Annotated in this window: 61 protein-coding genes, 1 tRNA gene and 1 riboswitch (2 of these 63 running past the window's edge); of the genes, 8 read left to right on the forward strand and 54 right to left on the reverse strand. The window is 54.8% G+C overall.

Annotation, left to right across the window (positions count from 1 at the left end; genetic code table 11):
* From cobC to KGZ93_01125, 9 genes are all read right to left on the reverse strand, one after another.
* Nucleotides 1-502, reverse strand: the 5' portion of a protein-coding gene (gene cobC / locus KGZ93_01085) for an alpha-ribazole phosphatase (protein MBS3908220.1). Its footprint begins 92 nt before the window's first position; only the first 502 of its 594 coding nucleotides appear in the window; its start codon is at nt 500-502; the stop codon falls past the left edge of the window.
* Between the two features lie 89 nt (nt 503-591).
* Entirely contained in the window at nt 592-1,314 is a 723-nt protein-coding gene (gene cobS / locus KGZ93_01090) for an adenosylcobinamide-GDP ribazoletransferase (protein MBS3908221.1), read from the reverse strand.
* A 20-nt stretch (nt 1,315-1,334) separates the two neighbouring features.
* Entirely contained in the window at nt 1,335-2,390 is a 1,056-nt protein-coding gene (gene cobT, locus KGZ93_01095; GenBank protein ID MBS3908222.1) for a nicotinate-nucleotide--dimethylbenzimidazole phosphoribosyltransferase, read from the reverse strand.
* Nucleotides 2,391-2,484: 94 nt separating this feature from the next.
* A riboswitch (cobalamin riboswitch) is annotated at nt 2,485-2,667 on the reverse strand.
* Between the two features lie 208 nt (nt 2,668-2,875).
* Nucleotides 2,876-3,151, reverse strand: a complete 276-nt coding sequence (locus KGZ93_01100; protein MBS3908223.1) for a hypothetical protein — start codon at nt 3,149-3,151, stop codon at nt 2,876-2,878.
* Nucleotides 3,152-3,153: 2 nt separating this feature from the next.
* Complete coding sequence (locus KGZ93_01105) at nt 3,154-3,432, reverse strand: BrnT family toxin (protein MBS3908224.1); 279 nt, start codon at nt 3,430-3,432, stop codon at nt 3,154-3,156.
* 387 nt (nt 3,433-3,819) lie between these two features.
* Entirely contained in the window at nt 3,820-4,485 is a 666-nt protein-coding gene (locus tag KGZ93_01110) for a tetratricopeptide repeat protein (GenBank protein MBS3908225.1), read from the reverse strand.
* 149 nt (nt 4,486-4,634) lie between these two features.
* The gene (locus KGZ93_01115) at nt 4,635-4,901 is read right to left on the reverse strand and encodes a hypothetical protein (protein MBS3908226.1); all 267 of its coding nucleotides are present in this window, start codon (nt 4,899-4,901) and stop codon (nt 4,635-4,637) included.
* Nucleotides 4,902-4,979: 78 nt separating this feature from the next.
* The gene (locus KGZ93_01120) at nt 4,980-5,303 is read right to left on the reverse strand and encodes a type II toxin-antitoxin system PemK/MazF family toxin (protein MBS3908227.1); all 324 of its coding nucleotides are present in this window, start codon (nt 5,301-5,303) and stop codon (nt 4,980-4,982) included.
* A complete protein-coding gene (locus tag KGZ93_01125; protein ID MBS3908228.1) occupies nt 5,290-5,520 on the reverse strand; it encodes an addiction module antitoxin in 231 nt (76 codons plus the stop codon). Before KGZ93_01125 ends, KGZ93_01120 begins: the two co-directional genes overlap by 14 nt.
* Before the next feature lie 360 nt (nt 5,521-5,880).
* On the opposite strand from KGZ93_01125, the gene KGZ93_01130 reads away from it, so the two are divergent.
* Entirely contained in the window at nt 5,881-6,084 is a 204-nt protein-coding gene (locus KGZ93_01130; protein MBS3908229.1) for a type II toxin-antitoxin system VapB family antitoxin, read from the forward strand.
* Nucleotides 6,085-6,492 (forward strand): PIN domain-containing protein, encoded by a 408-nt coding sequence (locus KGZ93_01135; GenBank protein ID MBS3908230.1) that lies wholly within the window; start codon nt 6,085-6,087, stop codon nt 6,490-6,492.
* 315 nt (nt 6,493-6,807) lie between these two features.
* On the opposite strand, the gene KGZ93_01140 is transcribed toward KGZ93_01135, so the two are convergent.
* From KGZ93_01140 to cobU, 18 genes are all read right to left on the reverse strand, one after another.
* Nucleotides 6,808-8,307: a hypothetical protein gene (locus tag KGZ93_01140; protein MBS3908231.1), complete on the reverse strand. Its 1,500-nt coding sequence runs from the start codon at nt 8,305-8,307 to the stop codon at nt 6,808-6,810.
* Between the two features lie 164 nt (nt 8,308-8,471).
* Nucleotides 8,472-8,546 (reverse strand) — tRNA-Ala (locus KGZ93_01145).
* 41 nt (nt 8,547-8,587) lie between these two features.
* On the reverse strand, nt 8,588-8,830 hold the full coding sequence (locus KGZ93_01150) for a DUF2007 domain-containing protein (protein ID MBS3908232.1): 243 nt from the start codon (nt 8,828-8,830) through the stop codon (nt 8,588-8,590).
* A gap of 27 nt (nt 8,831-8,857) precedes the next feature.
* Nucleotides 8,858-9,859, reverse strand: a complete 1,002-nt coding sequence (gene cobK, locus KGZ93_01155; protein ID MBS3908233.1) for a precorrin-6A reductase — start codon at nt 9,857-9,859, stop codon at nt 8,858-8,860.
* 70 nt (nt 9,860-9,929) lie between these two features.
* The gene (gene cobJ, locus KGZ93_01160) at nt 9,930-10,739 is read right to left on the reverse strand and encodes a precorrin-3B C(17)-methyltransferase (protein MBS3908234.1); all 810 of its coding nucleotides are present in this window, start codon (nt 10,737-10,739) and stop codon (nt 9,930-9,932) included.
* Complete coding sequence (locus KGZ93_01165; GenBank protein ID MBS3908235.1) at nt 10,640-11,665, reverse strand: cobalt-precorrin 5A hydrolase; 1,026 nt, start codon at nt 11,663-11,665, stop codon at nt 10,640-10,642. Before KGZ93_01165 ends, cobJ begins: the two co-directional genes overlap by 100 nt.
* An 86-nt stretch (nt 11,666-11,751) precedes the next feature.
* Nucleotides 11,752-12,510 carry a precorrin-4 C(11)-methyltransferase gene (cobM, locus tag KGZ93_01170; GenBank protein ID MBS3908236.1) on the reverse strand — a complete coding sequence of 253 codons (759 nt, stop codon included), beginning with the start codon at nt 12,508-12,510 and terminating at the stop codon, nt 11,752-11,754.
* A 189-nt stretch (nt 12,511-12,699) separates the two neighbouring features.
* Nucleotides 12,700-13,434 (reverse strand): precorrin-2 C(20)-methyltransferase, encoded by a 735-nt coding sequence (gene cobI / locus KGZ93_01175; protein MBS3908237.1) that lies wholly within the window; start codon nt 13,432-13,434, stop codon nt 12,700-12,702.
* A gap of 70 nt (nt 13,435-13,504) precedes the next feature.
* Nucleotides 13,505-14,119: a precorrin-6y C5,15-methyltransferase (decarboxylating) subunit CbiE gene (gene cbiE / locus KGZ93_01180; protein MBS3908238.1), complete on the reverse strand. Its 615-nt coding sequence runs from the start codon at nt 14,117-14,119 to the stop codon at nt 13,505-13,507.
* Entirely contained in the window at nt 14,113-15,192 is a 1,080-nt protein-coding gene (gene cbiD / locus KGZ93_01185) for a cobalamin biosynthesis protein CbiD (protein MBS3908239.1), read from the reverse strand. Before cbiD ends, cbiE begins: the two co-directional genes overlap by 7 nt.
* A 22-nt stretch (nt 15,193-15,214) precedes the next feature.
* On the reverse strand, nt 15,215-16,240 hold the full coding sequence (locus tag KGZ93_01190; protein MBS3908240.1) for a precorrin-8X methylmutase: 1,026 nt from the start codon (nt 16,238-16,240) through the stop codon (nt 15,215-15,217).
* A gap of 88 nt (nt 16,241-16,328) precedes the next feature.
* A complete protein-coding gene (locus KGZ93_01195; GenBank protein MBS3908241.1) occupies nt 16,329-17,771 on the reverse strand; it encodes a cobyrinate a,c-diamide synthase in 1,443 nt (480 codons plus the stop codon).
* A 41-nt stretch (nt 17,772-17,812) separates the two neighbouring features.
* Complete coding sequence (locus KGZ93_01200) at nt 17,813-18,955, reverse strand: threonine-phosphate decarboxylase (GenBank protein MBS3908242.1); 1,143 nt, start codon at nt 18,953-18,955, stop codon at nt 17,813-17,815.
* 20 nt (nt 18,956-18,975) lie between these two features.
* On the reverse strand, nt 18,976-19,857 hold the full coding sequence (locus KGZ93_01205) for a GHMP kinase (GenBank protein MBS3908243.1): 882 nt from the start codon (nt 19,855-19,857) through the stop codon (nt 18,976-18,978).
* Nucleotides 19,858-20,394, reverse strand: a complete 537-nt coding sequence (locus tag KGZ93_01210; protein MBS3908244.1) for a cob(I)yrinic acid a,c-diamide adenosyltransferase — start codon at nt 20,392-20,394, stop codon at nt 19,858-19,860.
* 61 nt (nt 20,395-20,455) lie between these two features.
* Nucleotides 20,456-21,442 (reverse strand): cobalamin biosynthesis protein CobD, encoded by a 987-nt coding sequence (gene cobD, locus KGZ93_01215; GenBank protein ID MBS3908245.1) that lies wholly within the window; start codon nt 21,440-21,442, stop codon nt 20,456-20,458.
* A gap of 1 nt (nt 21,443) precedes the next feature.
* The gene (locus KGZ93_01220) at nt 21,444-22,967 is read right to left on the reverse strand and encodes a cobyric acid synthase (protein ID MBS3908246.1); all 1,524 of its coding nucleotides are present in this window, start codon (nt 22,965-22,967) and stop codon (nt 21,444-21,446) included.
* Nucleotides 22,964-23,713, reverse strand: a complete 750-nt coding sequence (gene cobU / locus KGZ93_01225; protein ID MBS3908247.1) for a bifunctional adenosylcobinamide kinase/adenosylcobinamide-phosphate guanylyltransferase — start codon at nt 23,711-23,713, stop codon at nt 22,964-22,966. The genes KGZ93_01220 and cobU overlap by 4 nt, the downstream gene beginning before the upstream one ends.
* Before the next feature lie 75 nt (nt 23,714-23,788).
* Here cobU and KGZ93_01230 point away from each other — a divergent pair, with 75 nt between their 5' ends.
* Nucleotides 23,789-24,514, forward strand: a complete 726-nt coding sequence (locus KGZ93_01230; GenBank protein MBS3908248.1) for an rRNA pseudouridine synthase — start codon at nt 23,789-23,791, stop codon at nt 24,512-24,514.
* Here KGZ93_01230 and KGZ93_01235 read toward each other — a convergent pair.
* A complete protein-coding gene (locus tag KGZ93_01235) occupies nt 24,490-24,861 on the reverse strand; it encodes a DNA cytosine methyltransferase (GenBank protein MBS3908249.1) in 372 nt (123 codons plus the stop codon). The genes KGZ93_01230 and KGZ93_01235 overlap by 25 nt on opposite strands.
* 289 nt (nt 24,862-25,150) lie before the next feature.
* Here KGZ93_01235 and KGZ93_01240 point away from each other — a divergent pair, with 289 nt between their 5' ends.
* Both KGZ93_01240 and KGZ93_01245 read left to right on the forward strand, forming a co-directional pair.
* Complete coding sequence (locus tag KGZ93_01240) at nt 25,151-25,531, forward strand: HEPN domain-containing protein (GenBank protein MBS3908250.1); 381 nt, start codon at nt 25,151-25,153, stop codon at nt 25,529-25,531.
* Nucleotides 25,507-25,836 (forward strand): nucleotidyltransferase domain-containing protein, encoded by a 330-nt coding sequence (locus KGZ93_01245; protein ID MBS3908251.1) that lies wholly within the window; start codon nt 25,507-25,509, stop codon nt 25,834-25,836. Before KGZ93_01240 ends, KGZ93_01245 begins: the two co-directional genes overlap by 25 nt.
* A gap of 54 nt (nt 25,837-25,890) precedes the next feature.
* On the opposite strand, the gene KGZ93_01250 is transcribed toward KGZ93_01245, so the two are convergent.
* The 9 genes from KGZ93_01250 to KGZ93_01290 all read right to left on the reverse strand — a co-directional run bounded on the left by KGZ93_01250 (nt 25,891) and on the right by KGZ93_01290 (nt 34,000).
* Nucleotides 25,891-26,211 carry a multidrug efflux SMR transporter gene (locus tag KGZ93_01250; protein ID MBS3908252.1) on the reverse strand — a complete coding sequence of 107 codons (321 nt, stop codon included), beginning with the start codon at nt 26,209-26,211 and terminating at the stop codon, nt 25,891-25,893.
* A 33-nt stretch (nt 26,212-26,244) separates the two neighbouring features.
* Nucleotides 26,245-26,580, reverse strand: a complete 336-nt coding sequence (locus tag KGZ93_01255) for a type II toxin-antitoxin system PemK/MazF family toxin (protein ID MBS3908253.1) — start codon at nt 26,578-26,580, stop codon at nt 26,245-26,247.
* Complete coding sequence (locus KGZ93_01260) at nt 26,565-26,807, reverse strand: ribbon-helix-helix protein, CopG family (GenBank protein MBS3908254.1); 243 nt, start codon at nt 26,805-26,807, stop codon at nt 26,565-26,567. Before KGZ93_01260 ends, KGZ93_01255 begins: the two co-directional genes overlap by 16 nt.
* A 134-nt stretch (nt 26,808-26,941) precedes the next feature.
* A complete protein-coding gene (gene scpB / locus KGZ93_01265) occupies nt 26,942-27,523 on the reverse strand; it encodes an SMC-Scp complex subunit ScpB (protein ID MBS3908255.1) in 582 nt (193 codons plus the stop codon).
* Nucleotides 27,520-28,266, reverse strand: coding sequence for a segregation/condensation protein A (locus KGZ93_01270; GenBank protein MBS3908256.1), 747 nt, complete (start codon nt 28,264-28,266; stop codon nt 27,520-27,522). Before KGZ93_01270 ends, scpB begins: the two co-directional genes overlap by 4 nt.
* 21 nt (nt 28,267-28,287) lie before the next feature.
* Complete coding sequence (trpS, locus tag KGZ93_01275; GenBank protein ID MBS3908257.1) at nt 28,288-29,274, reverse strand: tryptophan--tRNA ligase; 987 nt, start codon at nt 29,272-29,274, stop codon at nt 28,288-28,290.
* Nucleotides 29,275-29,322: 48 nt separating this feature from the next.
* Complete coding sequence (locus KGZ93_01280) at nt 29,323-29,907, reverse strand: site-2 protease family protein (GenBank protein MBS3908258.1); 585 nt, start codon at nt 29,905-29,907, stop codon at nt 29,323-29,325.
* Nucleotides 29,908-29,922: 15 nt separating this feature from the next.
* A complete protein-coding gene (locus KGZ93_01285) occupies nt 29,923-32,565 on the reverse strand; it encodes a CBS domain-containing protein (protein ID MBS3908259.1) in 2,643 nt (880 codons plus the stop codon).
* Nucleotides 32,566-32,692: 127 nt separating this feature from the next.
* Nucleotides 32,693-34,000, reverse strand: a complete 1,308-nt coding sequence (locus tag KGZ93_01290) for a pyrimidine-nucleoside phosphorylase (protein ID MBS3908260.1) — start codon at nt 33,998-34,000, stop codon at nt 32,693-32,695.
* Between the two features lie 183 nt (nt 34,001-34,183).
* On the opposite strand from KGZ93_01290, the gene KGZ93_01295 reads away from it, so the two are divergent.
* The 3 genes from KGZ93_01295 (at nt 34,184) to KGZ93_01305 (ending at nt 37,345) form a co-directional block, all read left to right on the forward strand.
* The gene (locus tag KGZ93_01295) at nt 34,184-34,942 is read left to right on the forward strand and encodes a hypothetical protein (protein MBS3908261.1); all 759 of its coding nucleotides are present in this window, start codon (nt 34,184-34,186) and stop codon (nt 34,940-34,942) included.
* A 278-nt stretch (nt 34,943-35,220) separates the two neighbouring features.
* On the forward strand, nt 35,221-36,102 hold the full coding sequence (locus KGZ93_01300; protein MBS3908262.1) for a DivIVA domain-containing protein: 882 nt from the start codon (nt 35,221-35,223) through the stop codon (nt 36,100-36,102).
* Nucleotides 36,103-36,235: 133 nt separating this feature from the next.
* Nucleotides 36,236-37,345, forward strand: coding sequence for a fructose 1,6-bisphosphatase (locus tag KGZ93_01305; protein ID MBS3908263.1), 1,110 nt, complete (start codon nt 36,236-36,238; stop codon nt 37,343-37,345).
* Between the two features lie 4 nt (nt 37,346-37,349).
* Here the strand turns inward: KGZ93_01305 and KGZ93_01310 are convergent, their stop codons facing one another.
* From KGZ93_01310 to dxs, 17 genes are all read right to left on the reverse strand, one after another.
* On the reverse strand, nt 37,350-38,528 hold the full coding sequence (locus tag KGZ93_01310; GenBank protein ID MBS3908264.1) for a phosphopentomutase: 1,179 nt from the start codon (nt 38,526-38,528) through the stop codon (nt 37,350-37,352).
* A gap of 27 nt (nt 38,529-38,555) precedes the next feature.
* The gene (gene xerD, locus KGZ93_01315; GenBank protein ID MBS3908265.1) at nt 38,556-39,446 is read right to left on the reverse strand and encodes a site-specific tyrosine recombinase XerD; all 891 of its coding nucleotides are present in this window, start codon (nt 39,444-39,446) and stop codon (nt 38,556-38,558) included.
* Between the two features lie 11 nt (nt 39,447-39,457).
* Nucleotides 39,458-40,009 carry an NUDIX hydrolase gene (locus KGZ93_01320; protein ID MBS3908266.1) on the reverse strand — a complete coding sequence of 184 codons (552 nt, stop codon included), beginning with the start codon at nt 40,007-40,009 and terminating at the stop codon, nt 39,458-39,460.
* Nucleotides 40,006-41,091, reverse strand: coding sequence for a DUF3866 family protein (locus KGZ93_01325; GenBank protein ID MBS3908267.1), 1,086 nt, complete (start codon nt 41,089-41,091; stop codon nt 40,006-40,008). The genes KGZ93_01320 and KGZ93_01325 overlap by 4 nt, the downstream gene beginning before the upstream one ends.
* A gap of 124 nt (nt 41,092-41,215) precedes the next feature.
* A complete protein-coding gene (locus KGZ93_01330; protein MBS3908268.1) occupies nt 41,216-42,325 on the reverse strand; it encodes a M20/M25/M40 family metallo-hydrolase in 1,110 nt (369 codons plus the stop codon).
* Nucleotides 42,326-42,411: 86 nt separating this feature from the next.
* The gene (locus KGZ93_01335; protein MBS3908269.1) at nt 42,412-44,046 is read right to left on the reverse strand and encodes a CTP synthase; all 1,635 of its coding nucleotides are present in this window, start codon (nt 44,044-44,046) and stop codon (nt 42,412-42,414) included.
* A gap of 129 nt (nt 44,047-44,175) precedes the next feature.
* On the reverse strand, nt 44,176-45,048 hold the full coding sequence (locus KGZ93_01340) for a hypothetical protein (GenBank protein ID MBS3908270.1): 873 nt from the start codon (nt 45,046-45,048) through the stop codon (nt 44,176-44,178).
* Nucleotides 45,049-45,079: 31 nt separating this feature from the next.
* Entirely contained in the window at nt 45,080-47,314 is a 2,235-nt protein-coding gene (locus tag KGZ93_01345) for a hypothetical protein (protein ID MBS3908271.1), read from the reverse strand.
* Nucleotides 47,311-48,423 (reverse strand): glycosyltransferase family 4 protein, encoded by a 1,113-nt coding sequence (locus KGZ93_01350; GenBank protein MBS3908272.1) that lies wholly within the window; start codon nt 48,421-48,423, stop codon nt 47,311-47,313. Before KGZ93_01350 ends, KGZ93_01345 begins: the two co-directional genes overlap by 4 nt.
* A gap of 20 nt (nt 48,424-48,443) precedes the next feature.
* Nucleotides 48,444-49,118 (reverse strand): glycosyltransferase family 2 protein, encoded by a 675-nt coding sequence (locus KGZ93_01355; GenBank protein ID MBS3908273.1) that lies wholly within the window; start codon nt 49,116-49,118, stop codon nt 48,444-48,446.
* A 104-nt stretch (nt 49,119-49,222) separates the two neighbouring features.
* Nucleotides 49,223-50,095 carry a copper transporter gene (locus KGZ93_01360; protein MBS3908274.1) on the reverse strand — a complete coding sequence of 291 codons (873 nt, stop codon included), beginning with the start codon at nt 50,093-50,095 and terminating at the stop codon, nt 49,223-49,225.
* 9 nt (nt 50,096-50,104) lie between these two features.
* Complete coding sequence (locus KGZ93_01365; protein MBS3908275.1) at nt 50,105-51,226, reverse strand: hypothetical protein; 1,122 nt, start codon at nt 51,224-51,226, stop codon at nt 50,105-50,107.
* Between the two features lie 208 nt (nt 51,227-51,434).
* Complete coding sequence (locus KGZ93_01370; protein MBS3908276.1) at nt 51,435-52,298, reverse strand: hypothetical protein; 864 nt, start codon at nt 52,296-52,298, stop codon at nt 51,435-51,437.
* A complete protein-coding gene (gene recN, locus KGZ93_01375) occupies nt 52,282-54,024 on the reverse strand; it encodes a DNA repair protein RecN (protein ID MBS3908277.1) in 1,743 nt (580 codons plus the stop codon). The genes KGZ93_01370 and recN overlap by 17 nt, the downstream gene beginning before the upstream one ends.
* Nucleotides 54,025-54,033: 9 nt before the next feature.
* Complete coding sequence (locus tag KGZ93_01380; GenBank protein ID MBS3908278.1) at nt 54,034-54,912, reverse strand: NAD(+)/NADH kinase; 879 nt, start codon at nt 54,910-54,912, stop codon at nt 54,034-54,036.
* An 84-nt stretch (nt 54,913-54,996) separates the two neighbouring features.
* Nucleotides 54,997-55,827, reverse strand: a complete 831-nt coding sequence (locus KGZ93_01385; protein MBS3908279.1) for a TlyA family RNA methyltransferase — start codon at nt 55,825-55,827, stop codon at nt 54,997-54,999.
* A gap of 51 nt (nt 55,828-55,878) precedes the next feature.
* Nucleotides 55,879-57,198, reverse strand: the 3' portion of a protein-coding gene (dxs, locus tag KGZ93_01390) for a 1-deoxy-D-xylulose-5-phosphate synthase (GenBank protein ID MBS3908280.1). Its footprint extends 627 nt past the window's final position; only the last 1,320 of its 1,947 coding nucleotides appear in the window; its start codon lies beyond the right edge, outside the window; the stop codon is at nt 55,879-55,881.

A 57,198-nucleotide genomic window follows, 5' to 3' on the forward strand; every position in this document is an offset into this window, starting at 1 on the left:
AAAAGTCGGGGTCGTCGCCGTGAAACCTCGTCATGAGGAGCTTGATAGGGCCGCCGTGCGTAACCAGCGCTATCGCACCGCCGTCTTCATTCTCGATGATATCGTCGAAAGCCGCGTCGATGCGTGCGGCAAAATCGCGCCAGCTCTCGCCTCCCGGAATATCGACGCCGGTCGGGTTTTCAATCCATGAGTCGAGCGTCTCTTTGTCGCGCTCCATTATCTCGTTATAGGAGAGGCCTTCCCAATCCCCGAAGTCTATCTCGCGCAGGCTTGCGTTGGCGATGACATCGACGCCGGAGTCGCCCGCTATAATGGACGCCGTCTGCGTCGCCCGCAACAGGTCGGACGCGTATATCGCCGATATATCCTCGTCCGCTAGACGCTCCGCCAAGGCGCGCGCCTGCGATTCTCCCTGCTCAGAGAGGGCGGGGTCGGTCCGTCCAATAAACCGAAACTCTTTGTTTAGTTTAGTCTCGCCATGGCGAATCAAATACAATCTCATTCGTTGAAATCCCTTATAACTTAATCCCTTTTATCTTAATCCCCTACATTTTTACGTCAACGCACGCGTTTCGCTACAGTATCGCGTCGCTACAGTACCGCGTATGCGAATAATACCGTGACCTCGGTAAGCTCGATAAGCGCGCCGACCGTGTCCCCGGTCATCCCGCCTATCTTGCGCTTGACGAAGACTATATACATCATTGCAAATGCGAGCGCCGCAAGCAAGGCTATGACGCCTACTAACCCCGCGACGGCCACCGCAATCGCGATTGTGATGATAGATGCCCATACCAATTCGGTCTTGCCGGCCCCTGCGGCAAAGAGCGCGCCCAGGCCGTCTTGTCTCGCCCTCGGCTGCGTCGTCATCGCGATACTCGCCGCGAACCTGCCGATTACGGGGAAGAGCAGCAGCGCCGCGAGCTTTTCCGTACCAGGGATTGCCGCTAGCAGCAGAGTTTTCAGACCAAGCACCGCTATGAGGGAGACGACGCCGAAACTACCGACCCGCGAATCTTTCATGATCGCTAAGCTGTGCTCCTTGTCGCGCCCTCCGAGCAAGCCGTCGAAGGTGTCGGCGACCGCGTCGAGATGGAGCGCCCTCGTCAGCGCCGCGAGCGCGACGATGACGATGAGGTCGGCCGCGGTTCCCGTTATGCGCAACGAGACCAGCGCATAGACAGCGGCCAATATAAGGCCGATGACCAATCCGACGAGCGGGAAATATTTTGTGGAGCGGCCGAACGCCGTCGAATCGAGTTCCTCCCCGGTTCCGGTCGGGATGATAGTCAGAAACGACAGCGCCAGCCTCAATGTCTTGGTGTTGATTGTCCTTAACCCTCTTTCTCGGATACGCCGGCCTCGGCGAAGGTCGCCATCTCTTTGATGACTTTCGTCGCGGCCTCCACCATACCCATCGCGAGAACCGCGCCGGTCCCCTCACCGAGGCGCATGTCCATATAGAGCATGGGCTTCAAGCCCAGCTCATCGAGGATCGCCCGGTGCCCCGGCTCGACCGAGACATGCGAGGCTATCATGTAGCCTTTGCTCAACGGGCTTAGACAACCCGCGATGAGCGCGCCCGCTCCCGAGATAAAGCCGTCGATGACGACCGGCACGCGCCTTGCCGCCGCGCCCAGCACGAGGCCGCCGAGCGCCGCTATCTCAAGGCCGCCGACTTTGGCGACGACATCGATGGGGTCGTTCCGGTCGGGGTTGTGGAGGCTTATGGCGTCGGCGATGACCTTTCGCTTGCGGTCGAGGTCGCCGTTGCCGATGCCCGTGCCGCGCCCGACCAAACCGTCGACCGGCCTGCCGGTGAGCGCCAGCAGAATCGCGCTGCTCGATGTGGTGTTGCCGATTCCCATATCGCCCGTGGCCAACAAGTTTGCGCCGCCGTCGATGAGTTCGTTTGCGATCTCGATACCCACCTCTATCGCTTTGACGGCTTCCTCGCGCGTCATGGCCTGCTCTTTCGCGAAATTCGCGGTGCCGCTCTTGACCTTGCGCGAAACCACGCTCGCATCGTCTATCGGCACCGCCACGCCGACATCGACGACGATTACGTCAGCCCCGACATGGCGCGAGAGCACGTTTATCGCCGCGCCGCCGTGGATGAAGTTCGCAACCATCTGCGGTGTGACCTCGCGCGGAAACGCGGAGACGCCTTCATCGACGACACCATGGTCGCCCGCCATGACGACTACAGCTTTTTTGTCGACATCGCTTATGACCTTGCCGGTGATGCCGGCGAGCGCGATCGATATCTCTTCGAGCACCCCGAGGCTCCCGGCCGGTTTGGTCAACTGGTCCTGTCGCTCTTTGGCCTTCGCCATCGCCGCATCATCGAGCGGCTTTATCTCGTTTAACGTCTTATTTAGTAAATCCATCTTATCCCCCTATTAAAAGTTGTCGAAAAACAAAAAGCCCCCGGCTTCCCAAGGGTAACAAAATAAACTATTTGGCAGCACTCCTTCCTCGTAGAGCGTATATTTTCATTCAGGCAGGTCTCCTGACTCGAGGATCATCGCCGATTCCGCGCCTTCCCGAGCTTCTGCCCGGTGGCTTTTGCGGGTGGCTCCCCTCTTACAGTGGCGGGCCCGTGCCGGATTCTCACCGGCTTCCCTATTCTCCGCTACAAGCGGCACCTGAATATTTATTCACTTTCCATGTATAAATTTATATGGGTGGGGTGGTTATGTCAAATGGGGTTGGGTTTTGGTGCGCAGCAATGGTCATGTGGTGTTCGCCATTTTGATTAGTGGTTAAACGAATATGGCTTCGGCTACTTTGGCGTGTGAATGACAACGCTCGAACCGATGACCTCCTGCGTGCAAGGCAGGCGCTCTACCGAACGTTCTCAAACCACGCCCCTTTAAGATGCGGCCTTCTTCTCTTCGTTGATTTTTTCAGCCAGCCATTGCTGAATTAGGCTTTGATACGGCATGTGCTTCTTAGCGGCGATTTGTTTGATCTCAACGAGAAGATACGGATAAATTCGAAGCGAAATCATAGTTTTTGTCTGCTTGGATATGCTGATTTTTATATCCTTGGCCTCTTCGAGATCGTTCGCATAGTCGGCCATATCATGTTCTTCAACGAATTTGGCAAATTCTTCTTCGGTTTTGAATTTAGGCATTTTCTTACTCATTCTTACCTCTCTTTATAAAGCTTTCGCTCACGCTCTGTCATATCCCTCGTTGTCAGAATGTGAGCGATTTTTCCTTTCGGCACGAAGGGTATCGCTAAATACCGGCCTGCTTCAGTTCTCCCAAAAGCAATATATGTGCCTGAGCCCCTCGGGCTTCTGAATATCCGCACAGCATCCTCTTCGTTCCAGAATGCTTCGTAGACCTCATAGCCTTCGATATTATGCTTCCTTGCAAGCTTTTCTGCAATAGCCTTGGTTATCAAGAGGTCAACGATTTCCATGCTCTAATTATCGAACATGTATATACAATAGTCAATACGTTTGCATATACAATAGCATGGCACTGGGTTGCCTCCTCGGAGCCTGCTGGACGAATCTGTTAATAAATTAAAAAGCCCCGGTATTTCTACCAGAGCTTCTCTTTTCGATGGTGGATTATTGACTTAGCGTGCAGCTAGCTCTTGTTCATTCTGGATGGTTATTTTGGGGTTTGGGTTTTTTGCGGGAACCGGTAATCCCATTTCATTCAACATGCTGACGTGATCTATAATGCCCCATCTTGCTTTATAAATACAATCCTCGACAGAGTGACCGATGCCGGAAAAACCCTCTAAATCAGGAGACTAAAATAGTCAGGCTCTTTCGTCGCTTCAATTACTAATGAATAATCAATATTTATCATTAATGTCCACCATTAACATCAAGCCTTGTGCATCATTCGTTTTCTTGCTCTCATTTTCAACAAGCAAGTTGCAACGACGAAGATTCTCGCGGGCGAGTTCATCTTGTGGGTCCATTTCGACGGCTCGCTCCAGGGTTTCCTTAGCCTCAATCAAGTCTCCTGCTTGTAGAAGGCTCCATCCAAGGTCATTTACGAATTGCTGGCCCTGGGGCTCCAATTCGACGGCGCGACGCGATGCTTGAACCGCTTTCTCATGCAAACCCTCGTGCCCCGCGCAGCATCCCAAACCCTGATAAAATACAGCCACCTCGCCAAGGCAAGCGAGGGCTTTCCTGTATAACTCGAGCCCATCAGTGTATTCGCCTGTTTGGATGAGGAACGTTCCGGCTTCGTCCACAATCTCGCAAAGGTCTTCTGTGTCGTTAGGGAGTGTGAGTAATTTAAGAAAGAGCTTTCTGCCCTCGGACCTCCTGCCCCTCTGATACTCAACGGAGCCCATGCTTAGTATCGCGGGAGCATAGGTGGGCATCAAGTCAATGGCTTGCTGCAAACATTCGATAGACCCTTCAAAATCACCGAGCGCCGACCGGAATATGCTGTCCGCGTATGCTGCTTCTGCATTGAACTCGATCCATTTCTCGTCGCTTGTCATCTCTCTTCTTTTCTTTTTGCTTATGATGGATAGCCTCCTTTGAGCATCCCGAGATCTCAGGCGCATAGCGGTTGGGTTGGACGGCGGCGTTTACGCGCTCCGCTGCAGTGAACTCTTCGGATGATCAATGGTTTTGGTTAGCCCTGACACTATTTGACGATAAGCTTGTCGCCCTCCTGCTCAATTTGTAATAGTGGAAGAAATATCTCACGCCAATCCTCAATCGAACCGTTCACACCATTTATTTCAAGTCCCTCGTCGTCATAGTATATTTCTAACTTCTGGTCGCAACAACCACATTTTAAAAGGTATCGCGGCACTTTCTTCCCTGAACCCTTTTTGTGGTAGATCCTGATTTGAGGGTAACCGTCTGGTCTTGTGTAATAAAGGCGATTGACTCTTTTCAGTATTTTCATTTGCGCCTCCCATAAGAATACTAAACAGGTAACACACGACGACGGCAATAATAAACGGAAACTAATACTGGACGCTCTCTAAAACATATCTAATTGTATTTTGATAGCCTCACCAATCCTGAGCATATCTTCTTTTGATAAGAGACCGGCGCGCTTAAATAATCTCAACTTACTTACTGTAACGAATTGATCGGCCATTGCCTTGCTTTCTTTTCCATCTAAAGTGACTAGCGCCTCGCTAGGGTACAGACAATCCGCTTTGCCGGCCAGAGGAACAACCTGGACTCGATTGAGGTATTTGTTCGATACATCATTGCTAACAATCACGGCCGGACGCTTTTTTTTGATCTCTTCGCCAATCGCAGGGTCAAAATTGACCCACCAAACCTCACCTCTTGTCATCGGCAATATCCCTGAACGTTGTATCCGCCCAATCCAGGGCTTCTTCTTCTCGCTTTTTGTCTTTTGCCATTTGAGAGTATGCCGGCTCCAGGTTTGAACGAACTACATGCGGACGCACCAACGCCTCAACAAACTTGCTGATTTTTCGAGCGCCGATGGTTTTATGAAGACCTTCGTATACTTCTTCATCTATGGTTATGGTCAACTTCTTTTGCATTAAAATCCCCCCTTGCTAATACGTATAGTACACGTATTATTCTATTTAAGTCAATCGCAGAATTTCTACCAAAACCTGAAAAAGCATACCGCTTTTCGGCGGGCTGGGTTGCGCATGACGGGCTCGAACCAGTGACTACCTGCGTGCGAGGCAAGCGCTCTAGCGGCGGTCCGCTAAACACGTCCCGGCAAATAGCTATAAAGCTACTGCTTGAACATCCGCTATCTACCTGTCAATTGCGCGCGTGAACCGAAATCAATAGCCATCGCGAGTGCGTTAAGAGTTCAAACGGCGTCAGTTGGTGCTATTATTGACACCAATTCTAGATATCTATATGATGTGCGTTAAGAGGTGCTTAATATGAGACTCACAGTTTCAATTGATCCGAATTTGGTTGAACAGGCTAAGCGTATAAGCGGAGCCAAAACAAAAAAAGAGACTATTGAGTTGGCCTTAAAAGAGTTAGTGCGTAAGCACCGATTAAGAGAAGCCGCTTCTCACGCCGGCAAAATCGATATTGCCATAACTTTAGAGGATCTGGAAAAATCAAGGGCAGAGGAATAAATGGAGCGCGTGCTTATTGATAGCTCTGTCTGGATAGACTTCTACCGTCCCGAAAGAGCCCAAGACCTAAAATCTTCGGTAACAGAAGCGATCGAACTAGACATCGTTTCCGTTAATGGCACCATTGCCATGGAGGTACTCCAGGGTACAGCCAACGAATTTGGTTTTAAGAAAATTTTAGCCGATATGTGCGCTTTTAATAACCTACCGATAGATTGGGTTATTTACATGAAATCCGCGCGCCTTGGTTTTGAGCTTAGGCGTCAAGGCGTTACCGTGCCGACAATCGACATCTTGATAGCGACGACTGCAATGGAAAACAGCTGCATCCTCTGGCATCAAGACAAACACTTCGAGCTAATAGCTCAAAAAACATCGCTAAAAACTAAGAGCTTCTCGACCTCATAAGCTATTATTTACTTTCGCCAAAGCCCGGAATCTAAGCAACACTCGTATTCCGTACAAGTATTTCCTTTGCTATAAGTAAATAGACCGGTATATTCTTTCACTTAAACAAAAAGCCCGGCATTTCCCGCAAGCTTCTCTTTAAACAAACCGCCCTTAGGCGGTTTCGGAGCGGAGGATAACGGACGATCTTCGAACATTTGCTAACAGTGGGCTTAAATCTTAAAAGAATAATAAGTATTTGCCATAGTGCGCCCCTGTCGAACGTTGGCCTTAATCAGCGGGGGCAATCAGGCCGACATGAAAAACAAACCAGCGCTATTCCCCGTTTTGCTGAAGGCCGAGTTCCGTGTTTATTCGGCTGTGATATTTGATTTGGCAACCTATTGCTTCTGTAAGATTTATTGAAAAGTCCTCGACTGCTTGATGTAATTCAGCTAAGCCCTGTTCCTGATAATGTTTATGAGTATAGAGCGAAATATATGAATGGTATTTTGACTCACCATTTATTGTCGAGTTATCAATCACCTTGCATTTCAATGAGACATAATTAACAGATCCTGCTAGTGTTAATGAATCTTGCATTTTCTTGAAGGTATTCCAATATTCTATTTCAGAATCGGCGTACAGGATATATAGTGCTACTGAAACTTTGCCACTCGCTACTTTCTTAATAACCTTTTCTAATACGCTCTTGTTTATATTCGCAAGGTCGTAAAATGGGTCTATCAAGTGCAAAGTGTCCTCATTGTCTGAGAACTTGCAATCGAGAATAGAATACCCGTCGCTATGGTCAAACCCGGTCAGTGAGATTGGTTCTAAGCCTGTGTTTATAAGGTCATTTCGTGCTTCTGTGTCTTTGTCAGATGAGTATATACGGACCTTGTTATTATTTGTCGCGCTGATTTGAGCAACCAAATGACCGCTGCCATAGTACCCTTGAATGCATTCTTGTTGGGCGCTTTTTAGTGGGCAAGGACTGAGCTTTTCTATTCTTTCTGCCACTGTTTCGTGAGTCGGTTCTTGCCAAGGACGCCCGCCAAAAGGATCATAAAATGCTAAGCGCTCATTCGTAGTCCGGCAATGCCAATTTATAAATTCTGCTAACAGGCCATGCTTTATTAGATCGCCTGCATTCCCCATTGTGTATGGTAATGGTTTGGATTCTAATTCAACCGGCCAATAATAGTACGTTTTGCCGCATGGCTTTACGATACGTTCATTCTCTCTAATCTGTAATTTGTGCAGATCAAGTTTCCATGCGCCTGTCACTCCCATCAGGAGAGTGTAGGCGGAAATAACAGCATCCCACTCGTGTTCATTAGAGGTTTTTATCTTTATGCCTAATTTATCTGACATAAAACGATCCATAGCTTCACTGTCATTAGCATAGTCATGCTTTTTTTGAGTTAAAGCATAATAAAGAACTTTCGGATGGGTTTCTACCAAAAAAATATCGTTTAAATTCTTTGCGACTTCAATTAGTACCGACATGCCGTTTATGCCCATAGCGCCAGAAAGTTTATTTGGTGTCATTACGCTTTTTTGAACCATGGGATATTTATTTCTTAACCATTTATCGGCAGGTCTCCAACCACTGTTGCCCGTGCTCCAACAAGATAATGTATCAACGCCTAACCCAATAATATTTTCATTTTTTAATATTTTGCAGATAACAGCTTCAGAGTTTTTCGTTGTCTCGATTCTAATATCCATAGGCTTGCTCTTTTCGATTTTTAGGATGGCAAGACCATTTGTATTATTACCGCCGGGGTCATAACCAACAATCGAAGCATTTATTTGATATGTCTCATTCATGTTGCCTGTTAATTCCTTTCATATATAACCAGTGTGTGTATTGATCAATATAATACTCCAAACTTGCTTTTTCTGGCCATGAAGTAATACCCCTGCGTATCCATATATGAGACATTATGGATCGCGCCACATACTAAAAGAACACTTATTAGGCGGTTTCGGAGCGGAGGATAACGGGCTCGAACCGATGACCCCCTGCGTGCAAGGCAGGCGCTCTCCCAACCGAGTTAATCCCCTCCAAAATACAGTCTGACGCGCACCCCATCCGATACTTCCCGCCCTACCACGAATCCTTCTCAATCTCTGATAACGTCTTTATACAATCCTTGGCTCTCTCCAAATCATCGCTGTGGACGTAGAACTCTATCGGGCCGCCGTCAAATGCTATCCCGCCAAAGTCCATTTTTGCGGGCATTGAGTTGCGCATGATGTATTCGATACCTTCACCCTGGAGCAACGATATTATAACAAGCGCCTCGGGCCCCGATTCGGCATAATGGACAAGAACAATTTCATCGGCCATCGCAGGCTCCTAACTCATCAGCCATTATTAACCACCCGTCTTCTCTAAGACTCGCCGCACAGCCGCCATCGCCGCGTCAACTCCTAACGCCTCGACCACGCCGGCCGCGCCCCCGCCGTCGACACCGGAACCGTCTTCACCACAAGATTCGCTACCGGCATCACTGCCCGCAAGACCCTCCTCTGTCGCAACACCCTTTTCCGCCACAACGCACTCATTGGCCCCAACGTCCAAGACATGACCAACCTTACTATCATCTTCACCCACAACACCAGGCCGCCTAAGAACGACCAGCGCAATGCCCAGCCGCTTCGCCGCCTCGACCTTCTCGGGAAACCCCCCTTCGCGCCCGCTCTCTTTGGTGACGACGACAGTAACGCCGAGGCTCCTCCACAGCCGCTCGTTCTCCTCGACGCTGAACGGGCCGACGCCGGTTATGATATGCTCGGGCGCAAAGCCCGCATCAAGGCACTTGGCGACCGACTCGTCGCCCGGCAAAACTCGGATATAAACACGATGCGATACCATGTCGATTACCTTGGCAAACAAGCCGGCCTGGTTACTGCCGGTCGCGATAAATATCGCCGCGCCCGGCCCCTGTGCTTGCGCCTGCGATTGCACTTGTAATTGTCTCTGCGCCAGTCCCTCTGCGATACGCGCCGCATCTTCCATCGACTCGACGTACTCAATATTTTCGTAATCGGGGTTCCCTGCGACCGCCCTGCCAACCCTCAAATAAGGAACACCTGCAATCTCGCTCGCCGCGAGCGCATTTTCGGTAACTCCCATCGCGAACGGGTGGGTCGCGTCGACGACAAGCGCTATCTTCTCGCTATCGATAAGCACGACCATCGCATCTGCGTCGAGCTTGCCGGCGATGTGCTTGACTAGTGGGTTTTCGGCGGCGAGCGAGTCGATAAACTCGGCGGCGAAATCGTAGGCGGTGCTGAATATGACGGGGATGCGCTCATTAATAAGTTGTTCCAGCAGCAGGCGGGCCTCGGTGGTGCCCCCTAAGAGCAGGATCACACCCGGCAACCCCTTTGCATACGGTCTGCTAAATGACATCGTAGTACCGGTCGTGTCCCGAGCAGCAGAATCACACCCGGTAACCCCTCGGTGTTATTATGCGCCCGTCCGATACATAGGTCTGGCTATTTCCGATGATTATGGTGGTGTTCATGTCTATCGGTAAATCCAAGAACGATGAGATGTCGCTGATGTAGCAATTCTGCGCGCCGTTCGATTTGATGTAGATTCCGACCGGGGTCTTCGCGTCTCTGTGCTGCATGAATATATCCTGGGCGGTCTTAATCTGCCAGTTTCGCTTGATGCTTTTGGGGTTATATAGGGCCGTTACGAAATCGGCCGTCGCGGCGGCGCGCAGGCGTTTTTCAATCTTCTCCCAGGGGGTAAGCAAATCGCTCAGGCTGATGACCGCGAAGTCGTGCATGAGCGGCGCCCCGAGCGCGGATGCCGCGGCGTTGACCGCGCTTACGCCCGGCATTATCTCGATATCGATGTCGGTATCGGCGGCCAGCTCGAGAACGAGCCCGGCCATACCGTAGATGCCGGGGTCACCGCTGCTGATAAGGGCGACCGTCTTTCCGGCCTGCGCGAGTTCGATGGCTTTCTTGCACCGCTCTATCTCTTTGCGCATCGCAAACCGGTGGACCTCTTTGCCCTGGGCATACTTCTCGATTGTCTTTACGTAGCTCTTATATCCGACGATGACGTCGCATTCCCTGAGCGCGTCGCGCGCGCCTATCGTCATATCGGCTTCGTCGCCCGGACCGATGCCGACTACTATTATCCCTGCTCGGCCAGTGCGACCGTTACTTTTCCATGCACAGTCTTCGGTAGTATCAGGGTTCCGCCCTCCGAGACTAGAATCGCCGCTGGTTCGCATACGCCATCAGCACCCACTTTCTCTTTCACAAAATCCGATTTATTGACGGCGACAGCATCGAGCTTGTCCGCCGGATATAGCTTTACTTCGACGCCGAAATGTTCGGCCGCCTCGTAAAACGCCTTTTCCTCGTTTTTAATATCGATACTCGCGATGCCTTTCAAGTTATGGAGGTGTAAGCCCTGGCTGCCCAGAGCGCTCCGAATCGCATCGCGCACCTCGTCCAGGGTGACGCCTTTTCGCGAGCCGATACCGGCATATACGCGCCGGATCTTCAGTATCAAGGTTCCGGGCCGCACCTGCGGCACCTCCTCGTCTACGACAATGACCACGTGCTCGTAGGCGCTCCCATATCGTTTAAGCTGGTCGAGCGGGCGGACGCTGTACACCGCCCTCACCCGGTCACCCCAGCGCCCCAGGCCGATATCGGCGAAAATACACGCCGACTCGCCCCTAAGGATGCCCGATGAAACACGCGTCAGGCGCGGCATATCGTCGGTCGTGAGGCCTAACTCTTTCATAAACAGGTCGAGCGCCGGTTTTCCGTGGATATCGGTAGCCGTCGTGATTACCGGAACCGCGCCGACCGCGTCGGATACTTTTATGGCGAGGTCGTTGGCGCCGCCGATGTGACCCGAAACGAGACTGACCGAAAACGCCCCGGCCTCATCGACGACTACGATAGCCGGGTCGACGGTCTTATCCCTGAGGTGCGGGGCTACCGCGCGAACCGCGATACCGACCGCCGAGATAAAGACCAGGCCGTCAAAGTCTAAAAATATCTCGCTCACTAAGTCCAAGAGCCACGGTTTGTCGCGACCGATCTCCGGCGGCGTGAATATCTCCAACTCGTCATCGAATCGGGCTTTCATCCGGTCTGCGATTATCAGGCCGTTCTCGGTAACGGCTAAAACGGCGATTTTCACTTTATGTCGCCTCCATATATATCATGGCCCGCCCTTTTAAACCTTCTCTGCCCTTTTCTAACCTTTGCCTGCGCGATACTCGTAATCTAACCTTCGCTTACGCGATACTCGTGACTGAACGCCGGGTCGTAGAGTTTCGAACGCTCGTACTCGCCGGCGAGAACGCCTCCGACGATTATCATCGCGGTCTTCGTTATACCCGCTTCGCCGACTTTCGAGGTGATGTCGGCGAGCGTACCTTTGATTACGCGCTCATCCGGCCAAGACGCTTTCTCGACCACGGCGACGGGCGTATCATTCGGATATCCCTGCTTAAGCTCGCCCACGAGTGAGTCTATCATTTGCACGCTTAAAAATATGCACATCGTCGGCTTGTGCTCCGCCAAGGCATGGATTTCCTGGCCTTGTGGAACCGGCGTGCGCCCCGCCATCCTAGTGATGACGACCGTTTGCGAGATGCCCGGCAACGTCAACTCCGCGCTGAGCGCCGCGGCCGCGGCCGCGAACGAGCTGACACCCGGTACAATCGCGTACTCTATCCCATTGGCGACGAGCCAATCTATCTGCTCTTTTATAGCTCCGTAAATACTGGGCTCGCCGGAATGGAGACGAACCACGGTCTTTCCGGTACCTTTGGCCGCCGCATAAACGGCGGTTACTTCATCGAGGTTGAGCGCCGCGCTGTCATGGAATTCGCAGCCTTCCTTGCACGATTCAAGGAGCCGCCCGTTGATGAGCGAACCCGCGTAAACAACGATATCCGCCCGCTCAAGCACGCTTTTTCCTTTTACCGTTATAAGGTCGGGGTCGCCCGGACCCGCGCCGACAAAATATACCTTCATGATCCATATTACCTTTATTCCAATAAAGACGCGGAAGTTTTCGAGTTACAGACGCGTTTGCGCATCTCGCTCGCGCTTCACACCCATAACCCAGGGCGCGTAGCCCTCTCCTCGTTCAGGGCTTTAGCCCTGATAAACAACGCATAGCCCACATCCAACCAAAGGGTCGGCCATGAAGGGCTTAAGCTACAGTCAAGCGAACTCCACATCGCGCTTGACGATGACGGTCGACAGATACCCGGCATTGTCCAACGTTTCGTCATCGAGCGCGGACAAACCCATGACGACATTCTCTTCCGCGTCATGAGAAGCTTTTTGGACCAGAACGGCGTTGTTCAAAAGGCCGAAGCCGCTCAACACTTTGACCAGCGCGCGCAGTCGCTCGCCGACTTTTAAGATGACGACCGTATCGAAGGTCTCCAGGTAGTGCCATATCTCACCTATTACCTCCGGTAGCGGCAAGATGGCGACCTTCTCGTCTCCGACGGCTATCGGTATGCCCGCAGCGGCCGCGGCCGCGAATGGCGAACTCACGCCCGGCAACGTTACAACCTCGATTTCAGGATGTTCTTCCTTCAGTTTTCTATAGAGGTAGATATATGTGCTGTAAAAGAACGGGTCGCCGAGGGTAATAAAGGCTCCGCTCTTGCCCTCGCTCAATGCCTTCGCGACCTCGTCCGCCGCTTCCGACCAATGTTTTTCAAGCTCGTTCCTGTCTTTGGTCATTGGAAATATAAGTTCCCTGAACTCGGCATTGCCGTCTAACACCGGCTCGACGATTCTCTTTGCGATGCTCTCCCGTTTAGGGGCCGAGCGCGGCGAGAATATGATATCGACCGATTTAAGGACGTTTACGGCCTTGATCGTGAGTAGCTCGGTATCGCCGGGCCCGATGCCTACTCCAAATAGTCTTCCTCGGTCAGCCAATCTAATCACCCTATCCGTTTCGATTTATCCGCGGCCGCCAACCCACGAAGGCGCTCGCCGTCCCAACGATTTAACTCTCTATCTCTATATATACCACGCTTGACTCGAATCCTTCCAGTTTTGCCAATTCCGCAAGCGTGGTATCGACTATCCTCTCATCATCATACGAGAGATTGGCCCCGGCTACCACCCGGCCGGTTATTCCCTTGTCCGCGAGATAGCGCGCAATCGCCGGCGCGCTGTGGACATTATCCGTCAAGATGCAGAAACGCTTGTGCGTTTTTATCACGGTATCGAGCGCATCCAGCGAGCGCCCGTGGACCGACGCGAGCGCCGTGCCCTGCCACTCCTCGCCGATTCGCCCGAAGAGCATTTGCATCGAGTTCACGCCCGGAACCGCGTCGAGCGCGATTTCGGGGAGCCGGTCGCGAATGGTCTTGAGCAAGCTATAGAAACCAGGGTCGCCGCTGACTACGACGACGGTGTTGCGCTCTTTGTTCTTGTCTATCGCCGCTATCGCCGCCGAAATATCGGCTGTGACCTCGATGACTTCCTTTTGCGCGACATCGATGGCGTCGAGCACCCGTCTGGCCCCGATTACCACCTCGGCCGCGCCGATTCTTTTGACGGCGGCGGGCGTTATATAGTCCGGATGGCCCGGGCCGATACCGACTACCGTCACCATGCCGCATCCTTTACTATCTTGCGCGACGCGCTATCGGACGCGACAATCTCGCCCGATAGCACCGTTATCGCCGTGCCAATCTCCAGGTTACCGTCGACGTAGGCGCGCGCCTGCGCGCTCGCCGCCTGCGCTATTTTATCGAGCATACGGCTGTATCCCAACTTCGCGAGGCCTAACGCCGCGTCTTCGGCGGTGTTCACTTTTATCATATACGTCATCGGCGCGATATCTTTCGTCTCGTTCCGGATTAGTCTCTTCATTATCTCGACCGGGTCGTCGGTCTTTCCGCTGTGTGTGTCGAAGTGGCCCGCCGCGACCTTGACGAGCTTACCGATATGCCCGAGCAGAACTACTCTTTCGACTCCCGCTTTGACGCAATAATCGAGCATATAGCCGACGAAATTGCTCATCTGGACTATCGCGTCGGGCGGAAACTTTAACCTCGACTCCGCCGCTTTGGCGCCCATGTTCCCCGGCACCAGCGCTATCGTCTTATAGCCGAGCGCGAGCGCGATGTCGACCTGCGGGGTGAGCGAGGCCTTAAGGCTATCGAGCGACATCGGCCGCACGATTCCCGTCGTCCCTAAAATCGATATGCCGCCGACAATTCCGAGCCGCGCGTTAAAGGTCTTCTTGGCGCGTTCGGTTCCTTCGGGCGCAAAAATCGTTACTTCGACACCGGCTCCATCCGGGATATTTCGCGATACGTTAGCGGTTATCATCGCTCTGGGTACCGGGTTTATCGCCGGCTCACCGACCGCGACCGCCAGGCCGGGCTTGGTCACCGTCCCGATGCCTTCGCCGCCCCTAATCGTTATCCCGGCGTCCGCGCGGGCGACCCGCGCGCAAATCTTCATCCCATCGGTCACATCCGGGTCGTCGCCTGCGTCTTTTACGATGCAACAGCCGACGTTCTCGGCGGTCTTCTCGATATCGACGACGTCGAACTCGACGCGGCGGCCTCCGGGCAGCTCGACTTCGATGCGCGAAACAACCTCGCCGCCAAAGAGCATCTTTGCGGCCGCGGCCGAAGCCGCCGCCGCGCATGTGCCCGTCGTATAGCCCTTCTTCAACCTCTTATTTATGACACTGACTCTACTTACACTCCTCATTACACGCAATCATCAATAAAGCGTTGATCGCGGAGGCGGCCAACGCACTTCCGCCCCGCGTTCCCCGCACGGTTATATAATTAAGCCCGGCCCTCATCAGAGCCTCTTTCGACTCCGCGGCCCCAACGAACCCGACCGGCGCGCCGACGACGAGCGCCGGCCTCACCACGCCTTCTTTCGCTATATCGAGCAGCTCGAAGAGGGCGGTCGGCGCGTTTCCGATAGCGATGACCGCGCCATCGGCATGGTTCGAGAGCGAGCGTATCGCCATCGCGCTTCTGGTCTTCCCGGCGCGCCTAGCATCGTCCTCGACAGCCTTGTCGTCTATCCTGCAGAGCACGTTGTTGTCGTGTATGCAAGTCCGGCGGTCGCTGATGCCCACCGCGACCATGCGCACATCGGTTATTATCGGACAGCAGCTTCTCAGCGCATCGACCCCGGCCTCGACGGCGCCGTCCGACATCGCCACCACGCCCGAGAGCGTAAGGTCGCCGCTCGCGTGTATCATGCGTTTTACGACCGACCGCTCCATATCCGAAAAGCCGTTTAAATCCGCGACCGCCTCGATTATACGGAAGCTCTCCCGCTCGATTTTTGCGGGGTCACCGATTTTCATGCCGTTCCCGTCGGCGTCAAAGCCGCCTGCCAGCAGCTCGTTGGCGCGCTCAATCAAGATGTCGGCGATTCTAACATCCGGCCCGATATGCTCGGCGACCTTTATCTTGAGTAAAGGGTATTTCACTTCCTCATCCCTTATAATCTCGGGAATATCCTGCCTTATGTGGTTGCCGTCGACCATAAAGAGCGGCATGATGATTAACTCGGTCACGCCTTCGTCGGCCAGCGATTCTATGACTTCCGGCAGGTCGGGCTCGTTAAATTGGAGCGCCGCATAACGCACGAACTCCGATTGGAGCCGACTCCTGAGCGTCGCCGCTATTTCTTCGAGTATCTCCTTGGTCTCCTCGACCTTGCTCCCGTGCCCCAGCACGATAAAGCCAGTGCTCATTCAATCACCCCTACTAAACTTGTCAGAACTCTATCCCATGCTCCCAAATTACAAGTAACACTAAAGTAAACATTCAAGTAAAATCGCTCTAAATACTGCCCATACGGCTCGAGTTTGCCCGGCATGACGCCAGAAAACGCTCGACTACCCGCGGGTATCCCGCGAAATGGAGGTGTATATAGGACGCTAACGTATTATTATATATGAAACCTTCGTGTTCCGTGACGCCGACTTCGTACGCCCGCTCCAGGTCGTTCGCGGATTCCGTAATCTCCGAGTAATGGAACTCGTGGCCCCTCAAGAGAGAGCCTTGTTCGGCGATTATGGAATCGGCTGCCGCAACCGCCACGCGATAGCCGAGGGTAGCGCGGCTTTTCATCTTGCACGCTATGGGGAGCGCGCCGCTCATCCGATAGCGGTTACCGGCGAAATCGACTACCGCTTCCGAGAGATAGATTAAACCGCCGCACTCCGCGTAGACCGCCATACCGTCCTCGACCGCCCGCTTTATGTCGGCCGCCATCGATAGGTTGGCCGCGAGCGCCGCGGCATGGACTTCGGGATACCCGCCACCGAGATAGAGACCTTCGATGTCTTCCGGCAAACGCTCATCCTCCAATGGGCTAAAGAAGACCAGCTCGGCCCCGGCTTCGCGCAACATATCGAAGTTGTCGCGATAATAGAAACTGAACGCTTTATCGAAGGCGACGCCTATCTTTACGTCGGCTCTCGCATTACCGGCAGTCTTTGCGGGTGGGTTCGATTTCGCCGATGTCACCGGATACGGTGTTGACGCGGCAATCTCTAACAGCAACTTCAAATCGATATAGCTCTCCGCCAGCTCGACCAGGGCGTCTACATAATCTCCGGCGGGTCCCAGCTCCACCCGCGTTACCAGACCGAGATGCCGCTCGGGGACGACGACGGCCGCGTCTCGCCGCACGACGCCGACGACCGGCAACCCGGTCGCAGCCTCAACCGAACTCTTGACCATTTTCTCATGGCGGTCGCTTCCGACATTGTTTAGAAGAAACCCCTGTATGCCGGCGGCTTCATCGTAGGCGCGATAGCCGAGCGCCATAGCGCCCGCGCTCCCGCCCGTCTTGGCGCAGTCTATCGTCAGCAACACCGGGGCCCGTACCGTCTTGGCGACATCGGCGGTACTCCCCTCGACCAGGCCGTTTTTGCCGTCGTAAAAACCCATCACGCCTTCGACTATCGAGATACCCGCCCGGAGCGCCGCGTTTTCAAAAAGGCTTCGCGCGGTGTCCCGCCCGGTCATCCAGATATCGAGATTGCGCCCGGGTCGGCCTGTGACCATCTCGTAGTAGCCGGGGTCTATAAAGTCCGGGCCGACTTTGAAGCCCTGCACGCCCAAGCCGCGCCTGGTCAGCGCCGCCATAATCGCGAGCGCCAGAGTCGTCTTCCCGACCCCGCTCGACGTCCCAGCTATGACTATCCTCGAAAGCGTCTTAATTTCCATGATATTCTCACACTCGTAGCTCAGGGCTTTAGCCCTGATATTGCTCAACGTTCCGCTTGCTGCTACTCAATCAGCCCTAAAGGGCTGAGCTACGGTAAACACACTCTCAGCGCGGCGAGCAACCTATCGTTGTCCCGGGGGCGTTTGACCGCCACCCTGAAGTAGCGCTCGTCTAAACCGGTGTATGAGCCGCAATCGCGAATCGCTATCCCGCGCCGCAACATCTCTACCTGCAACTTAGCCGATGTCATCGACCGCTCGCCGTCTTCGATTTCGACCAATATATAATTGGTCGACGGCTCATAAACTCTCAACCCCGCGACACCCGAGATTTCCAGAGAGAGCCGACGCGCTTCCGCTGCCAGCGACGCGGCGCTCGACTCCGCGAAATCGCCCGCCCCAAGCGCGGCGATACCGGCTTCGAGGGCGATATTGTTGACGCTCCAGGGATGCTTTTCGGCGCGCACCTTCCGCGCCAAGGCGGTTGACCCTATCATATAGCCAAGCCTTAAACCCGCAATACCGTACATCTTCGTCAGCGACCTCAAGACCACCACATTCTCGCGCGCTATAGCGTCGTTGGCGAGCGTAGCCCGCTCCGGCGCCTCGACAAAATCGATAAACGCTTCATCGATTACCCAGAGACAACCCGGCCGCTCATCGATAAGGTCGAGTAAGTCACCGCGCCCAATTGCGTACCCGCAAGGGTTGTTGGGGTTGCCGATAATCGCCATATCCGTCTCGCGCGACGCCTCTTCGAGCCGCTCCAGCGCGGTTGCGGCATCGAGTGCTTTCTCGTAGGCTATCTCGGCTCCCGTTTTCTTTAGCGCGATTTTCTTTAGCGCGATCTCGTATTCGGTAAAACTCGGCACCAGCAACAGAGTCCGCCGCGCATCCCACGCCCGCGGAATTATATATATCAGCTCGATGCTCCCGTTGCTTGCGACTATATTTTCCGGGTCGACCCGCAAGGCATCGGCCGCCGCCGCAACGAAGCTCTCCGCCTGCTGCTCGGGATACTCGCTAATGCTCTCGACCGCGCGCCTAACAGCGGCCATTACATTCTCGGGCGGCCCGTATGGGTTGATGTTGGAGCTAAAATCGACCAATTCGCCACCGTCGATTCCCAGCCGCTCCGCCAGCCGTTTTATGTTGCCCCCGTGCTCACTTAGTCTATCCGTTTCGTCACTCCCCGTTATCCCGTCCCAATATCCAATTATCGCGGCTGTCAAAAGCCGCGCCCCCGACTCTCCTACGCGGTCACAATAAAGGCCCGGTCATCGGCATAGCGTACGCCGCCATCGACGAGCCTTACCAGATAAGCGTTGCATGCGCGCGGTATCAAATGCGAGACCCGCTCGAACAACCGCTGCCCGTAGCCCGCCTCCGCGAGCATCCCCATCACGCTCCCGCTGTGCGCCACATTGACGCCGACGCCGCCCTTTCGCCTGCAAACATCTATTACGTCGGGCAAGACCGGCTTCATCAACAGCTTCTGATTGAGAAGCGCGCTCATCGAGGCCGCCTCCCCCAAAAGCCGTATATCCCAGGATTTGATGGCGGTGACCGCCATATCCAATGCTTCGCCTATTAGGTGCTCGTCGACCGAATGCGACGAGAGTTTGTTCTTATTAAAAACGACCGTATCCACCTCTTCGGGCGGCTCGAGAACGAGTATGTCGAGCGGCGGCGCGGCCCCTATCGGCTCGAACCTTAAGCCCTTCCGGTGGTCGTAGATGACGATGCCGTCGAAGAAGATGCCGTCGGTGGGCTCGATTGAGAGCGCTATCTTAGCAAGCTCCTCGGTGGAGGCGGCTTGCCCGAGGGCGAGACGCGTTGCCGTTACGGCGGCCGCGATATCGGCGGTGCTCGACGCCATGCCCTTGCCGTGCGGGATGTCACTAACGATATCGATGCTCACCCCGGCCGGGATGCCGCTCCGCTCAATCGTCAGACGGACCGCCTCGGCTGTTTTATCGAGTCCGTCCGCGACGATAACCCGGCCATTGCGCTCTACCGTCGCCGTCGCCGTCGAAAACCTATCTATCGGGCATGTGACGTGAAAATCGACGCCGCCAATCGTCCCCTGGACCAGCTCGCCGCAGCTCCCCGGCACCATCACTCTTATAGCCATTTAATATTCTATCCCCCAGCGAGCTGGAATCCCCTCATCAAAGGGGTGCTTTAACATCTTAAACTCGGTAACGTAATCGGCGATATCCATTAAGTCGCGGGGGGCGTTGCGCCCGGTCATCACCAGCTCTGTCTTGCCCTTGCAGAGCCGCGCCAGCTCGAGCACCTCGCCTAAATCGGCAAGGCCCGTCGAGAGCGCGACATTTATCTCGTCTAGAATGAGCAGCTCGCAGGAGCCGCCCTCAACCAAGTCCCGTGCTTTTTGCAGGCCCGCCGAGATATCCGCCTTTATCGTCTCGACCGGTGGATGGTCCTTTTTGAGCAAGTTCCCTCCGAAGCGCGATACCGAGACCGAATCGAAGCCCTTAATCGTCGTTATCTCACCCGACTCTTCGCTCTCGCCCTTCATAAATTGGATGATACAGACGCGAAAACCGCTCCCGACGGCGCGCACCGCAAGCCCGACGGAGGCCGTCGTCTTTCCTTTGCCGTCACCAGTATATATATGGATTAAACCGAGTTCTTTCTTCTGGTCCATCGATGTCTTTCCTAGTAGTTCACTGATAAAGATTTATACGCAATCTGCTTGCTTCAACAATTTAACCGCCAAACAATTTAACCAACTGCCCGAAGTCCGCGCCGATTAAGAAATATACCGCGCGCCCGATAAGCACGGTAATCGCCGATGCGACAAAGACGAGCCAGGCGACCTCGTTGATGTTCTTCTGGGTGAGCGCTCCTTTGGCGTCGCCCAAGAAACCGCTCGTTCTAGCTACACCGTCATAGCGGTTCGTCCCACCGAGGCGCACGCCCATTGCTCCGGCTACCGCCGCCTCGGGGTAGCCGCTGTTGACGCTGGCGTGTTTGCGCCCGTCGCGTACCGCGACCGTCAGGGCTTTTAGAGCATCCCGGCGTATCAACAGTGCGGAAATCGACAATATCAAGACCGAAACGCGAGCCGGGATGTAGTTGACGATATCGTCGAGGCGCGCGGCGGCCCATCCGAAATCCTCATACCGCTCGTTTTTGTACCCGAGCATCGAATCGAGCGTGTTGACCGCTTTATACGCCATCGCCAGCGGCGCTCCGCCTATCATGGCGAAGATTAGCGGCGCTATGACGCCGTCGACCGCGTTTTCGGAGACCGACTCTATCGTCGCGCGTACCACGTCCTTGCGCTTCATAGTCTTAGTGTCGCGCCCGACTATCTCGGCGACCTTCAACTTCGCCTCGCTCAAATCGTCGCTATCTAGCGCGCGTGCCACGTCCTTCGCGCTATCGAGAAGGCCGCGCGTCGCAATGGTCGTCGATATCAGCCAAATCGAGACGATAAACCCTAATGTAAAGTGGACCTGGTATGCAAAGTATATGATTGCCCAGGTTGTGCCCGCGCTTAACGCTACGACCACGGCGACGACCAGCGCGCCCGCAACCCGCTTCGCCGCCGCGCTCAACTCGCGGGCCAACACCCGGCCTTCGAGATAAGCGATAAAGCGGCCTATCAGGACGACCGGATGCGGTATCATCCTCGGGTCACCGATGGCAAGGTCGACCACGTAAGCAATGGCCACTTGAACCCACAACACATTAAACTCCTATCAAACTAAAGATATAATCCATATCGAGGCTCGACTCGACGACGCCGGCCAGCCTATCGAGTTCTTTATCCCGATAGACCCGGTAATCGACACCCAGGCTGTCTTTCACCAGCCCTTTGCGCTCTTTCAAATAGTCGAGAACCGACTTCCTGAAAAGGCCGTTGTCGAAGAGGCCGTGTATGTATGTGCCGAGCACCAGCCCGTCGTCCGAGACGCAACCGTCGCTGATATCTTCAGCTCCGGCGCCCCTTTTGACTATCCTGAAGGCGTCGTCGGCTCCGTTGAGCCGGTGCGTGACGCCCATATGTATCTCATAACCTGTTATTTTACCACCAGTCGCGCCGTTAAGCATCTTGCCGCCGCCCCTAACCTCGGCTTCGACCTGCACGGTGACCTTCTCGCGCGACATCCGGGTGCCGCAACTCAAGAGCCCGATACCCTCGATAGCCTTGCGGTCGCTCTCGATTCCGAACTCGTCCTCGATAAACTCGCCGAGCATCTGGTAGCCGCCGCAAATGCCGATGACCGGCGTCCCGGCGAGCCTGCTCTCCCGTATGCGGGCGGCCATGCCGGTCTCGTGGAGCGCCGCCATGTCCTCGACGGTATTCTTCGACCCCGGTATGATGATGAGGTCGGTCTCGCCAATCGGCTCCCCCGGAAAGACATAGCGCAGGTTGACGCCCGGCTCGTGCCCGAAGGTGTCGAGGTCGGTAAAGTTCGCGATGCGCGGCAGTCGAATGACCGCGATATCGACGGCGGCCCCGTTTGCGGTTACGCGGTTGGCCCGATCGAGCGCGAGCGAATCCTCGCTGTCTATCTTGAGGTCGAGCACATACGGGACGGTACCGAGCACCCTGACTCCCGTTCTTTCTTCTATGAAATCGATTCCCGGCGTCAGCAGGCTCACATCGCCGCGGAACTTGTTGATTATCAAGCCCTTCACCAAGTCGCGCTCGTCTTCGTCGAGCAGCTCGAGGGTGCCGACGAGTGAGGCGAAGACCCCGCCCCGGTCGATATCTCCAACGAGCATCACCGGAGCGCCCGCCATCTTGGCGATTCTCATGTTCGAGATATCCTCTTTTTTCAGGTTTATCTCGGCCGGGCTGCCCGCGCCCTCGATTACCACGACATCGTTGTGCGCGCGCAATATCCCCAACGATTCCTCGACCAACCCCAGGAGGCCCGCCTTTTCTTCGTGATATTCACGCGCCGAAAGGTTTTTATAGACCTTGCCGCGCACGATTACTTGAGCGCGCCGGTTGTCCGTCGGTTTTAAGAGGATTGGATTCATGTGGACGGACGGCTCGATTCGCGCCGCCATCGCCTGCAACGCCTGCGCCCGCCCTATTTCACAGCCGTCCACAGTGGGATACGAGTTTAGCGCCATGTTCTGGCTCTTAAACGGCGCCGTTTTGACGCCTTTATTAACGAGTATGCGACAGAGCGCCGCCGCCAACAGACTTTTTCCCGCGTCAGAGGAGGTCCCCTGAAACATTATGGTCTTTGCGTTCATGCTAGACCCGTGTATTCGGCGTCCGCTATCCCGAGCGCCTTGATGTCGACCGGGACGCCGGCTATCGTCAAAATCACCTTGTCCGAGAGCGCGGCGATGCGCTGGTTGATAATCCCCAGCAAGTCGCGATACCTGCGCCCCACCGGATACTCCGGCACCACGCCCATACCCACCTCGTTCGAGACGATAAGGACCGTCTTTCCCGAGACGCTTGCGGCCTTTATGACATCGACAATCTCCTCGACAATCTCCAGGTCGTTGGCTATCTTGTGCATCCGTCGCCCGACATACACCGTCACGCAATCGATGATTACCGCGTCGGCACCGTCGGCCGCCTTCTCAAAGGTCTCGGATAGCCCCCCGTCGACCTCGTAGGTGGCCCAGTTGCTCGGCCTCACGCTCCGGTGTTGTTCGATGCGCTCGATCATCTCGTCGTCTATCCCCTCGGCGGTGGCGATATACGCCACCTTGTCAAATCCCGACGCGATATTCTCGGCTAGCGCGCTCTTGCCGCTGCGCGCCCCGCCCAAAAACAAGATTACCGACCCGTTGTCTTTTTCCATAACTCCCCGCGCCGGATTCTCACCGGCTTCCCTATTCTCCGCCCAAAGCGGCGCCTGGATATCCATATGCTCTTCGATTATATGCATAAATACCTGACCATACAACCAATAGCGCGGCTCACTGCCGGTAAGTCTCTTGGCGCACCCGCCTCCGTATTCGCGGACAATAGCGGCGAGTCCCATGCATTTATCATGCGTACGCGCGGTTTCTTTGCTATAATCATAAGCGACTCGCAAACTATAGAAGCGGTGGGACAGATGGAAGAGCGCTTACAAAAATTCATGGCACGCGCCGGAGCGGGGTCGCGCAGGCAGTGCGAAAAATATATCACCGACGGCAGGGTAAAGGTCAACGGCGAGGTCGTCGCCGAACTGGGTACGAAGGTCAATCCTACCACCGACCGGGTAGAACTCGACGACAAACTGCTCCGCCTTAAAGAAGCCCATATCTACCTGGCGCTCAACAAGCCCCCCGGCTTCTTGACGAGCGTTACCGATAATTTCGGACGCCCCACGGTCATCGACCTTCTCGGCGGCATCAGCGACCGGGTTTTCCCCGTGGGCCGACTTGATTTAGACACCGAGGGTCTCCTGCTCCTGACCAACGACGGGGAGCTTGCCTTCCGGCTCACCCACCCCCGCTATAAAGTAAAGAAGCGCTATATCACCGAGGTCGAAGGCCATCCCGCCGACAGCGACCTCGCGATGCTCCGCCAAGGCATCATGCTGGAGGACGGCATAACGGCCCCCGCCGAAGTCACCATCCTCAACCGCACCAAGGCCACATCGATAGTCGAGATAACCATCCACGAAGGCCGAAAACGCCAAATACGCCGCATGTTCCAAACCGTCGGCCACGACGTCGTCATGCTAAAACGCATAGCCATCGACAACATAATCCTCGGCGACATCCCCATAGGTGACTGCCGCCACTTGACCGAGGCGGAGATAGACAAACTTTATCGGGAGGTTAGGTTGAAGTAGGGTTGTGTTTTTTGGGGGTGGTTGTTTTGATAGGACCGCCCCTTGACCGTACCTGGATGAGGGGCATGTTTTCCCAAAAGGGGAAGATACTCTTGAGGGACATCAAACACGGGTTCAGGTGGAGCAATAGTTTGCGCCCGCTCCACCTCTAAATTGTAGCGTCCACTAAAGCTCTTTCCAGTAACTTGACTCACAATTTCTCTAGCCAACGCTTCCGCTAGAAGCGATGGAACAGCATTTCCAATTTGACGCTGGATTTCAACACGAGGGCCATCGATGCGAAAGGAGCGGGGGAAGGTTTTCAAAAACCGTAAAATCGACAAGCGTGTGGCCGCTGAAACGTTCATCTCTTTCGGCTTTCATCTACGAATTGCTCTCCTTAGGTGCCCAACATTGTTTATGCTAATCCATATAATATTGCAAATCCGTTGATTTTGCCATATAACATACCGGTGATAATATATCGCGCCCTGACATTACCGCAGATTAATCAAGCTGTGAATCGATTTGTATTCTTGACATAAGTTGACCTCCGGCGTACAGGGCGGACGCTTTAGTCTCGGAGCGTTAAGCCGGCCCCGTGAAAATCGCTATAGCTCTATCGCTTGAGTAGATATTTACCGTTATAATAGAAACATGAGGCCGGAAACAGAACTTTGGTGGAAGCAAGCAAATGAAGACTTAGTAACGGCGCGGGTTAACCTGTACGCCCGGCGCTATTATGCGTGCGTGTTTTTCGCGCATCAAGCCGCTGAAAAAGCATTAAAAGCGCTTTTTATTGAAACGATGAGAGAACTGCCCACAAAAACGCATAATCTGATTGCGCTAGGGACAGCCCTAGAATCACCGGAGGAAATTATGACAAGTGTTCGAGATTTAGGACCCGAATACATAACCAGCAGATATCCGGATGCCGCCTATGGAGCGCCCGCCGAACTTTATGACGAAAAACTGGCAAGCGTACATCTTGTCCAAGCTGAGGAGATAGTTGCATGGGTCAAGCAGAAGTTAAAGTAGACAAAGAAGTGTTACGGTTTATACAGAATATTAAAAGTAATTTTAATATAGTTCGAGTTATCCTTTTTGGATCAAGAGCCGGGAATGCGGCTCTTAAAGATAGCGACTATGACTTTGTAGTCGTTTCGCCGGATTTTGAAGGAATCTTCTTTACCGCTCGCACTAAAATGCTTTATAACTACTGGCGCTTACCCCAAGCATTAGAAGCCCTGTGTTATACACCTGCCGAATTTAATGAGAAGGCCGGCCAAATTACTATTGTTCGCGAGGCCGTACGTGAGGGCATCGACTTAACGGCCGCTTGAAATCATCTCTCTCATGGTCTAGCCGTTCCCTAAATGATTTCCGCTGATTTCGCTCTATGGATGAGACAATTTCAACCCGACAATCCCGACGACGATGAATGTTACTGAGACAATCCGAAAGATGGTCGCGGGGTCTTTGAAGAGCAGTATCCCTATGACAAACGCCCCGACGGCTCCGATCCCCGTCCACACCGCATAGGCTGTCCCCATCGGTATTTGCTTTTGGGCCAGCCAGAGGAATAAGCCGCTAACGCCCATAGAGACAACAGCGAAGAGTATCCACGAGACCTTGTTGTTTGTCGTTTGCGAGAGTTTTAGCCCCAGGGGCCAGCCAATCTCAAAGAGACCGGCGATTATCAGATTAATCCAAGCCATTGTCACTCCTTAGCCATGCGCCGACGTGATTTATTAGGCAATTATTTCATTCAAGCCATCGATGACTTGCGCCATTTCTTCTTGGGACGCCCTGCCCATGAGCTTGCCGATTCGCTCGATTGAAAGTGTGCGAACTTGGCTAATCTTAGCCCGGGATTGCTTTGGCAAATTACCGGCGACTAATTCAAGGGTTAGCGGAAATCCGGCTTTTTGCGGCTGACTTGTAATCGCAACCGCGATAACGGTACCCGAGCGCTCATTGAAAACATCATTGCTTAAGATTAACACCGGTCTTAATCCCGCCTGCTCACGGCCTCGAACAGGATTTAGATCAGCCCAGCGAACCTCGCCCCTTAATATTCGGGCCATTCGCTTATATCCTCGTTCATGCCTTCTTCGGCCATTGCTTTTTCAAAAGCCGGATCAAGTTTTGCGCATTCCGTCGAAAGTCGACTGCGTTTCATTCGCCGCAATTTCTCGGACACCGCTTCCTGAACCGCCTGGCTGCGATTTTGGAAGACGCGCTCACTAACAAGCCTGTCAATCTGTTCAACATATCCCTCATCTAAAGTGATGGCAATCTTTGCTTTTCCCATGAACAGGCACCTCCCTGGTATTACCTTATATCATACCACTATATTTATTTCGTGCGTAATGTGTTGAGAGTAAGTTCAGCGCGGTAGAACGTCTGTGCTATTCTCGTGTATTGCATATCCGCAGCCCAATCGCCCTACTCCACAACCGCCTGTGTCCGCAGGTTATCCTCGATTTGGCGCCTGATGTCTTCGTCGGGGTTGAATTCGTCGAGTGGCGGCAGCTCGGCGAGGCTGCGCATGCCAAACGACTCCATGAAACGCGTCGACGTTCCGTAGAGTATCGGTTGGCCCGGCGTGTCCTGCTTGCCTTCCTCTTTTATCAAGTCGCGGTTGAGCAGCGTGTTTATGACGCCGTCTGAATTGACGCCGCGGATAGCGCCGATATCGGCCTTTGTGACCGGCTGTTTGTAGGCGATAATCGAGAGCGTCTCCAGCGCCGCCTGGGTGAGCCTGCGGTGGTCGAAAGAGATGAGGAGTTTCTCGATGTACGGACTGTATGCCGGGTGGCTATTCATCCGAAAACCACCCGCAACCTCCCTTAGCTGATAACCGCGGTCGGCGCGCTTGTATTCGTTCTCGAGGTCTTCGAGTACTTTTTTGATTTCCTCCCCGTCTACCTCGACAATCTCCGATATCTTCTCCACTGAGAGCGGTTGGTCGCTCACGAACAGCAGCGACTCGACTATCCCGCGCAATCTCACATTAGTATCGCTCACGCTATCACTCCCGATTTATCCGCTACTATGACCATGATATCCCCAAAGGTCTCCGCCTGCCCGATGTCGACGATACCCTGCTTATAAAGCTCGAGTACGGCAAGAAACGCCGTTATGAGTTCGACCTTTTCGGTGCAGTCCGCCGTCAACTCGCGGAAACTTCTCGACTTCACTCCGCGCAGCCGCTCTTTTACCCTGTCGATAAAGGTCTCGACGCTCAGCGGTTTCGGGGTGATGTGGTCGGCTTGGGTTAAACCTATCTCTTTCTTCTCGTTAATCGCAAGATAGAGTTTGCGCATCCGCTCGCGCGAGACGCCCGCAAGAAAATCGGGTATGAGGTTTTTGAACTCCTCTTCGACGCCGACATCACGGAGGTGGTATTTGCTTTCGGCGTCGTATCTCGCGGCAAGCTCCGCCGCCACGTTCTTGAATTTCTTATACTCCAGCAGCCGCGCGATTAGAATCTCGCGGGCTTCTTGCGGCGATATCTCGTCCTCCTCGGACGCCTCTTCCTTCTTCGGAAGCAGGCTCGCGGCTTTAATATCCAAAAGGGTCGCCGCTACCAGCAAAAACTCAGTGCTTATATCGAGGTCGAGGTCTTGCATCGAATCGATATGCTCGAGGTACTCATCGGCTATCCCCGCAAGCGAAATATCGTAAATGTCTATCTTCCGGCGCGAAACCAGACTTAAGAGGAGGTCAAAAGGCCCTTCATACATCTCTGATTTAATCTGATACGCCATTGTCCCGCCCCTCTTTTACCATCATCTAATGTTGAGCCTTTCGCGCACGTCTTTGATTGTCGCGCGGCAAATCGGCCTCACCTGGTGCAATCCTTCTCTTAACACCTCATCGACTATGCCCGGCGCGCGCTCTATTTCGGCGCGTTTCTCCCTGAACCCGGTGAGCGAGTCGACAATCCTATCGGCCAACTCGCGCTTGCACGCCATACATCCCCACGCGGCCTCGCGGCACTTTACCTCTATCTCCTCAAGCTCCGCCGACGGCGTATAAACCTGGTGCATCGGATAGACGACCATGCACACATCCGGGCTGCCCGGGTCGGTCTTTTTGATGCGCGCCGGGTCGGTTATCATCTGGTTAACCTTCGTGCGAATCGTATCGGGCTCGTCCGAGAGGTAAATCGAATTATTATAGCTCTTACTCATCTTGCGGCCATCTATGCCTAGAAGCCGTTTGACAGGCGACAGCATCGACTGCGGCTCCGCAAAATAATCCCCGTATAGGAAGTTGAATCGTCTTACTATCTCGCGGCCAAGCTCCAGGTGCGGTAGTTGGTCTTCGCCGACGGGCACCACTTCGCCCCGTGGCAGGATGATGTCGGCGGCCTGCAATATCGGGTAGCTCAAAAAGCCCGACGTTGAAATATCTTTCCCGGTCAGCTCCTGGACGACCTCTTTATAGGTCGGATTCCGCTCCAGCCACGAAACCGGCGTTATCATCGATAGATAGAGGTATAACTCCGCTACCTCCGGAATCTCGGATTGCTTATACATAAAGCACTTCTTCGGGTCGAGACCGACCGCCAGCCAATCGATGACCATCTCACGGGTATCGTTGGCTATCTCGCCGACGTCATCGTATTTGGTGGTCAGCGCGTGCCAATCCGCCACAAAAAAGAGGCAATCATAATCATCCTGCAGGCTCACCCATTTTTGCAGCGTCCCGAAGTAGTGCCCCAGATGGAGTCTTCCGGTCGGCCGCTGCCCGCTTACAACTCGTTTAGCCAAATAATATTCATCTCCTTGTTTGTCAGCTTACAGCTTATCTTCTCGGGTCTACGCGGGCAACCCCGCGTAGACAAACCGCAACATAAACTCGATTGGCGGGCCCAGAACCGTGCTTAAGAATCCCGGCACGAGAAAGACGAGGCCCAGGAGGATGATAAACCCGTACTGCTCGAAACCGTACCAGGCGTCCTGCATACTCTCGGGTAAGAAATAGGGGATTATTTTCGAGCCGTCGAGCGGCGGAATAGGCAACAGGTTAAAGATGCCGAGCATCACGTTTATCCATATCGTAACGCCCAGAAGCGTTGAAACGACCTCCGGCATCGGCAGATAAAAGAGCCTCGCCAAAAGGTATGCCGCCGTAAAGTTGGCGAGCGGCCCCGCCAGGCCTACCAGCATCATGTGTTTGCGCGGGTCTTGGAACCGGTGCGGATTGACCGGAACCGGTTTAGCCCAGCCGAAGCCCGCGACGATTATCATGAGCGTACCCAAGGGATCGAGGTGTTTAAGCGGGTTGAGCGTCAATCGTCCCTGGTCTTTGGCGGTCGAATCTCCGTATAGGTGCGCTATCTTTCCGTGCATAAATTCGTGGACCGTAACGGCGATAAGCAGCGCCGGTATTCTAAAAAGCATACTCTCTAAATTCAATTACTCCATACTCTCCTTATCGAGCCGGTCGAACCGGCCGGCTACGTATTCCAGTTCTTCTTCGGGCGTGTTGATTTTTCCGTCTAGTTTTGCGGCCAACAGCTCTCTCAAAACAATATTATACACCGGTGAGGGCGGAAATCCCATTTTCCGCAGGGCCCGTCCATCGACCGATACTTTGACGCCGCGCAGGCTCGAAAGATAGTAATGGATGCGCCGTCGCGCCGCGAGGCTCTTGGTCAGCGCATGCGCAAAGACCAGCGCCTCCGGGGATAGCGGGTTGAGCATTTTGTAGATATCGCTGTTCTTGGGCCGCTCGCTCCCCTCCAACCCCTTCAAGACCTTGGGGACTTCGAGTATCAGCTCCTCCAACCGCGCCTTGTCGGATTTCTTTATTTTCATGCGGCTGAGCCATGCTTCCAGCTCTTTTTTATTTAGATGTCTGAGAAGTCCGGCCCGATAGGGCATCAGCTTCTTTACCTCATGGGCGAAATGATGGTCGAGTTCGCGCACCGCGTCGCCGATGCGGCCAAAGAGCGCTTTGAGTTCGGTATCGATTACGATTTTTGGGTGCAGGATGGAGAGCGCTCCCAGCTCCTGAAGCCGTTTCAAGGTCTTAAACGGCGCCGCCTCGGAGAGAATCAGCAACATCTCGTCCCTGACGCGCGCATCCGATAGGTGTCCGATTAAATCCATCTCAATCGCCTTGCGGAGCTGCTCTTCGGTCTCGGAATCGAGCTTGAAGCCGAACCGCTGCTCGAACCGGACGCCGCGAAAGATTCTCGTCGGGTCCTCGATGAAGCTCAAGTTGTGCAATATGCGGACGCGCCCGTTTTTTAAATCTCGTTGCCCGTTGAAATAGTCGAGGAGTTTGCCGAAGGTCTTGGCGTTCAAGCTCACCGCCATCGCGTTTATCGTAAAGTCGCGGCGCGCCAGGTCGTGGCGGAGCGAGGTCGGCTCTACCTGCGGCAACGCGCCCGGCCTCTCGTAGAACTCAGCCCTTGCCGACGCGAAATCGACCCTGAACCCATTGGGCATAATGACGACCGCCGTGCCGAACTTGCGATGAGGCCGCATCCGGGCGCCTATCCCGACATGCGCGGTGAAAAGGTTGGCGAATTCGATTGCGTCACCTTCGACGACGATATCCACGTCCAGGTTTCTGTGGTCGAGCAAGAGGTCGCGGACGATACCGCCGACGAGGTAGACCGTGTAGCCGGTTTCGTCGGCCAAATCCCCGATGTCGCGCAAGAGCTTCTGGACGTCCCCCGGCAGCAGCGTCTTTATCTTCTGGGCTATCTCACCTCGACTATACTCGGCTTTGGCGTGGAGCGCCCCTTTCGGGCCGCTGAAATACTCACTTCCCCCGAGCGCTTTGAGGATATCGGTACGGCTCACGATGCCGATTACCTTGCCTTTATCGACAACCGGTATCCGCCCCAGACTCTCGTCGCTCAACAGGCGCCGTATGTCGGGGAGCGGTGTGTCCGGCGCGACCGGCTCTATCCTTCGCATCATAAAGCCCTTGACCGGCGCGTGGCTCAAACCGTGATGGGCGGCCTTGTCTATCTCGCGCCGTCCGATAATACCGACCAACTTGCCGTCCTCGACGACGGGTAGCCCGTTATATCCATAACTCATCATCAATTTATTGGCGTCTTTTATGCTGATATCCGCGTTAATCGTGCGCACCGGCGCCGACATTATCTCACGCGCCGTCAACGGTTCTTTTACATGCGCTCGTATAGCTCGTTCAAGCTTGGCCTCGACTATCGCGGCGTCTTTCTCTTTTACCGACGCGGAGGCCGCCTGGGCATGGCCTCCCCCTCCCATATCCTCAAGAATCTTTCCGACATCGACGACCTCGGTGCGGCTGCGCCCTATGATATAGACCCTATCGTCGTGTTCGAGCAGGACGAATAGGACATCGATATTTTCGATGTCGGCTATCTTCGAGGCGACGACCGAGCCGCCCTCGATATATTCGTCAACGACCGCTCTCGTCACCATAATGGGAGTGCCGCTAACGTCGATGACGCGCGACGCGTGGAGCAGCCTGTCCAACAGGTCGTGCTGTTCCGGCTCGAGCACCGGGTTGAGAAACCGGTTGATGACGTCGATGTTGGCGCCCTTGCCCATCAGATATGCCAGCGCTTCCGCGTCATCATAGGTGGTCGTTCTAAACGTCAGCGAGCCGGTGTCCTCGTGTATGCCGAGCGCGAAGAGCGTCGCCTCGAACGGCGTAAGCTTAATCCCTTTGTCCCTGATTATTTTTGTCAGAATCGTCGTCGTCGAGCCGACGTTTTCCGAGAAATCCCTGGTAATTGGAACGTCCTCGTTGGTCGAAGGGTGGTGGTCGAAGGTGAAGACCTCGATTCCCGGCTTGTAGGCGAGGTCTTGGAGTTCGCCGAGGCGCCGGCCTATCTTAGTATCCACAATGATAAGGCGCGAGACCGTCTTCTTATCGAGATGCTTAAGCTCCAGCGTGTCGATTACGTCATCATGGAGCGCCAAAAACTCCCGGACGTTCTTGTTCTGCGCCCCGGCCAAGACTATCTTGGCGTCCGGATATATTTTTTGCGCCGCCACCGTCGACGCGAACGCGTCGAAATCGGCGTTTATGTGCGCGGTTATTACTTCCATGTCGTTGCCTGCTCTTTACCAGAAAAACCGTTTGGCTAAAGTTCAAACGGTTTGTTCTATCCATTATGCCCGATATATGTAAAAGTTTTTTAAGGCATGGTAATCGCCGTTTATCGCGTCGCAAATCTCAATCAATAATATCATAAATGAGCGCCTTAGCTTCCGGCGGGTTTGGCGATAGGGTGAACGCCTCATAGACCAAACTGCTCACCGCCGCCGGCGAATGCGCGTCGCCGCTTCGCATCTGCGCGACGGTCTCGCCCGCGTTGATATAATCGCCGACCTTTTTCGCGACGACGATTCCCGCCGTATGGTCGATGACGTCGTCTTTGGTCTTTCGCCCCGCGCCCAGGATGCGCGCCGCGACGCCGAGTTCCTCGGCGTTGACACCGACCACATAGCCGCTATCCGCGATAATCAAATCCTCTACATATTTGGCGTGCGGCAAGACCCGCCTCGGGTCGTCGACGACGCTCCCGTCGCCGCCTTGCGCTTCTATGAACTCCCTGAATTTCTCTAAAGCCTTGCCGCTTTCCAGAACCTCGCTGAGCGCCTCAACGGCCTCCCGCGGGCTCGCCGCCAGGCCCGCTTTCATCATCAACTGCGCACCCAACTCTGTGCAAAGCTCGAGCAAGTCGGGCGAGCCGAAGCCCTTCATCGTATCTATCGCCTCTTCAACTTCGAGCGCGTTTCCGATGGTGATTCCGAGGGGTTGGCTCATGTCGCTTATGACCGCAACGGACTGCTTCCCGAAGCGCTTGCCAAGCGACACCAGCGTTTGCGCCAGCTCTTTAGCCTCGTCGAGCGTCTTCATGAACGCGCCCGTCCCCACCTTGACATCGAGGAGTATCACATCGGCTCCGCCCGCTATCTTCTTACTCATTATGCTGCTCGCTATCAGCGGAATGTTCGGCACCGTCGCCGTCACATCACGCAAAGCATATATCTTCTTATCCGCCGGGCAGATCTCATCGGTCTGTCCGATTAGGGCGATTCCGATTTCAGCTACCTGCTCGATAAACCGGCCCCGGCCGAGGTCGCTGTGGAAGCCGGGTATCGACTCGAGCTTATCGATAGTGCCGCCCGTGTGCCCGAGCCCGCGCCCCGACATCTTGGCGACATTCGCGCCTACCGCCGCCATCATCGGCGCCAGAACCAGCGTCACCTTGTCGCCCACCCCGCCGGTACTGTGCTTGTCTACTTTAACCCCGCCGATGGAGCTTAAGTCAATGGTTTCACCGCTCTCGGCCATCGCCCCGGTCAACGAAAAGGTCTCATCCTCGTCGAGTCCCCGGATGAAGGCCGCCATCAAAAACGCCGACATCTGATAATCGGGAATCTCGCCGGCGACATAGCCGCCGACTAAAAACCGTATCTCGCTATCGGTCAGGGCTTTACCGTCGCGCTTCTTGGCCAGCAACCGCGTAATGCTCATCGTATCCGCCTCCTCTTCCACCGCGCGCCATATCCTCTTCTTCCACCGCTCTCACCGTCCCTAAACCGCGCTTTGCACAGTCTTTGCGGCTATCGTGTATAATGTCTATATATATTATCAGGGCTTGCCCTAAAAAGGCACGTAAAACAATCGGCTCGTCGAGCCGTGTCTTTATTTTCAATTATGAGCGGCAAAAAAACAAAACCTAGGACAACTGAAGATAAGTCTTTTTTCGCGCGGATTAAAGACGAGAAACCGGGGGCGCTCCCCGCAATCGTCATTTTGGTGATGCTCGCCGCCGCCCTCGTCCTGTTCGAGGTCGCGGGGCAAGTCGATGAGCCGGCTCTGGAGACCGTCCAAAACAATACCGCCGAAAACAACTCACTCATGCCGCTTACCCCCGAAGATCACTTGCGTGAGCAGCTCGAACTAGTTATTACCTCGGCCCGAAAGAGACCATTCAGGGCGAAAGTCTCGACCGAAAAAGGCTTCGAGGGACTTTGGACGCAGGACGGTTTGAACTACCGTTTCGAAAATTCCACCAAGAGCAAGGTGCTCATTGTCAACGCCGCGCAAAAGAAGCTCTGGGTGATAGACGTGCCGACCCGAATAGCGCACGAAACACCGTTCGACCCGACTAATATGCCCGCGTTTAACGAACTTATCGCGACGATGTTTTTGGAGGGCCTCTCAACAGCGACGGCGTCGGGGACGCACAGCCTGCTCGACATCTTACCCTCCGGCGAGAACGCCGCGCTCACCTTCACCGAAGACGACCTTCCCGCCCGCTGGGAGGGCGACAAAAGCGGCGGCGCCGTCCGCTTTATCGATTGGGATTACTTGAGAATCGGCGCTGTCGCCCCGAGCGATTTCGAACTCTGGAAGGGAATACGGGTGAGCCGGCCGGCACCCGCGACGACTACCACGACCGCCAAGAAATAGCAGACAAGCGCCGTAAATAAGTTCGACGCCAAATACTATACTTACGACCGGTATGCGCCCCCAAGCCCTTCATTTTCCGGATTCAATCGCCGACCGCCCCTCGTCGTTTATCCATCTTTGTTTAAGTTGAACATGTGCTGGAGCATGAATACAATGTATAATACTGTAATTCCAGCCATTGCCTCGTTCGTGCGGCATGCTGGAGCATATATTAAACGAGTTCCTGTTGGTGTCGCCGCGATAAATGAAGAACGAATCTTTCTAAATAGGGGATTGGCGTGCAAGACGACCAAGAATTGGGTAGAGAACTCTTTGGTTATAAAAAAGACGACGTCGATAGATTCCTGGCGAAACTCCATCTCGACTTGCGGATCGCTAAGGATGAAATCGAGCGTCTAAAGACAGAACTGGGCGCTACGGAAGAGATACTCTCCGACTTTAGGGAACTCGTCGACGAGGCCGCGGTCCCCGAAGATGACTTCGGTAAACGCGCCGCTGAAATTGTCGATAAAGCGACCGATGAAACGGCCTCGATAATTGCGAGAGCCTCGGATGAAGCACGCGAGCCGATAGAAGCGGCAGGCGCCGAGCGCGATGCTTTTCTAAACGAACACGAGGAACTTGTCATCTCGAAGCAGGAGCTTCATTCGAAAGTAAAGTCGATTCTCGACCACTACACGAGCCTCTTTGCCGAAGCCCAATGTGCCGATGAAAGCGGCGCTAAACGGCGCACCTACGGCCCGACGGCCGCGCCCGAGCCGCGCCTGGAACGCAAACGCCCGCTAGCGACGGACCTCTCTACCGAGAAGTTGCTGCTCGAAAGACTTACCCGCCTCGGCGACATCCAAGGCGTCAGCACAGTTTGGCTGTTTACCGTCACCGGTAACGTCGTTTCGTCCTTCAACCGGCTCAGAATCGACCTTCCCGACGTAACCTCTGCGCTCGTATCGTTGGAAAAGAGCGCCGAAGATCTTGAGATAGGCCTTCAAGACGGACACGTTCGGATGCTCTTCCTTCAGCTAGATAAACTCGTCGTCATCCTTAACCCCGTTACCGAGTCGGTAATGCTCGGAATCATCGCATCGGCCGGCTCGCCAATCGGACAGATCTTCTGGTATCTCGATAAAGAAATACCCGAGTTTAGAAAGCTCTTGAGCTAAAGCCTTCTTATCTCCAAATCCGCACACCCCAATAATCTTCAATAATAACGGGTAAATACCGAGTAAATACGCGCGCATAAAGTATGGCCTAGAGCATTTGACTCTGGACCAGCGGAGTAGAAAGGGAGGAGACATGGCTGATAATAGACTGACGGTCAGCATCATCAAGGCGGATGTCGGCGGGTTCGTTGGGCATAGCGACGTCCACCCGGCGCTTCTCGACAAAGCGGGTGAGCGGCTGGCGAAGATAAAAGCGGACGGCCTTATCGTCGATTACCATGTCGGTCAGGTCGGGGACGATACCTCGTTGATAATGACCCACCACAACGGCATCGACGCCGAGCCGATACACCGTTTCGCTTGGGAGACCTTCGAGGAGATGACCGAGGTCGCGAGGGAATACGCGCAATACGGCGCGGGGCAAGACCTGCTGGCCGAAGCGTTCTCCGGCAATGTTCGAGGGATGGGTCCGGGTGTCGCGGAAATGGACATCGAGGAGCGCCCGAGCGAGCCGATAATCTGCTTCCTCGCGGACAAGACCGAGCCGGGCGCCTGGAACTATCCCCTGTTTAAGATGTTCGGCGACCCGTTCAATACGGCGGGCCTCGTCATCGACCCCAACATGACGACGGGTTTCAGTTTCGAGATTCACGACCTCATTAACAAGCGGAAGCTGCTGCTCAAACTGCCGGAGGATTATTACTCGCTGCTGATGTTCATCGGCGCGCCCGGGCGCTACGTTATCAAACATGTCTTCAGAAACTCCGACAACATGATCGCGGCCGTAACCTCGACGCAGAAACTCAGCTTGATAGCCGGCAGATATGTCGGCAAAGACGACCCGGTTATGATAGTGCGCTGCCAGAGCGGGCTTCCGGCGGTCGGCGAAGTTCTCGAGCCGTTCTCGATGCCGTATATGGTCGCGGGCTGGATGCGCGGCTCCCATCATGGGCCTATAATGCCGACATCCTTTGCCGACTGCCACCCCTCCAGGTTCGATGGCCCACCCAGAGTCGTAGCCTACGGCTTCCAGCTCGCTCACGGCAAGCTTATCGGCCCCCGTGACATGTTCGAGGACATCGCCTTCGACGGGGCTCGTCGGCAATGCCTCGAGGTAGCCGATTATATCCGCCGTCATGGGCCATTCGAGCCGCACCGGCTCGGCCACGAAGACATGGAGTACACGACAATGCCGCAGTTAATGGAGAAATTCGAAAGCAAATTCGAACCATCCGAGGATTAAGCCGTTAAGGTAACAACTCGCTCTTCATACTGGTCCCGCGGACCGGCGCCTCGAAACCGAGCAGGTCGGCGATGGTCTTCCCTATATCCGCAAAGGTCGACCGCACGCCGAGACTCCTGCCTGGGCCTAACGAGCGCCCATAGATAAGGTAGGGCACGTATTCGCGGGAGTGGTCGGTGCTCGGGGTTGTCGGGTCGCAGCCATGGTCGGCGGTGATTATCAAGACATCGTCACTCTCTAGCGCTTCGACAATCTCGGGTAGGCGGGCATCGGCCGCGGCCAGCCCCCGCGCGTAACCCTCGGGGTTATTCCGGTGTCCCCACTCACTGTCGAAATCGACGAGGTTCGTAAATACGATGCCCGTTTTGCGCTCGCGCATTGCCTTGAGGGTCTCGTCTAGGCCGTGCATGTTGCCCTCCGTGTGGATTCCTTCCGGGACGCCCATGTCCGCGAATATCTCCCGTATCTTGCCGACGCCGTAGACGGGGACACCCGCCTCCCGCGCGTAGTCCAAAACGGTCTTCGCCGGCGGTTTCAAGGAGAAGTCTTTTCGCCGGTGAGTCCGCGCGAAACTCCCCGGCTCCCCTATAAACGGCCGTGCGATAACCCGGCCCACCGCGTGCTCACCAGTTAGAATCTTGCGCGCCGCCTCGCACATCCAATAGAGTTCGGCTATCGGGACTATCTCCTCGTGAGTCGTGATTTGAAAGACGCTATCGGCCGAGGTGTAAATAATCGGCTTGCCCGTCTTCATGTGTTCCTCACCGAGTTCTTCCATGATACCGGTGCCGGAGGCCGTTTTGTTGCCGAGAGTTCCCCGCCCTATCGCTTTCTCGAAGGCATCGATGACCTCCGCCGGAAAACCGTTCGGATAGGTCGGGAACAAGGTCTCGAGCGCTAAGCCCATCATCTCCCAATGCCCGGTCGTAGTGTCTTTACCCGGGGACGCCTCGGCCATCTTGCCGAAGAACGCAAGCGGCTGCTCCGCCGGCTCGACCCCTTCTATCTCTATGATATTGCCGAGCCCCAAGGCGCCGAGGTTGGGAACGGCCAGCCCGCCTACCGCTTTCGCGGTATTGCCGAGCGTGTTGCTCCCCTCATCCCCGTATTTGGCGGCATCGGGCAGAGCGCCCGCGCCGACGCTATCGAAAACTATCAGTAATACCCTTTTTATCTGAGACATATCTCTCCTGTAAGTCGCAGTCGTTCGTTATCCCTTAGACCCCTTCGGGTGCGCGCGCTCGTAAACCGCCCGCAGTTTTTCTTTGGTGACGTGCGTATATATCTGCGTCGTCGAGATATTGGCGTGCCCGAGCAATTCCTGCACCACCCTGAGGTCCGCTCCGTTAGCGAGCAGGTGCGTGGCGAACGAATGTCGCAGCGAGTGCGGATACATATCTCCGATTTCGGCTTTCTCCGCGTATTTCTTTACCGCTTTCCAACAGCTCTGCCTCGACAGGCGCTCGCCTCTAACATTCAGAAAGAGCGCCGTCGGGCGGTACTTACCCGCTAATTGGGGCCTCGATTTGTTGATATACTCGGTCACCGCCTCCGACGCGTGGCTGCCCAGGGGAACGATGCGCTCTTTGGAAGCCTTGCCCAAACAGCGCAGATAGCCGTTGCGCAGGTCCACATCCTCGGCATCGAGGGCGACCAATTCCGAGACCCGCAAACCGCTGCTGTACAGCAGCTCCAGTATCGCCCGGTCTCGCATAACACCCGGACTAGCCCCTAAAGGCTGCTCCAGAAGTTTGCCGACCTGGGCCACCGAGAGCACTTTCGGCAATTTTCGCGCCTTCTTGGGCGCCCTGATGTCGGCGGTAGGAAAGTTCTCGGTCACGCCGTCACGGACGAGAAATTTGTGGAACGCTTTGAGCGACGCGACCTTCCTGGCCACCGAAGCGTCGCCATACTCTTCGCGCAGCCTCTTCAGGTACGCCAGGACCAGGTCGTATGTGACCGTGTCAAAAGAAGCGATACCGGCCTCGTCCAGGTAGTCGAGGTATCGGCGGAGGTCCAACTCGTACGCGTCGATACTATTCTTGGCCAGCCCTTTCTCTACGGACAAATAGTTCAAGAAATCGAGCAGATAATCGCGTATCATATCGCCGCCTACAATCCTATCCGGCCTACTTTTTGCGCCGCCATCAGTATTGCCGTCAGTGTTTTGGCGTCCTCTATTTCGCCGCGCGAAACCATCTCCAGCGCCTGCCCCAGAGGGATCAACACCAGCTCGATATCGTCCTCGCCCGGCTCGAGTTCCGGCTCACCCTCCTCGAGGTCATCCGAGAAAAACAAGTAAAATCGCTCATCGGTAAAGCCGGCCGAGGTGTAAAACGCCGCCAGTTTCTCGATCTTCTTAACCGTATAGCCGGTCTCCTCTTTCAACTCTCTTAACGCGCAATCCGCCGGGTCCTCGCCCTCCGAAAGCAGGCCCGCCGGAATCTCGAGAAGGTCCCTTTTGAGCGGGTGCCGGTACTGATTGACCAGGACGATGTTGTTGTGGGCGTCCAGCGCCGCGATTCCGACCGCGTCGAGATGTTCGACGACCTCCCGCTTTAATATCCTTCCCTCGATGTTTTTGACCTTATCGACATGGAGCCTTATTATCGCCCCGTTGTAGATAAGATTCGACTCCACCACCGTAAACTTCTTCTCTTTCAACTCTCATCCCCTACTAAAATGCGCGCCGCGAAAATCGCGGCCGCTCCCGCGGCCATAAAAAATTCCGGCTCTTCCTCGATGCCCCTCCCCATCGTAGTCGGGCGTATCTCGGCGGCATCAAGCGCCGCTCGCGTCTCGCTCGCGTCGAGCGTCTCAATACGATGCATGCGGCCGATTTCCGCGCGCGCGACCTGTCCTTCGATAATCGATCTCTTCGCCCCTTCGACCACCGGAAACGTCACTACGGCGGGGGTTGTCGCCGCTATTTTGAGCGCCGTTATCGTGTGGTGGCTCAAGCCCTGGTGCCGCCCCCTCTTGTCCGCGAAACTTATGCGCGGCACGGCTATCGCGACACCGCCCAGGCTGTTTACCGCGTTTACTATCTGGCCCTGCTCGATCCCGGTATAGCCGAGTTTGGTGCCGGTCCCGACAATCCCCGGGCCCATGGAGACGATGGCGGCGTCCGCTTCCGCCGCGTATTTCGCCGCCGCCAAGCCGCTATAGATATTTATCGCTTCGAGGTCTCCGCCGAACGCATGGCCAATAGTTATCGTGGCATCTAAGAAGTTGCCCTCTTTGAGACGGGCGACCGTCTCGCTCAACGCTAAAGGCAGCGCCGCGCCGTCGGTCATAATATAAGCGATTTTCGCCTCGGGCATCAGCTTTCTGAGCATCACCGCCGCGGCCGGCAGCTGGCTATGGAGCGTCCCTATAATAACGGGCAAGCCGTCGATGTTCGACGCGTCACGCAATACTTCATGGTGGGGGCTTTCCCGCTCCTCAGCGGCTAGACACTTTATCTGAAGCGGCGTATAGCGAAGCTTCATAATGTGGCCCGGCGCCGGGACCTCCAGCGAGCGCCGCGCCAAATTCCAGAGAATATAGTGGCTGCCTCCGGTTCCCAGGCCGACATCGACGGCGGTCGTGTTTAAAACGACTTCATCGCCGGGCGAAATCTCCCCGACCAGGGCCGGGTAAGATATCGCGCGGCCGTTTTCGCCGTCGATTTCGACGTTTACCTCGATATATCCCGGACGCGTTCTGACGACTTCCAGCACACGCGCGTGTCTTAACGTAAGCATCGTCGCTCCATTTTCAAAGGATTCCAATATTTCGCGCTCTTAGGCACAGAGTATACCATGAAATAAAACGGCGGAGCGGACGACCCGCTTGTAATGGATTATAGTCAGCTCGGACGCAAAGTCGCTATGGCGACCTTATCAGCTCGAGCAGTAGCTCCGACAGCTTGACCAGCTCCGCCACGGGTAAGAACTCGTCTTTGCCGTGGACATTTTCGGCGCCCATGCTAAGATTGACGGCAACCACGCCTTTCGCGTTGAAGACATTGGTGTCGCTTCCGCCCCCGGTATGCGTGATAACCGGTTCGATGCCGATACTCTTCATCGCGCTTATCGCCCTGGCCACAATCGGCTCGTCCTCGGTTAGAGAATACCCCTCGTAAGGCCGGTACCGGACGATGTTTACACTCGCGCCGGTCTCTTCCGCCGCCGCGTTGAAGCACTCGACCATGTGTCTCGATTGCTCCCGCAGTTTTTCGATGTCGATACTCCTGGACTCCGCGAAGACTTTGGCGCGCTCGGCGACGATATTGCCGGCTATACCCCCCTCTACGGTGCCCACATTGGCCGTAGTCTCACTGTCTATCCTGCCGAGCCTCATCATGCTTATCGCTTTCGACGCCGCGACGATTGCGTTGATGCCTGTTTCGGGAGCGATTCCCGCATGCGCCGCCCTGCCTGTAAACTCGACCTCGAAGGAATCCTGATACGGTGCTTTTACGTTTATCAGGCCGACCTTCCCGTTCGCGTCGAGAACATAAGCGTAATCGAGACTTTTATCGTCGAGGTCGAGGTGTTTCGCGCCTTTGAGACCGACCTCTTCGGCTACGGTGAAGACAAGGTGAACAGGCCCGTGCGCGAAGGTGGTTGCCGCTAGAACCGTAGCCAGCTCGAGCATGGCGGCGACTCCCGCTTTGTCGTCCGCCCCCAATATAGTGTCGCCCCGGCTTTTGATGAGGCCGTCTTCGACCAAGACTTTCACGCCTTGCGCGGGCTCGACAGTATCGATGTGCGCCGCGAATAAAATACAGGGGCCGTCGGCGGTGCCGGGTATGGTGACATGAATGTTCCCGGTGTTGCCGCTTATAGAAGGGCCGGTCTCGTCTTCATAGGTCAAGTAGCCAAGCGCGGTTAGATAGCTCGTGATATGGTCGGCAATCGCCCGCTCGTTATAGCTCGGGCTGTAAATACTCACCAGGTTTTCGAAGATTCTTAAGACTCGCCCCTCGTCTACCATATGCCCCTCCGACCATCGACTATCCTTCACGACCTTTTCGGCCGTGACTCGTAAACTGATCTCTATTCCCTCACACAACGATCTCCCTAATAGTTGTGTATCGAGGCCGCTTTCCCTCTCCCTGTATGGTAACGGAGCGCCGCCCCTATAAATTCCCTAAACAGCGGATGCGGCCTGGTAGGGCGCGATTTGAACTCGGGGTGAAACTGCGTTCCTACGAACCAGGGATGGTCGGCTATCTCGACTATCTCGACGAGTTTACCGTCGGGCGACTCTCCGCTCAAGGTGAGCCCGGCTTTTCTAAGCGCCTCCACAAACTCGTTGCTTACCTCATAGCGGTGACGATGGCGCTCCTGTATTTCGAGCGCGCCGTACGCCTCGTGGGCGAAGGTCTTCTTTGTAAGCTTGCACGGATACGCGCCGAGGCGCATCGTCCCTCCCATATCTTCGACGCTCTTCTGTTCAGGCAATAAATCGATAACCGGATAATCCGTCGCGGGGTCGAATTCCGAACTGTTCGCGCCCGCATAGCCGACTACGTTTCGCGCGAACTCGACGACCGCACACTGCATACCGAGGCATATTCCAAAGAACGGAATCTTGTTTTCACGGGCAAACTTAACGGCGTGAATCTTGCCCTCGATACCCCTTATCCCGAAACCGCCCGGCACTAGAATCCCGTCTACCGCGATGAGTTGACGTTCGACCTCTTCCTGGCTGACCGTTTCGGCGTCGACCCAGACAATCTCGACATCGGTGTTGTTGTAGAAGCCGCCGTGTTTAAGCGCTTCGACCACGCTTAAATAAGCGTCGGGAAGCTGAACGTATTTACCGACCAGCCCGATCCGAATCTTCTTTTCGAGCCTGCGAATCCTCTCCACGAGGCTGTTCCACTCCGAGAGGTCGGCCTTGCCGTTGCCGAGCTTCAGGTGCTCGACGACGATATCGTCGAGCCCTTCCTCGTGCAACCTCAACGGTATTACATAAAGATTATCGACGTCGACGGCGGTTATTACCGAAGAAGGCTCGGTGTCGCAGAAGAGTCCTATCTTGCGTTTTATCGACACGTCGATTGCGCGGTCGCACCGCGCCACTATGATATCGGGCTGAATGCCGATACTGCGCAGCTCCTTTACGCTATGCTGCGTAGGCTTCGTCTTAAGTTCCGATGAAGATACGAGATGCGGCACGAGGGTCACATGTATATAAAGGACGTTGCTCTTTCCGGCGTCTTTCTTGAATTGACGAATCGCCTCCAGAAAGGGAAGGCTCTCGATATCGCCGACGGTTCCGCCGACCTCCGTTATGACGATATGCTTCTCATCATCACTGCCCAAACTAAGTATGCGCTGTTTTATCTCGTTGGTCACGTGGGGGATTACTTGGACGGTTCCGCCCAGAAATTCGCCCCGGCGCTCTTTGGCAATTATCGACGAGTATATTTGCCCGGCGGTCACATTGCTGTCCTTGCCGAGGTTCTCATCGATGAAACGCTCGTAATGCCCGAGATCCAGGTCGGTTTCGGTGCCGTCCTCGGTGACGAAGACCTCACCGTGCTGGAAAGGGCTCATCGTTCCGGGGTCGACGTTGAGGTAGGGGTCGAGTTTTTGAATCGTCACCTTGAATCCCCTGGTCTTCAAGAGTCTTCCGAGCGAAGCCGCCGTGATCCCCTTTCCCAGTGACGATACGACTCCACCGGTTACGAAGATATATTTAGCCAATCGTCTCTCCCCTTTTGTTTGCCATACCGATAATAAAGTCTACAATAACGGCAACTTAACCGCAAAACATCCAGCCATCAAAACGCCAACTTTTGAATTGTAACATGAAACCGGCGTCCGTGCGGGCTACTATATATTTCTACCCAAACGGTCGAATTCCCGCAAAACCGGCGTATTCTCGATTATCCCGGTAAGCGAATACCTCTCGGTTAAGACCTGTAACGCGACAAGAACAATGATCAGCGGCAGCTTCACGCCCCAGCCGAAGGTTATCACAAAGCTGAAGCCGAGAACCGCCCCGAGAACGTTCGACCCGACATCTCCAAGCATTATCTCCTCTCTTAAGTCCGCCCTCAACAGAACGAGCGCGACCCCGAGGAGCGCCGCCGTCGCTAGCCCATACGATGAGGGCGCGTAGAGCAAAAATATCGAAAGGAGCGGAATAAAGAACTTGAGCGCCCTGCCCGGCCTCAAATCCAGCAAATTAAGCGTGTTGACGAACAAAGCTATGAGCAGCGCATCCCCAAAAGCTTCGAGCGGTCCGATCGAGAGCTGATATATTGCGAAAAACGCAACGGCGGGAATTCCCAGCGCTTTGAGCGCGCCCGTCGTCAGACGACCTTTGAGTAATTGCCCTATGTGCCCCCGGAACCCGGTAGACTCCCGACTTCCCAACAGATCATCGATAAGCCCGAAGATCCCGACCCCCAGGATAAGAATGGTAAGCGGCATGGAGATGTCGGGCGTAAATTGAAATCGCTCCGGAACCGGCAGGCCGACGATATCCCGCGCAAAGCCAAACGCGGCCGCGACCGCCATCATGGCGAGCCAAACCAATATAAGGCTCAACCCCATCATGTTTACCACATCTCGGCGGCGATAGTTCTGTTTTAGCGCGCCCGAATCGTGGAGCAGACGCTTGAGCGCGCCGCCTATAATAGCGGCGAGTATCACTCCGGTTATAAAGTGCGCGATAGTCCAAAGGACAGTAAAGATCGACATCGCTCCTCGAATAAATCTGGATCAACTAGCTTTATAATTCTCGCCCGCTCATATCATACCGCTCCCAAAGCATCAGGTAGGCGATGGACGGAAATATGTATGACATTATAATCGCGGGTATTAATATTCCTGAATCGTTAACCGCGAAACCGACTATCGACCCGACGACCGCTCCCGTCACGCTGGCTGTAAGTCCTTTGTGTCTGGCGAAAAGCTTCTTCAGGAGCCCGACCGGGCGATAACTTAAAGCGACCGTTAGCACCATGATTATTAATAGAAAATACGACCAGGTGCTGTAACGCAACACCATGATATTGGTCGCCAGCTTCCGGCTCACAATGGTCACAAGGCCCGAAACTCCCCCCTCGGCTATCAACTCGATGGTGCGGCCCATATGCGTACCGGAGCCGTCTAGAACATCATATGCGACGAACGCGAACAACGCCAACCCGATGAGCACGACGCCCAGCAAAATGGTCTTGTAGTTAAGTTTGACTTCATGGAGATGAAGCCCCATCGCGGTAAACGCGGCCGTAATCGCTATTATGCCGCCGACATCCGCGCCAAACGCCGGAAATCCGTCGACGATAAGAACTGTGAGAGCCACTACCGCCCCCGCCGCCAGCGCAACGCCGCGCCGCCACCTTTCGAGGATCAACCCGACGGTCAAGAGGGCGCTGGCGAGCAGAATAGAGAAGGCTTCGTTTCCGATACCAAAGAACCGGCTCCCGCGAATCGGGTCGTAACCGAATATCGAATTTAGCTGAAGATTAGCACCGAGAACGACATCGGCCAGAATAGTAAACATCGTGGCACAACTAATAACCGCGAGCGGAAAGAGTTTGTTTACTTTGAGCGCGGCAAGAATCGCGGCCAACGATAACGACACGGCAAGCGCGGCGACTATCAACAAAACACCGTTGACCGCAAAAAATTGTACCTTCGAGGCGAAGAAAGTAAAGAGCGGGAACCCCATCGACGTCAGAATCAGCGTCTTCATAAAACCAATATAGCGCCGGTTTGCCTTGCGGACGTAATACAGAAGGAGCGCCGCGACGACATAGAGCGCCACTTGTAGGTATATAAAGGTCAACACCGCTGTCCGTCGCGCCGATTTTATACCGACCGCGCTCGCGTTAAACGCGTTCATCCGCTCGATAGAGAGCTTCTCGGAACCGACTGTCGCCTCGCTCCCGACCATCGAGTAATGGGGCGTGACGCCGAGTATATCCAATATCGTCGTGGTGATGTCGGTGTTGTTTATGATTCCCGCGCGCCTGGTCGCGGCCGAGGTCAGACTTCCCGATTCAAAACCCGGGCCGCTGATGATCACGGTAGTAAGCTGTTCCTCGTCGCCTGAAATCGCCGTCGCGCTTGCGCCCGGCGGCGATAGGCTCGCAATTATAAAGACCGTATCATCGCCGGCGACCTCCATCGCTCGCTCCAAGAACGCGCCGGCGCGCTTTAAGGCGGCTGTCTTTAAACTCTCGGCGCGCTCTTCAAGAACGTTGGTCGAGTATAAATCGGCTCTCGTCGTATCGCCGTAGTCGATCGCTATGAAGTCGGCGACTTTTAATAGTTCTTGAAGTCGCTCCAGATAAACCGTATCGTTCGCCCTGATGCCATACGGCGCTTTGCGGTCTTTGACTAGAACCGCCTTGCTTACGTCTCCATAATCGACGATGCCGGACGAGTTCATCGCCAGGGCGACGATTTCCCGGTTGTCCGACTCCCGGTCGGATTCGTATGAGGTATCCGAATTGCCCAAAACCGCTGTTTTTAAATGGTTATCGTTTAGGAGCTGCCCCATCGCCCCAGGCACAATATCCTGATGAATATAGGAATTATCGGCGATGATCGCCGGCAAGCCGAGTTCGACGACATTGCCGGGCTTCGCCCTCTTGCCGGTTCTTACAAACAGCGCATCGCCGGCTTCGACACCGTCAAACTCCTCGGTCGCATTATAACCGTCGGCGCTGTTGAAAAGCGCATTCGCCCGCACACCCGACCCGACGGAAACCGTCGCGCGCGGGCGCGAAGGCCTGCCGTATGTCCGGTTGTTCAAGAGCGCGGCGGAATTATTTTCAACTAAATCATTGATGAACGGGTCGTTCGCCTTAGCGATATCGTCCCAGGTGATATTATCGATTAAGACAAAAACGACTTTTGGTTTACCTTTCGCGGACGCGGCTTGCGGCAAAAAACTTATGAGCGCGAAGGTCGCGAGAATCAGAAATACGGTCAAGTATTTCCTCTTCAGGCTCATCGAGCGACCTCCAGGTAAATCGATTCGGTAGGCTTCATCATGTGCAAAACGGTAAACTTATCCTGGACCAATTTCTGTCCGGTCTGTACCTTTGACATCGATCTCAACTTGCTCGCCAAAACCGCCTCGACGGCGGACGCGAGCGCTCCGCTGTCGCCCGGTTTTACTAAATCGACACAACTCTCGCCGGCGACTTCCCTCACTCCCGCCACATCGGTTACCACGACCGGACGCTTACACGCCAGCGCCTCGAGTAATACCATAGGAATATTCGAAGCGAGATTGGGTATGACGACTACCTCTAGACTCTTGAGGATGTGCGCGACGTCGCGCCTGAATCCCAAAAAATGAAAGCGCTGTGTCAAGCCGTGGCTTGCCACTTGTTTTTTGAGTTTTTCACCATCATCGCCGTCGCCGGTGATGATAAAATGCATATCCGGGAATTTGTTTGCCAAGACGGCGGCGGCATCTATAAAGACACTATTGCCTTTCTCCGGCGACAAGCGGGTCACGACCCCTACCAGCTTGTTCTCTTTGGAAACGTCGAGTTCCCTAAACAAGTGCTCGGTATCGAGGGTCTCTCCGAACCTATCCGCCTCGATGCCGCTGTGTATGATTTGGACTTTATTAAAAGCGGCTACGCTCCGCTCGATCGCTTCCGATACCGCAATAAGCATGTCCGGCATAGCGGCTATCTTATCATTAGCAACCGAAAGCAAGCCCTTTTTCTTTTTTGAATAGGCGTTTTCGAGCGTGTGCACCGTGCAGATATGCGGTACGTTAAGTAATTTGGCGACCTGATCGCCGACAAAACACGCCTGATAGTCGTGGCTATGTATCAAATTGATGACGCGCTCTTTGTCTCGGGCAAACGCCGCGATCTTCTTGGCGACCCCTCCCACGCCAAGCTTATTAGCCGTGGCGAGTTCCGGCACGACCACATATTCGACGTTGAGCCTGTCGAGGTGTTCGATCATATAGGGGTCGTGAGATACGGCGAGATACGGTTTATATCGAGCCCGGTTCAAGTATTTGATTAAAATCAAGAGGTGCTGCTTCATGCTGTTCGTAGCAGGATGCGCAATATATAGTATTCCTCTTTCAATCACGGCTTTTCCCCCTGTCGCGATTAGTGCCTCAAAAATCGTTTGAATATTACGCTTAGTATATCGACAAATTGACGCCCGCGATGAATAACTCCCGCTAAATCTCGTCCCGTTTCGCGATGGGTCATCTTTACGGGCACCTCTATTACTCGACAACCCTGCCTCAATATATCTATGCTTAGGCCGACCTCCAGGCCGTAGCCGGATTCGAATGACAAATTCTTCACCAGTACCGACCTGACGGCACGCTGTCCGGATAGCGGCTCTCGCATAGTCTGCCCGGTAAAGCGCTTTATCCCCCAGCGGCCCAAACCCTTAGCCAAACCTATTCCGCCGGCCTTTTCGGGTTTTGGGAAATCCGCTATGGCCATGTCGGCCGTGCCTTTGAGTACCGGTTCCAGGATTAACGCCGCCTCCCCGGCACACTCCCCTAAATCCCCATCGAGAAAAAGAATGATGTCCTCGGTCACATCGGGCATAGCGCTCTCAAGGGCCTTGCCTTTTCCGAGGTTTCGCTCGAGGCCGAGCACATCGGCGCCGGCCTCGGCGGCGACCCTCGCGGTACCATCGATAGAGCCGTCATCGACGACCAAAACCCGGGTCACTTCGCCAATCTTTTTAGTCGCTCGCACGGTCGCCGCAATGCGGTCGGCTTCATTGTAGGCGGCTATAACCGCTACTACGGATATCTCAACCATGAATTCCTGTTCTTCAAGCGCTTGTGCGGCACTTACTCCACGTAACCCTGGAATACCGACGTACTCTCCCTGTCGGCGCCGGGGCATCACTCGGCGCCGGAGCGTTAAACCTTCGGCACCAACTGGTCTGCCGTCGCCTTGACTCCGAAATTACCATTCGCCTCCCTTAGGGCGAAAACGGCCGATACGATGCCCGCCTGGGTGTCTATATTATCGACGGTGGGTATGCCGGTTTGCTGATATGCTTTCATATATGATTTCTTACACTCTCTGTTCTCGGCCCCGACCACCCGAATTCCCATCCCCTTTAAGGCTGCTATAATGTGAACGTCGGTCGTTTTCGGATTTAAATCCCCATCGGTGCCGCCGAGTATGAGCGCCGCTGTAATCGGCTTCAAAGCGTCGGTCTCGGCCACGATAAAACCGAACTCGCTCAGCCTGTTAAGGTATGGAACGACCGGGCCGGTCGTGGTCGTCGCGGCGGTTGCGGTATCTGTTGCGACCAGCTCTTCGACCAGTTTCTTAAGGATCATTTCGCGGACGTTATCATCGTTCATCTCTTGTGGCAGGTATGCCGCGAGTTCCCGTTTGACCTCGTCGGTCAGCTCGAAGTCTTCCTTGATTTTGACCGTGCCGACAACGGCTCCCGCCGCGCTCAGACCATCGACCACCTCGGAGAGCATCTCGTCCTGCTTCTTCGAAGTTGCCAGTACAACCACATTCCGGCCGGCGAGCCTTCCCGTAATCGAGAGCGGATAGACGCCGCGCGTTAACTTCTTTTCTTCGTCGAGTTCGACTTTGAGCGACTTATTCTCGTCCCTGAGCGTGTTAAAATTCGTTTCTATCCTCTTGACCAGCGATTGCTGTTGCTGGAGAAGCATCCCTTTGTCGTCGATGACCGTTCCTAAAAGAATACCGATCGCAAGCGCGATAAATACCGCGACCAGCGACGCTATGTGATAGCGCATATCAAACATGAATTTCTCCTAAAGGCCTAATATTAGCTTCACTTGTACGAGCATAAGACGCATCGACTGCCTAATGGCCGGTGCCGCGATTATTATCGCTATAATAGCGGTCAATCCGGCTAAAAATAATACCCCGAGGTGGCTTACTTTTACGCTGGAGCGGTAGAGCTTGTTGACGCCTTTCGCATCGACCAACTTACCGCCGACCTTCAACCGCACAAGAAAAGTACTCGACATCCCTTGTCGGCCCTTATCCAGAAATTCGACGAGATTGGCGTGCGTCCCTACCGCCACGATAAGTTCCGCGCTCTTTTCATAAGCCAGAACCATCGCGATATCCTCACTGGTGCCCGCCGCCTCAAAGACTATCGCCGACAGACCTAGTTTTTGGAGCCGGCTCAAACCCGGTGCGCGCCCGCCGTCATACGCGTGGACTATGAGTTCCGCTCCGCATTTAAGCGTCGCGTCGGCCACGCTATCCATATCGCCGATGATAATGTCGGGCTTGTAACCCTCCTCCACCAGCGCGTCGGCGCCGCCGTCGACGCCGATTAAAATCGGCTTCATCTCACGTATGTAAGCGCGCAAAGCCTTTAGGTCGGCCTTATAATCATATCCTCTGACCACAATCAACGCGTGTTTGCCGTTAAAATCTATACTCGTCTCCGGAACTCTCGACCCGTCGAGTATCAACGCTTTCTCTTTTTGCATATATTCGAGCGTGTTCACCGCGAATTTTTCCAGCTCTTCGCCTATCCGGCCTTGCGCCTTTTCCAGTTCGTTTTCGAGCATCATATATGTCAATTTCTTTCCGTTGGCCACTGTTCGGTCGCCCAGGCAAATGTCCTCACCTTTGACGGTAAGCGGGCTACCCTCTTTGACAAGGTCGAAAATCTCGGGTCCGACGTTGTCGAGCAGGTGAATCCCGGCCGAGCAAAGAACGAGCGGACCCGCATTCGGATATTTACCCGATGTAAAACAGCTCGCATTTATGACTACCTCGACGCCCGTCTCGACTAGAGCCTCGGCCGTTACGCGATCGAGGTCTTCGTGGTCGATAATGGCTATATCACTCGGCTTAAGGCGCTTTACAAGCCTCTTTGTCCGCCTGTCCAGCCTCGCCATTCCATCGAAATACATGTTGCCGGTCTTTCCTTTCGTAAGCAATTTAGGGGGCGCCCTTTTGCCGTCGACTTCGAAGGATTCGACGGCCGACCTATCATCAAAGCTTACCGGTTTTCTAATATGATTGCCGGAAACGCGCCTCGCGCCCTTTGCGGCTTTTCTATCTTTAGACACAATAAAGCCTTCTTCACTCGATTACCCATAGCCGCTTTCGCATAGCGGTCTACGAGCCCAGACTGCCCTCTGTCGCCGCGGGATTGACCTGCATATGAACATGGTCCGTAAGTTCCGGCAGATACCTGTTTATCTGGCTGTTTATCTCCGGCAAAGGCCTGAGCACGCCGATGACGGTCTCTCCTTTTTCGAGACGTTGCCCGACACCGACCCGAACATCGTCGATGTGAATTATCGCGACCCGCAAGTCAGGATACCCATCGGGCTGTATTTCGACGTGATAATCGGTTATTTTACGGTAAAGGTCATAGGTCTTGACGACGGTTACAACGCCGTTTACCGGACTGAGCACTTCCGAATTGGGGGCCAGCGCGATATCCGTAGCCGAAGTCGGCGCGCTTCCCCTGCCCCTCGACTCCATGATGAAGAGTACCGGTTGCTCCGCGCCCATAACCGCGTTTCGAACGGTGGCGGTCGCCTCCCTGTCATAGCACTCCGGCGCGGGCACCATCGCGATCGCCTCGCGACTCTGCGCTTGATGAAATCCCACGCCGACGACGCTCCCCCGCCGCGCGGGTAGCGCCAAGCCCAAACTAGACGTGCCCACGGTCGCAAAGCTCTCATACAGCGGGCTGGTTTCTTCCGCGGACTCGGTAGCGCTCGCCGCCCCGCCCGATTTGAAACTGAAAATGTTTGTCTCCGAGACGATATATATCGATAGCCCTACGGACAAGACGAGTGACATTGCCATTAAAACCTGTTTTGCCCTGAGCATCGCGTTCAGCCGCCGCCGCCGCCGTTTAGCTTCTATGCGAGCGGCACTGAATTCGCTCTCTAGGCCTGCTTTTTTCAACAGGATATCTCTCGGCTGAGCACCCTTTACTCCGTCTTTGACATCAGTTGGTTCTTCCACGCACCTCGCTCGCTTTCTTCCCCTCGGCTTCAAAAAGCAATTCTTCGGCATGCTTAAGCGACAGTTCCGAATCGACTTTGCCGCTTAATAGCCGTGCTATCTCGCGTATCCTGTCTTCGTCAAAAAGTTCGTCTATTTCGGTTATGGACTTCTCGTCGCGCTCCCTTTTTTCAATCGAAAAGTGGCTGTCCGCAAAGCTCGCTATCTGTGATAAGTGAGTGACGGCCATGACCTGATGTTCCCGGCTGAGCAGCGACATCTTTTTGCCGACCGCCATCGCGGTCTTGCCCCCTATCCCGACGTCTATCTCATCGAAAATGAGCGTCGGAGTCTCATCCGCATCCGCCAAGACTATCTTTAAAGCCAGCATAATCCTGGAGACCTCTCCGCCGGACGCTATCTTCGCGAGCGGCCGCGGGGGTTCTCCCTTGTTGGCCGAGACGAGGAACTCGACCCTATCGATGCCGTGCGCATTCACCTTGAAACACCCGTTTTCGACGGGCAAGCCGTCGATATCGTCCTCACTGATTAATAATACTTTAAAATCGGCGTTTACCATATTTAAATCCGCCAATTCTTGCGCGACCTCGAAAGAAAATTTATCTACCGCTTCTTTGCGCATAAGGCTCAGCTTCATCGCGGTTCCGGCGAGCCTTCGCTCGAATTCGGCTACCTCTCCTTCCAGCCAAGCTATCCGTTCGCCGGATGTGTCGCACAGCGACAATTCCCGCACCGCCGAATCGCGGTATTTCAAAATCTCTTCGATGCTCGCCCCGTATTTTTTCTTCAATAACGCCAGCAATGAAAGCCTGTCCTCGACTTCCTGTAAGCGCCCCGGAGGAAAATCGAGGCTAGTCACGTAGTCTTTAAGCGACGCCGCGCAATCTTCGAGTTCGATAGTGAGGCTGTTGAGCCTCTCCGCTATCTCGTCGAGCGCCGCGTCGATATTGGCTATGGTGCGCAAATCTTCGGCCGCGCGCGCGACAAGGTCGACCGCCGGCGTAAAATCGCCGCTATCCGAAATCGAGTTGACCGAGTTCGCGGCGAACTCACACAACTTCCGCGCATTTCGCAATATCTCGCGCTCGCGCATAAGCTCTTCATCCTCGCCGATTACCGGAGCCGCCCGCTCTATCTCGTTGCTTTGAAACTGTAGAAGGTCTTTCTTCGCGGGCAGTTCGCGTTCCGCGTTTTGAATGGCCGCCAATTCACTCCGCCGTTCTCGCAATCTTTTGAGGTCGTCCCGAAAAATATCGCGAAGTCGCAGTAGTTCGACACCGCCATATTTGTCCAGAAAGTCAATGTGTGTCGAGGGCCTAAAGAGAGACTGGTGCTCATGTTGGCCGTGGAGGTCTATGAGTCTTCTGCCTACCTCGGCCAGGGTCTTGACCGTAACGATGCTGTCGTTTATGTAGCACTTGTTCTTGCCGTCCGCCGAGATGACCCGGCGAATTATCAACTCGCCATCATCCGCGAGAAGGTTGTCCCGCGCGAAATCGGGCTTCATCGCCGGCGGTACCGAAAACAATCCCTGTACCTCCGCACGGTCGCACCCGCGCCGAATCATGGAGTTGTCCGCCCTGCCGCCGAGCAACAAGTTGACCGCTCCGACCACAACCGTCTTACCGGCTCCGGTCTCACCGGTCAAGACATTAAGGCCGCCCCCAAACTCAACGCGTGCTTTAGTGATAAGGGCTAAATCCCTTATGAATAGCTCGTGTAACATATATGCCGCCTATCGAAGCCAGGAATCCCAGACACGCAGCTTAATCTTGAAGAGCGTATAGAAACTCTGCTCCTTAAGTTTTATCAGCTGAGCCTTCGAATCGGCCCGCCTTATCTCCACCGAGTCGAAGATGGCGCAGAACTCGAGACAACCATCTACCCCTACTATTACCTCGAGGTCCTTGGCAAGCTCGACGCGCGCCGTATCGTTGGCGCTGAGCGCCATCGTCCTACCAAAAAGGGAGTGCGGGTTGACGGGCGCTAATAAAATCAGCTCGTTTTCCGGCGAAACCACAGGTCCGCCGGCGGAAAACGAATAAGCCGTCGAGCCGGTCGGCGTCGCGAAAATCAGCCCGTTCGCGGTGTATTTGCTGAACATTATATCGTTGATGTAAACGTCCATTTCGAGCATGCGCTGGTGATGGCCGCGCTCTATAGCGATTTCATTGAGCGCAAGATAAGTGTTTTCGCAATCGCCCGCGCGTACTTTACACTCGAGCATCATGCGCTCGTCGACGATATAGTCCCCTGAGAGCAGCCGCTCCATAGCGGGATAAAGCTCATCGGGCTCGACTTCGGACAAAAACCCGACCCGCCCCATATTGACGCCGATAACCGGAATCTCCGCTCCTTTTAGCATTCGTACCGCACGAAGAATCGTGCCGTCGCCCCCGAGCGCGACCACGGCGTCACTCGTCAAAATCTCGTCGAGACCGGCGCCGAGCGCGTCCAAGCCGAGCCTTCCCGCATCCTCGGTCAATAACAGGACTTCCACTCGTTTCGCCTTAAACCACGAAATCAGCTCCAACGTCATCTTCGGGACTTCGCTTTTGTCGAGGTTCGGCAGTATCACTATTTTGCCCGTCGCTTTGCCCTCAATATATGCCATCAGACTCCCACACCGTTTATGAACAAACTTATTATATTATAAGGCAACCGAACTCGATTGGCACGTTTCGCGAAGATTCAAAGCCTATGCACCGGAAGCGGAAGCTATGCCCCACAGCGCTTCATGGGCTTTTTCGACGACCGCATCGATAATCCTTTTTCTCTCGCTCTCACCGACAGGCGCACCATCGCCCGCGGCGTAGAGCAAGAACTCGAGATTTCCTTCCGGCCCTTTTATCGGCGAGAATGAAATCCCTTTAATCCGCATGCCGTTTTTCTCAAAGAATTCCCAGGTCTCGTTTAAGACATCCTTGTGCACGGTCGGGTCTTTTACCACACCTTTCTTGCCGACCCTCGCGCGTCCCGCTTCAAACTGCGGCTTCACGAGCGCTACAATCTCACCGTCCGGCGCCAGCAGCGCTAAAACGCTCGATAAAATCTTTTGAAGAGATATGAAAGAGACATCGATGGTGATAAGGTCGGCGAGGTAGGGAAGATCATCGGGTTTTACGTGGCGGATGTTGGTCCGCTCCAAAACTATGACTCGCGGATCTTGGCGCAGGGACCAAGCTAGCTGGCCATAACCGACATCTACGGCGACCACCTGCTTGACGCCTTTACTCAACAGACAGTCGGTAAAGCCGCCGGTCGATGCCCCTATATCGATTGCCGCCTTGCCCGTGGGGTCGATCGAGAACTCTCGAAGCGCTTTTTCTAGTTTCAGCCCGCCTCGGGATACGTACGAGTCGTCCCGATCGATTGTTATATGGCCACCCTCATCGACCAGGCTGGAGGGTTTCTCGATGGGCTTAGCGTCGACATAAACCTTCCGAGCGATAATCAGCCGCCGAGCTTGCTCGCGGCTTTCCACCAGGCCTGATTCAACTAGATATACGTCGGCTCGTTTTCTGCCCATAAAATAATCTAGACTGGATGGTTTGTTGAACGCGCCGCGTCATCGAGCCTACTACTCGAAGATCGTGGGGTGGGTACCGAAGGGCGCGCGCCCGGCGGAATCGCCCGGTTTCTTGCCGCTCTTCAGTTCGTCCAGCTTACGGTTGACACTATACGCGATGCCGTTAGCGTCGAGACCGGCCTCCGCGAGAAGGCGTTTCATCGACCCGTGGGACATAAACCTATCGGGCAGCCCCAGCCTGAGAAACGGCATGTGATACCCCATCTCCACCAACGATTCCAGAACCGCTGAGCCGAAGCCTCCCGCGACCGTATTCTCCTCGATGCTGACGAGTAGTTTGTGTTTCTCGGCCGCCCGGCTTATCAGCTCCTCGTCTATCGGCTTAATGAAGCGCATATTTACAACGGACGCGGATACGCCGCGCTCCCGCAGTATCTTGGCCGCCTCCAGCGCGGAATTGACCATTCGCCCGACCGCGAGCAGGCAGATTTCCGTTCCTTCTTCGAGAATCTCGCCCTTACCCAAAGGCATAATGCGGTAGTCCTCTGAAACAGGGACCCCGCGACCCAGGTCGCGTGGATAACGTATCGCCACCGGCTGACCGATTTCCGTAGCCGTAAAGAGCATGTGCCGCAGTTCGTCTTCGTCTTTCGGGGCCATTATGGCAAGGCCCGGAACGCTTCGCAGATATGTAAGGTCGAACGCCCCGTGGTGGGTCGGCCCGTCTTCGCCTACAAGTCCCGCCCGGTCTATCGCAAAGACCACCGGCAGCTCTTGGAGGCTGACATCCTGCATTATCTGGTCGAACGCCCGCTGCAAGAACGTCGAGTATATCGCCACTACCGGATGGAAACCCTGGGTCGCCATGCCCGCGGCGAACGTCACCGCGTGAGCCTCCGCGATACCGACGTCATAGAATCTGTCCGGCAGCTCCAGCGCGAATTCGTCCAGGCCCGTACCGCTGGTCATAGCCGCCGTTATCGCAACTATCCTATCGTTCTTCTTCGCTAAATCCACGAGCGTATTACCGAACACCTCGGTATAGGTCGCGGCGCTACTCGACGACTTGGGCTCGCCCGTCCTTTGCACAAAAGGAGCGATTCCATGCCATTTCTCCGGCCTTTCGACCGCCGGTATGTAGCCCAGCCCCTTCTTGGTGATTACATGAATCAATACAGGCCCTCCGACCTGCTTAGCAAGCGCGATGTTCTTCTCTAAATCTTTGATGTCGTGACCGTCGAACGGTCCCATATATGTAAATCCCAGCTCTTCGAAGAGCATGCCCGGAACGAGCAGCGCTTTGACGCTCTCTTTAATATGCATCCCGATATCGTAAACGAACTCTCCGATGGCGGGGAGCTTCTTGATTCG

It is taken from the genome of Actinomycetota bacterium (genome assembly GCA_018333515.1).
Classification (GTDB): Bacteria; Actinomycetota; Aquicultoria; order Aquicultorales; family Aquicultoraceae; genus Aquicultor.

What these genes read in the sequence shown, in the direction of transcription:
- cobT (MBS3908222.1), bottom strand. Translation starts at nt 2,390, where the DNA reads ATGGATTTACTAAATAAGACGTTAAACGAGATAAAGCCGCTCGATGAT.
- KGZ93_01100 (MBS3908223.1), bottom strand. Translation starts at nt 3,151, where the DNA reads ATGAGTAAGAAAATGCCTAAATTCAAAACCGAAGAAGAATTTGCCAAA.
- KGZ93_01105 (MBS3908224.1), bottom strand. Translation starts at nt 3,432, where the DNA reads ATGGAAATCGTTGACCTCTTGATAACCAAGGCTATTGCAGAAAAGCTT.
- KGZ93_01110 (MBS3908225.1), bottom strand. Translation starts at nt 4,485, where the DNA reads ATGACAAGCGACGAGAAATGGATCGAGTTCAATGCAGAAGCAGCATAC.
- KGZ93_01115 (MBS3908226.1), bottom strand. Translation starts at nt 4,901, where the DNA reads ATGAAAATACTGAAAAGAGTCAATCGCCTTTATTACACAAGACCAGAC.
- KGZ93_01120 (MBS3908227.1), bottom strand. Translation starts at nt 5,303, where the DNA reads ATGACAAGAGGTGAGGTTTGGTGGGTCAATTTTGACCCTGCGATTGGC.
- KGZ93_01125 (MBS3908228.1), bottom strand. Translation starts at nt 5,520, where the DNA reads ATGCAAAAGAAGTTGACCATAACCATAGATGAAGAAGTATACGAAGGT.
- KGZ93_01130 (MBS3908229.1), top strand. Translation starts at nt 5,881, where the DNA reads ATGAGACTCACAGTTTCAATTGATCCGAATTTGGTTGAACAGGCTAAG.
- KGZ93_01135 (MBS3908230.1), top strand. Translation starts at nt 6,085, where the DNA reads ATGGAGCGCGTGCTTATTGATAGCTCTGTCTGGATAGACTTCTACCGT.
- KGZ93_01140 (MBS3908231.1), bottom strand. Translation starts at nt 8,307, where the DNA reads ATGAATGAGACATATCAAATAAATGCTTCGATTGTTGGTTATGACCCC.
- KGZ93_01150 (MBS3908232.1), bottom strand. Translation starts at nt 8,830, where the DNA reads ATGGCCGATGAAATTGTTCTTGTCCATTATGCCGAATCGGGGCCCGAG.
- cobJ (MBS3908234.1), bottom strand. Translation starts at nt 10,739, where the DNA reads ATGCGAACCAGCGGCGATTCTAGTCTCGGAGGGCGGAACCCTGATACT.
- cbiE (MBS3908238.1), bottom strand. Translation starts at nt 14,119, where the DNA reads ATGGTGACGGTAGTCGGTATCGGCCCGGGCCATCCGGACTATATAACG.
- KGZ93_01190 (MBS3908240.1), bottom strand. Translation starts at nt 16,240, where the DNA reads ATGAGCACTGGCTTTATCGTGCTGGGGCACGGGAGCAAGGTCGAGGAG.
- KGZ93_01205 (MBS3908243.1), bottom strand. Translation starts at nt 19,857, where the DNA reads ATGGCTATAAGAGTGATGGTGCCGGGGAGCTGCGGCGAGCTGGTCCAG.
- KGZ93_01210 (MBS3908244.1), bottom strand. Translation starts at nt 20,394, where the DNA reads ATGGACCAGAAGAAAGAACTCGGTTTAATCCATATATATACTGGTGAC.
- KGZ93_01220 (MBS3908246.1), bottom strand. Translation starts at nt 22,967, where the DNA reads ATGAACGCAAAGACCATAATGTTTCAGGGGACCTCCTCTGACGCGGGA.
- cobU (MBS3908247.1), bottom strand. Translation starts at nt 23,713, where the DNA reads ATGGGACTCGCCGCTATTGTCCGCGAATACGGAGGCGGGTGCGCCAAG.
- KGZ93_01230 (MBS3908248.1), top strand. Translation starts at nt 23,789, where the DNA reads ATGGAAGAGCGCTTACAAAAATTCATGGCACGCGCCGGAGCGGGGTCG.
- KGZ93_01235 (MBS3908249.1), bottom strand. Translation starts at nt 24,861, where the DNA reads ATGAACGTTTCAGCGGCCACACGCTTGTCGATTTTACGGTTTTTGAAA.
- KGZ93_01240 (MBS3908250.1), top strand. Translation starts at nt 25,151, where the DNA reads ATGAGGCCGGAAACAGAACTTTGGTGGAAGCAAGCAAATGAAGACTTA.
- KGZ93_01245 (MBS3908251.1), top strand. Translation starts at nt 25,507, where the DNA reads ATGGGTCAAGCAGAAGTTAAAGTAGACAAAGAAGTGTTACGGTTTATA.
- KGZ93_01250 (MBS3908252.1), bottom strand. Translation starts at nt 26,211, where the DNA reads ATGGCTTGGATTAATCTGATAATCGCCGGTCTCTTTGAGATTGGCTGG.
- KGZ93_01255 (MBS3908253.1), bottom strand. Translation starts at nt 26,580, where the DNA reads ATGGCCCGAATATTAAGGGGCGAGGTTCGCTGGGCTGATCTAAATCCT.
- KGZ93_01260 (MBS3908254.1), bottom strand. Translation starts at nt 26,807, where the DNA reads ATGGGAAAAGCAAAGATTGCCATCACTTTAGATGAGGGATATGTTGAA.
- KGZ93_01270 (MBS3908256.1), bottom strand. Translation starts at nt 28,266, where the DNA reads ATGGCGTATCAGATTAAATCAGAGATGTATGAAGGGCCTTTTGACCTC.
- KGZ93_01280 (MBS3908258.1), bottom strand. Translation starts at nt 29,907, where the DNA reads ATGCTTTTTAGAATACCGGCGCTGCTTATCGCCGTTACGGTCCACGAA.
- KGZ93_01285 (MBS3908259.1), bottom strand. Translation starts at nt 32,565, where the DNA reads ATGGAAGTAATAACCGCGCACATAAACGCCGATTTCGACGCGTTCGCG.
- KGZ93_01290 (MBS3908260.1), bottom strand. Translation starts at nt 34,000, where the DNA reads ATGAGCATTACGCGGTTGCTGGCCAAGAAGCGCGACGGTAAAGCCCTG.
- KGZ93_01295 (MBS3908261.1), top strand. Translation starts at nt 34,184, where the DNA reads ATGAGCGGCAAAAAAACAAAACCTAGGACAACTGAAGATAAGTCTTTT.
- KGZ93_01305 (MBS3908263.1), top strand. Translation starts at nt 36,236, where the DNA reads ATGGCTGATAATAGACTGACGGTCAGCATCATCAAGGCGGATGTCGGC.
- KGZ93_01310 (MBS3908264.1), bottom strand. Translation starts at nt 38,528, where the DNA reads ATGTCTCAGATAAAAAGGGTATTACTGATAGTTTTCGATAGCGTCGGC.
- KGZ93_01325 (MBS3908267.1), bottom strand. Translation starts at nt 41,091, where the DNA reads ATGCTTACGTTAAGACACGCGCGTGTGCTGGAAGTCGTCAGAACGCGT.
- KGZ93_01330 (MBS3908268.1), bottom strand. Translation starts at nt 42,325, where the DNA reads ATGGTAGACGAGGGGCGAGTCTTAAGAATCTTCGAAAACCTGGTGAGT.
- KGZ93_01340 (MBS3908270.1), bottom strand. Translation starts at nt 45,048, where the DNA reads ATGTCGATCTTTACTGTCCTTTGGACTATCGCGCACTTTATAACCGGA.
- KGZ93_01345 (MBS3908271.1), bottom strand. Translation starts at nt 47,314, where the DNA reads ATGAGCCTGAAGAGGAAATACTTGACCGTATTTCTGATTCTCGCGACC.
- KGZ93_01355 (MBS3908273.1), bottom strand. Translation starts at nt 49,118, where the DNA reads ATGGTTGAGATATCCGTAGTAGCGGTTATAGCCGCCTACAATGAAGCC.
- KGZ93_01360 (MBS3908274.1), bottom strand. Translation starts at nt 50,095, where the DNA reads ATGTTTGATATGCGCTATCACATAGCGTCGCTGGTCGCGGTATTTATC.
- KGZ93_01365 (MBS3908275.1), bottom strand. Translation starts at nt 51,226, where the DNA reads ATGTATTTCGATGGAATGGCGAGGCTGGACAGGCGGACAAAGAGGCTT.
- recN (MBS3908277.1), bottom strand. Translation starts at nt 54,024, where the DNA reads ATGTTACACGAGCTATTCATAAGGGATTTAGCCCTTATCACTAAAGCA.
- KGZ93_01380 (MBS3908278.1), bottom strand. Translation starts at nt 54,912, where the DNA reads ATGGCATATATTGAGGGCAAAGCGACGGGCAAAATAGTGATACTGCCG.
- KGZ93_01385 (MBS3908279.1), bottom strand. Translation starts at nt 55,827, where the DNA reads ATGGGCAGAAAACGAGCCGACGTATATCTAGTTGAATCAGGCCTGGTG.